General features: G+C 64.5%; 54 protein-coding genes and 1 tRNA gene (1 of these 55 cut by a window edge). 18 read left to right on the forward strand and 37 right to left on the reverse strand.

Annotated elements, in window-relative coordinates; translation table 11 throughout:
• Both glmS and AAEO60_RS03580 read left to right on the forward strand, forming a co-directional pair.
• A protein-coding gene (gene glmS / locus AAEO60_RS03575) for a glutamine--fructose-6-phosphate transaminase (isomerizing) (protein ID WP_341672272.1) crosses the window boundary here: on the forward strand, nt 1–1,705 show its 3' portion. It extends 134 nt beyond the left edge of the window; only the last 1,705 of its 1,839 coding nucleotides appear in the window; the start codon falls outside the window, past its left edge; it ends in the stop codon at nt 1,703–1,705.
• A 122-nt stretch (nt 1,706–1,827) separates the two neighbouring features.
• Entirely contained in the window at nt 1,828–4,128 is a 2,301-nt protein-coding gene (locus AAEO60_RS03580) for a putative bifunctional diguanylate cyclase/phosphodiesterase (protein WP_423970133.1), read from the forward strand.
• On the opposite strand, the gene purQ is transcribed toward AAEO60_RS03580, so the two are convergent.
• The 4 genes from purQ to purC form a co-directional block, all read right to left on the reverse strand.
• A complete protein-coding gene (gene purQ / locus AAEO60_RS03585; RefSeq protein WP_341672274.1) occupies nt 4,125–4,796 on the reverse strand; it encodes a phosphoribosylformylglycinamidine synthase subunit PurQ in 672 nt (223 codons plus the stop codon). The genes AAEO60_RS03580 and purQ overlap by 4 nt on opposite strands.
• Nucleotides 4,796–5,029: a phosphoribosylformylglycinamidine synthase subunit PurS gene (purS, locus tag AAEO60_RS03590; protein WP_341672275.1), complete on the reverse strand. Its 234-nt coding sequence runs from the start codon at nt 5,027–5,029 to the stop codon at nt 4,796–4,798. Before purS ends, purQ begins: the two co-directional genes overlap by 1 nt.
• A gap of 107 nt (nt 5,030–5,136) precedes the next feature.
• Nucleotides 5,137–8,061 (reverse strand): M16 family metallopeptidase, encoded by a 2,925-nt coding sequence (locus tag AAEO60_RS03595; RefSeq protein WP_341672276.1) that lies wholly within the window; start codon nt 8,059–8,061, stop codon nt 5,137–5,139.
• 52 nt (nt 8,062–8,113) lie between these two features.
• Complete coding sequence (gene purC, locus AAEO60_RS03600) at nt 8,114–8,923, reverse strand: phosphoribosylaminoimidazolesuccinocarboxamide synthase (RefSeq protein WP_341672277.1); 810 nt, start codon at nt 8,921–8,923, stop codon at nt 8,114–8,116.
• Nucleotides 8,924–9,124: 201 nt separating this feature from the next.
• Between purC and AAEO60_RS03605 the strand changes: the two genes are divergently transcribed.
• Both AAEO60_RS03605 and AAEO60_RS03610 read left to right on the forward strand, forming a co-directional pair.
• A complete protein-coding gene (locus AAEO60_RS03605; protein ID WP_341672278.1) occupies nt 9,125–9,541 on the forward strand; it encodes a hypothetical protein in 417 nt (138 codons plus the stop codon).
• A 156-nt stretch (nt 9,542–9,697) separates the two neighbouring features.
• Nucleotides 9,698–10,411, forward strand: a complete 714-nt coding sequence (locus AAEO60_RS03610) for a hypothetical protein (protein ID WP_341672279.1) — start codon at nt 9,698–9,700, stop codon at nt 10,409–10,411.
• A gap of 181 nt (nt 10,412–10,592) precedes the next feature.
• On the opposite strand, the gene AAEO60_RS03615 is transcribed toward AAEO60_RS03610, so the two are convergent.
• The 5 genes from AAEO60_RS03615 to infA all read right to left on the reverse strand — a co-directional run bounded on the left by AAEO60_RS03615 (nt 10,593) and on the right by infA (nt 12,718).
• A tRNA-Phe gene (locus AAEO60_RS03615) sits at nt 10,593–10,667 on the reverse strand.
• A 102-nt stretch (nt 10,668–10,769) separates the two neighbouring features.
• The gene (locus AAEO60_RS03620) at nt 10,770–10,934 is read right to left on the reverse strand and encodes a DNA gyrase inhibitor YacG (protein WP_341672280.1); all 165 of its coding nucleotides are present in this window, start codon (nt 10,932–10,934) and stop codon (nt 10,770–10,772) included.
• On the reverse strand, nt 10,931–11,884 hold the full coding sequence (locus tag AAEO60_RS03625) for a ribonuclease E/G family protein (RefSeq protein ID WP_341672281.1): 954 nt from the start codon (nt 11,882–11,884) through the stop codon (nt 10,931–10,933). Before AAEO60_RS03625 ends, AAEO60_RS03620 begins: the two co-directional genes overlap by 4 nt.
• Nucleotides 11,877–12,446 (reverse strand): Maf family protein, encoded by a 570-nt coding sequence (locus AAEO60_RS03630; protein WP_341672282.1) that lies wholly within the window; start codon nt 12,444–12,446, stop codon nt 11,877–11,879. The genes AAEO60_RS03625 and AAEO60_RS03630 overlap by 8 nt, the downstream gene beginning before the upstream one ends.
• Before the next feature lie 23 nt (nt 12,447–12,469).
• Entirely contained in the window at nt 12,470–12,718 is a 249-nt protein-coding gene (gene infA / locus AAEO60_RS03635; protein ID WP_136692532.1) for a translation initiation factor IF-1, read from the reverse strand.
• A gap of 281 nt (nt 12,719–12,999) precedes the next feature.
• Here infA and AAEO60_RS03640 point away from each other — a divergent pair, with 281 nt between their 5' ends.
• The gene (locus tag AAEO60_RS03640; RefSeq protein WP_341672283.1) at nt 13,000–15,873 is read left to right on the forward strand and encodes a porin family protein; all 2,874 of its coding nucleotides are present in this window, start codon (nt 13,000–13,002) and stop codon (nt 15,871–15,873) included.
• 113 nt (nt 15,874–15,986) lie between these two features.
• Here AAEO60_RS03640 and AAEO60_RS03645 read toward each other — a convergent pair whose 3' ends face one another.
• The 3 genes from AAEO60_RS03645 to AAEO60_RS03655 form a co-directional block, all read right to left on the reverse strand.
• A complete protein-coding gene (locus AAEO60_RS03645) occupies nt 15,987–17,168 on the reverse strand; it encodes a BaiN/RdsA family NAD(P)/FAD-dependent oxidoreductase (RefSeq protein WP_341672284.1) in 1,182 nt (393 codons plus the stop codon).
• Entirely contained in the window at nt 17,169–18,443 is a 1,275-nt protein-coding gene (locus AAEO60_RS03650; protein WP_341672285.1) for an APC family permease, read from the reverse strand.
• Between the two features lie 68 nt (nt 18,444–18,511).
• Nucleotides 18,512–19,483, reverse strand: a complete 972-nt coding sequence (locus AAEO60_RS03655) for a cupin-like domain-containing protein (RefSeq protein ID WP_341672286.1) — start codon at nt 19,481–19,483, stop codon at nt 18,512–18,514.
• 77 nt (nt 19,484–19,560) lie between these two features.
• Between AAEO60_RS03655 and uvrC the strand changes: the two genes are divergently transcribed.
• Both uvrC and AAEO60_RS03665 read left to right on the forward strand, forming a co-directional pair.
• The gene (uvrC, locus tag AAEO60_RS03660; protein WP_341672287.1) at nt 19,561–21,507 is read left to right on the forward strand and encodes an excinuclease ABC subunit UvrC; all 1,947 of its coding nucleotides are present in this window, start codon (nt 19,561–19,563) and stop codon (nt 21,505–21,507) included.
• 60 nt (nt 21,508–21,567) lie between these two features.
• A complete protein-coding gene (locus tag AAEO60_RS03665; RefSeq protein WP_341672288.1) occupies nt 21,568–22,383 on the forward strand; it encodes a universal stress protein in 816 nt (271 codons plus the stop codon).
• Between the two features lie 9 nt (nt 22,384–22,392).
• Here the strand turns inward: AAEO60_RS03665 and AAEO60_RS03670 are convergent, their stop codons facing one another.
• The 8 genes from AAEO60_RS03670 to hisG form a co-directional block, all read right to left on the reverse strand.
• On the reverse strand, nt 22,393–23,280 hold the full coding sequence (locus AAEO60_RS03670) for an acyl-CoA thioesterase (protein WP_341672289.1): 888 nt from the start codon (nt 23,278–23,280) through the stop codon (nt 22,393–22,395).
• 55 nt (nt 23,281–23,335) lie between these two features.
• On the reverse strand, nt 23,336–24,226 hold the full coding sequence (locus tag AAEO60_RS03675) for a cupin-like domain-containing protein (protein ID WP_341672290.1): 891 nt from the start codon (nt 24,224–24,226) through the stop codon (nt 23,336–23,338).
• Nucleotides 24,223–25,317: a GNAT family N-acetyltransferase gene (locus AAEO60_RS03680; RefSeq protein WP_341672291.1), complete on the reverse strand. Its 1,095-nt coding sequence runs from the start codon at nt 25,315–25,317 to the stop codon at nt 24,223–24,225. The genes AAEO60_RS03675 and AAEO60_RS03680 overlap by 4 nt, the downstream gene beginning before the upstream one ends.
• 254 nt (nt 25,318–25,571) lie before the next feature.
• Nucleotides 25,572–27,689, reverse strand: coding sequence for a sodium-translocating pyrophosphatase (locus AAEO60_RS03685; protein ID WP_341672292.1), 2,118 nt, complete (start codon nt 27,687–27,689; stop codon nt 25,572–25,574).
• 143 nt (nt 27,690–27,832) lie between these two features.
• The gene (gene thiL, locus AAEO60_RS03690; RefSeq protein ID WP_341673538.1) at nt 27,833–28,702 is read right to left on the reverse strand and encodes a thiamine-phosphate kinase; all 870 of its coding nucleotides are present in this window, start codon (nt 28,700–28,702) and stop codon (nt 27,833–27,835) included.
• Nucleotides 28,699–29,151, reverse strand: coding sequence for a transcription antitermination factor NusB (nusB, locus tag AAEO60_RS03695; protein WP_341672293.1), 453 nt, complete (start codon nt 29,149–29,151; stop codon nt 28,699–28,701). Before nusB ends, thiL begins: the two co-directional genes overlap by 4 nt.
• Nucleotides 29,148–30,443, reverse strand: a complete 1,296-nt coding sequence (gene hisD / locus AAEO60_RS03700; protein WP_341672294.1) for a histidinol dehydrogenase — start codon at nt 30,441–30,443, stop codon at nt 29,148–29,150. Before hisD ends, nusB begins: the two co-directional genes overlap by 4 nt.
• A complete protein-coding gene (gene hisG, locus AAEO60_RS03705) occupies nt 30,443–31,135 on the reverse strand; it encodes an ATP phosphoribosyltransferase (RefSeq protein ID WP_341672295.1) in 693 nt (230 codons plus the stop codon). The genes hisD and hisG overlap by 1 nt, the downstream gene beginning before the upstream one ends.
• A 42-nt stretch (nt 31,136–31,177) precedes the next feature.
• Here hisG and AAEO60_RS03710 point away from each other — a divergent pair, with 42 nt between their 5' ends.
• Complete coding sequence (locus AAEO60_RS03710) at nt 31,178–32,266, forward strand: DUF2332 domain-containing protein (protein WP_341672296.1); 1,089 nt, start codon at nt 31,178–31,180, stop codon at nt 32,264–32,266.
• Here the strand turns inward: AAEO60_RS03710 and AAEO60_RS03715 are convergent.
• From AAEO60_RS03715 to AAEO60_RS03735, 5 genes are all read right to left on the reverse strand, one after another.
• Complete coding sequence (locus tag AAEO60_RS03715; RefSeq protein ID WP_341672297.1) at nt 32,263–33,153, reverse strand: alpha/beta fold hydrolase; 891 nt, start codon at nt 33,151–33,153, stop codon at nt 32,263–32,265. The two genes, AAEO60_RS03710 and AAEO60_RS03715, sit on opposite strands and share 4 nt — an antisense overlap.
• Before the next feature lies 1 nt (nt 33,154).
• Nucleotides 33,155–33,649, reverse strand: a complete 495-nt coding sequence (locus AAEO60_RS03720; RefSeq protein ID WP_341672298.1) for an FKBP-type peptidyl-prolyl cis-trans isomerase — start codon at nt 33,647–33,649, stop codon at nt 33,155–33,157.
• Between the two features lie 106 nt (nt 33,650–33,755).
• Complete coding sequence (locus AAEO60_RS03725; RefSeq protein ID WP_341672299.1) at nt 33,756–34,643, reverse strand: pirin family protein; 888 nt, start codon at nt 34,641–34,643, stop codon at nt 33,756–33,758.
• 12 nt (nt 34,644–34,655) lie between these two features.
• The gene (locus AAEO60_RS03730; protein WP_341672300.1) at nt 34,656–35,363 is read right to left on the reverse strand and encodes a glutathione S-transferase; all 708 of its coding nucleotides are present in this window, start codon (nt 35,361–35,363) and stop codon (nt 34,656–34,658) included.
• Nucleotides 35,360–35,638, reverse strand: a complete 279-nt coding sequence (locus AAEO60_RS03735; RefSeq protein WP_341672301.1) for a BolA family protein — start codon at nt 35,636–35,638, stop codon at nt 35,360–35,362. The genes AAEO60_RS03730 and AAEO60_RS03735 overlap by 4 nt, the downstream gene beginning before the upstream one ends.
• A 55-nt stretch (nt 35,639–35,693) precedes the next feature.
• Here AAEO60_RS03735 and AAEO60_RS03740 point away from each other — a divergent pair, with 55 nt between their 5' ends.
• Entirely contained in the window at nt 35,694–36,284 is a 591-nt protein-coding gene (locus AAEO60_RS03740; protein ID WP_341672302.1) for a J domain-containing protein, read from the forward strand.
• On the opposite strand, the gene AAEO60_RS03745 is transcribed toward AAEO60_RS03740, so the two are convergent.
• Genes AAEO60_RS03745 through AAEO60_RS03765 form a run of 5 tightly spaced genes read right to left on the reverse strand, consistent with a single transcriptional unit; the run spans nt 36,281 to nt 39,365 of the window.
• Nucleotides 36,281–37,129: an oxygenase MpaB family protein gene (locus tag AAEO60_RS03745; RefSeq protein WP_341672303.1), complete on the reverse strand. Its 849-nt coding sequence runs from the start codon at nt 37,127–37,129 to the stop codon at nt 36,281–36,283. The two genes, AAEO60_RS03740 and AAEO60_RS03745, sit on opposite strands and share 4 nt — an antisense overlap.
• A 38-nt stretch (nt 37,130–37,167) precedes the next feature.
• The gene (locus AAEO60_RS03750) at nt 37,168–37,770 is read right to left on the reverse strand and encodes a glutathione S-transferase family protein (protein WP_341672304.1); all 603 of its coding nucleotides are present in this window, start codon (nt 37,768–37,770) and stop codon (nt 37,168–37,170) included.
• 58 nt (nt 37,771–37,828) lie between these two features.
• Nucleotides 37,829–38,311, reverse strand: coding sequence for a VOC family protein (locus tag AAEO60_RS03755; protein ID WP_341672305.1), 483 nt, complete (start codon nt 38,309–38,311; stop codon nt 37,829–37,831).
• A gap of 6 nt (nt 38,312–38,317) precedes the next feature.
• The gene (locus tag AAEO60_RS03760; RefSeq protein WP_341672306.1) at nt 38,318–38,677 is read right to left on the reverse strand and encodes a DUF1428 domain-containing protein; all 360 of its coding nucleotides are present in this window, start codon (nt 38,675–38,677) and stop codon (nt 38,318–38,320) included.
• Between the two features lie 22 nt (nt 38,678–38,699).
• A complete protein-coding gene (locus tag AAEO60_RS03765) occupies nt 38,700–39,365 on the reverse strand; it encodes a glutathione S-transferase family protein (protein WP_341672307.1) in 666 nt (221 codons plus the stop codon).
• A gap of 88 nt (nt 39,366–39,453) precedes the next feature.
• Between AAEO60_RS03765 and AAEO60_RS03770 the strand changes: the two genes are divergently transcribed.
• The gene (locus tag AAEO60_RS03770) at nt 39,454–40,128 is read left to right on the forward strand and encodes a winged helix-turn-helix transcriptional regulator (protein ID WP_341672308.1); all 675 of its coding nucleotides are present in this window, start codon (nt 39,454–39,456) and stop codon (nt 40,126–40,128) included.
• Here the strand turns inward: AAEO60_RS03770 and AAEO60_RS03775 are convergent.
• Nucleotides 40,125–40,778, reverse strand: a complete 654-nt coding sequence (locus AAEO60_RS03775) for a glutathione S-transferase family protein (protein ID WP_341672309.1) — start codon at nt 40,776–40,778, stop codon at nt 40,125–40,127. The two genes, AAEO60_RS03770 and AAEO60_RS03775, sit on opposite strands and share 4 nt — an antisense overlap.
• Nucleotides 40,779–40,848: 70 nt before the next feature.
• On the opposite strand from AAEO60_RS03775, the gene cobS reads away from it, so the two are divergent.
• Both cobS and AAEO60_RS03785 read left to right on the forward strand, forming a co-directional pair.
• Entirely contained in the window at nt 40,849–41,832 is a 984-nt protein-coding gene (cobS, locus tag AAEO60_RS03780; RefSeq protein ID WP_341672310.1) for a cobaltochelatase subunit CobS, read from the forward strand.
• 94 nt (nt 41,833–41,926) lie between these two features.
• Nucleotides 41,927–43,540 (forward strand): M28 family peptidase, encoded by a 1,614-nt coding sequence (locus tag AAEO60_RS03785; protein WP_341672311.1) that lies wholly within the window; start codon nt 41,927–41,929, stop codon nt 43,538–43,540.
• A gap of 15 nt (nt 43,541–43,555) precedes the next feature.
• On the opposite strand, the gene AAEO60_RS03790 is transcribed toward AAEO60_RS03785, so the two are convergent.
• Both AAEO60_RS03790 and AAEO60_RS03795 read right to left on the reverse strand, forming a co-directional pair.
• The gene (locus AAEO60_RS03790) at nt 43,556–45,253 is read right to left on the reverse strand and encodes an SMP-30/gluconolactonase/LRE family protein (RefSeq protein WP_341672312.1); all 1,698 of its coding nucleotides are present in this window, start codon (nt 45,251–45,253) and stop codon (nt 43,556–43,558) included.
• Nucleotides 45,250–45,627 carry a DUF6152 family protein gene (locus tag AAEO60_RS03795; RefSeq protein WP_341672313.1) on the reverse strand — a complete coding sequence of 126 codons (378 nt, stop codon included), beginning with the start codon at nt 45,625–45,627 and terminating at the stop codon, nt 45,250–45,252. The genes AAEO60_RS03790 and AAEO60_RS03795 overlap by 4 nt, the downstream gene beginning before the upstream one ends.
• 331 nt (nt 45,628–45,958) lie before the next feature.
• Here AAEO60_RS03795 and AAEO60_RS03800 point away from each other — a divergent pair, with 331 nt between their 5' ends.
• A complete protein-coding gene (locus tag AAEO60_RS03800; protein WP_423970134.1) occupies nt 45,959–47,977 on the forward strand; it encodes a transglycosylase domain-containing protein in 2,019 nt (672 codons plus the stop codon).
• A 7-nt stretch (nt 47,978–47,984) separates the two neighbouring features.
• Here the strand turns inward: AAEO60_RS03800 and AAEO60_RS03805 are convergent, their stop codons facing one another.
• The 3 genes from AAEO60_RS03805 to fmt are packed head-to-tail and all read right to left on the reverse strand — an operon-like array spanning nt 47,985 to nt 50,752.
• Nucleotides 47,985–49,088 carry a zinc-binding dehydrogenase gene (locus AAEO60_RS03805; RefSeq protein ID WP_341672315.1) on the reverse strand — a complete coding sequence of 368 codons (1,104 nt, stop codon included), beginning with the start codon at nt 49,086–49,088 and terminating at the stop codon, nt 47,985–47,987.
• Nucleotides 49,089–49,100: 12 nt separating this feature from the next.
• On the reverse strand, nt 49,101–49,850 hold the full coding sequence (gene truA / locus AAEO60_RS03810; protein ID WP_341672316.1) for a tRNA pseudouridine(38-40) synthase TruA: 750 nt from the start codon (nt 49,848–49,850) through the stop codon (nt 49,101–49,103).
• On the reverse strand, nt 49,847–50,752 hold the full coding sequence (gene fmt, locus AAEO60_RS03815) for a methionyl-tRNA formyltransferase (protein WP_341672317.1): 906 nt from the start codon (nt 50,750–50,752) through the stop codon (nt 49,847–49,849). Before fmt ends, truA begins: the two co-directional genes overlap by 4 nt.
• Before the next feature lie 44 nt (nt 50,753–50,796).
• Here fmt and recR point away from each other — a divergent pair, with 44 nt between their 5' ends.
• Genes recR through AAEO60_RS03840 form a run of 5 tightly spaced genes read left to right on the forward strand, consistent with a single transcriptional unit; the run spans nt 50,797 to nt 53,330 of the window.
• Nucleotides 50,797–51,393, forward strand: coding sequence for a recombination mediator RecR (gene recR, locus AAEO60_RS03820; protein ID WP_341672318.1), 597 nt, complete (start codon nt 50,797–50,799; stop codon nt 51,391–51,393).
• Nucleotides 51,390–51,620, forward strand: a complete 231-nt coding sequence (locus tag AAEO60_RS03825) for a hypothetical protein (RefSeq protein ID WP_341672319.1) — start codon at nt 51,390–51,392, stop codon at nt 51,618–51,620. The genes recR and AAEO60_RS03825 overlap by 4 nt, the downstream gene beginning before the upstream one ends.
• Nucleotides 51,621–51,663: 43 nt before the next feature.
• Entirely contained in the window at nt 51,664–52,230 is a 567-nt protein-coding gene (locus tag AAEO60_RS03830; RefSeq protein ID WP_341672320.1) for a peptide deformylase, read from the forward strand.
• Between the two features lie 43 nt (nt 52,231–52,273).
• Nucleotides 52,274–52,747: a nuclear transport factor 2 family protein gene (locus tag AAEO60_RS03835; RefSeq protein ID WP_341672321.1), complete on the forward strand. Its 474-nt coding sequence runs from the start codon at nt 52,274–52,276 to the stop codon at nt 52,745–52,747.
• A gap of 37 nt (nt 52,748–52,784) precedes the next feature.
• Nucleotides 52,785–53,330, forward strand: coding sequence for a nuclear transport factor 2 family protein (locus AAEO60_RS03840; RefSeq protein WP_341672322.1), 546 nt, complete (start codon nt 52,785–52,787; stop codon nt 53,328–53,330).
• Between the two features lie 92 nt (nt 53,331–53,422).
• Here the strand turns inward: AAEO60_RS03840 and AAEO60_RS03845 are convergent, their stop codons facing one another.
• On the reverse strand, nt 53,423–55,087 hold the full coding sequence (locus AAEO60_RS03845; RefSeq protein ID WP_341672323.1) for a formate--tetrahydrofolate ligase: 1,665 nt from the start codon (nt 55,085–55,087) through the stop codon (nt 53,423–53,425).
• Between the last annotated feature and the right edge of the window lie 362 nt (nt 55,088–55,449).

Raw genomic sequence — 55,449 nt, forward strand, 5'->3', positions numbered from 1 at the left:
CCGTGCGCAGGGCAAGCTGGTCAACCTGGTTGAGGAACTGTCGGGCAATCCCGCGCCGGGCCTGACAGGTATCGCCCATACGCGCTGGGCCACCCACGGCGCGCCGACCGAGCACAACGCCCATCCGCATGCGACCGGACGTGTCGCACTGGTGCACAACGGCATTATCGAGAACTTCAAGGAGCTGCGGGACGAACTTCGTGCCGACGGCCACACGTTCGAGAGCGAGACTGACACCGAGGTGGTGGTGCACCTCGTCAGCCGCGAGGTCGAAGCGGGCAAGTCCCCCGAAGACGCCGTCGCCGCTGTCCTGCCGCGCCTGCGCGGTGCCTTTGCGCTGGCGATCACCTTCCGCGACCATCCCGAACTGTTGATCGGCGCGCGTCTCGGCTCGCCGCTCGTGGTTGGCTATGGCCCGCAGGACGACAAGGGCGGGGAGATGTACCTGGGCTCCGACGCGCTGGCACTGGCCCCCCTGACGCAGCACATCGCCTATCTCGAGGAAGGCGACTGGGTCACCATAACGCAGGATGGCGCAACCATTCGCGATGCCAGCGGCAAGGTGGTACAGCGCGACATTCAGTCTTCCGGCGCCTCTGCCGTGGCGATCGAGAAGGGCAATTACCGCCACTTCATGCAGAAGGAGATCTTCGAGCAGCCGACTGTCGTTGCGCAGACCCTGCGCAGCTACCTGCGCCCGGGCGAACAGCGCGTGGCCTTGCCGCAGATCGACTTCGACATTTCCGCCATCGACCGCATCACCATCGTTGCCTGCGGAACTTCCTATTACGCTGGAATGGTGGCGAAATACTGGTTCGAACAGTTCGCCCGCGTGCCGGTGGATATCGATTTTGCCAGTGAGTTCCGCTACCGGGACCCGATCCTGACGCCGGGTGGCCTGGCGCTGTTCATCAGCCAGAGCGGTGAGACTGCCGACACGCTGGCAGCGCTGAAACACTGCAAGGCCAACGGGCAGGTCATCGCCTCGGTGGTTAACGTGCCCACGAGTTCGATGGCACGCGAGAGCGACTTGCTGTTGCCAACCCACGCGGGGCCGGAGATCGGCGTCGCATCGACCAAGGCCTTCACCTGCCAGCTCGCCGTCCTCGCCGCCTTGGCCGCGCACTTCGCCGTCAAGAAGGGCCTCATGGATCGCGAGGAAGAGGCAGAAGTCGTCAAGCACCTGCTCGAAGCCCCTGCCAGCCTTAATGCCGCGCTCGACCATGATGACGAGATTGCCGACATGGCCCACCTGATCGCGCCGGCGCGCGACGTGCTGTACCTGGGCCGCGGCGCGGACTTCCCGCTGGCTTTGGAAGGTGCCCTGAAGCTCAAGGAAATCAGCTATATCCATGCTGAAGGCTATGCTTCGGGCGAGATGAAGCATGGCCCGATCGCACTGATTGACGACGCCGTGCCGGTAATCGTACTCGCGCCCAGCGGCCCGCTGTTCGAAAAGACCGTGTCCAACATGCAGGAAGTGCAGGCGCGCGGTGGCAAGGTGGTGCTGATCTCGGACGCTGACGGTATTGCCCAGGCGGGCGAGGGCTGCATGGCCGTGATCGAGATGCCCAAGGTGCACCCGCTGATCGCCCCGCTGGTCTATGCCGTGCCGGTGCAATTGCTGGCTTACCATGTAGCCGTGGCCAAGGGTACGGACGTGGACCAGCCGCGTAATCTGGCGAAGTCGGTCACTGTCGAATAAGTCGCAAATTTGCGCAATTGCAGGGCTGCGACTTTACCTGGCACTAACCATTACGCGCGTAGACAAGCCGCGTGAGCGACAAGCATTCCGGCCTGCCGTCCCTGCCGCTAAGACTTTCCGCGATGCAGGTTATCGGCCTTCGCGACCCTGATGAGGGCGACTGGTCGCGGCTGCGTACGCTCCAGTATGCCGAAGTGCACAAGGTTTCGCCCACGCGTATGGTTGCTCACGGCATCGCTGCTTCGCTGGTAGTGGTGCTGTTCCACAGCGTTGTTGCTCCTTGGGTTCTCGGAGCCTGGTTGCTGAGTGTAATTGCCGCCCTCTGGAACGTCAGCCGCATTGACCACAAGATGGCCGAGATCAACCGGCGCGGCGTGCAGCGCTCCGATTTCAATCGCCACGCTCTGGCTGTTGCCGGATGCAGCTTGCCGTGGTGCGCTGCCTTGTTGTTCTTTGTTCCTCTCGGGACGGTCGCTGAACACTATGCCATGTGGGCGCTGGCGATCATGCTGATTTCCGGCAGTGCAGCCACCATGTCCAGTGCCCCGGTGGCGACAGTTATCTTCGATCTGATCGTAAGCGCGGCTGCCGTTGCATCGTTCGTCGCGACGGGCGACTATGCTTTCGCTGCCGCGACGGTGATCTACTCAACCGGCATAGTCGGCGCATCGCTGCGTTCTGCGCGCATCTACCTGTCCTCCTGCATTGCCGAGGCCGGCGTGGCGGAGAAGGATGAAGTCGTCTCGCTGTTGCTGCGCGAATTCGAGGAAAAAGAATCCGACTGGTTGTGGCAGGTCGACACCAATCGCCGCATCCGCGCTGCCTCACCCCGTTTTGCCTTCGCCCTGGGTGCGGAACCCTCTGCTGTGGAGGGTGAAAGCTTCATCAAGCTCATTGCCGGTTCAACGTGGGAGAAAGGCGAGTTCCCGCGCAGCCTGCACCAGCTGGCAGAGAAGCTAAAGCGCCGCGAACACTTCTCCAACCTGCTGGTGCAGGTGGAACTCGAAGGCGGTCGGCGCTGGTGGGAATTGTCGGGCACGCCAATGCACGACGACAGCGGCACATATGTCGGATTCCGCGGTGTGGGCTCGGATGTCACCGAGCAGCGTGACCGTGATGAGAAGATCGCCTATCTTGCCCGCTATGACACGCTGACCGGCTTGCCCAACCGCCTCATGCTCACCGAGGCATTGGGCGACGCCATGCGTCATGCGGACCAGTGGAGGAGCCGTTGCGCCTTCCTGATGATCGACCTCGACCGCTTCAAGGCGGTGAACGATTCACTCGGTCACCAGATCGGTGACCGGCTGCTGGCCAAGGTCTCCAAACGGCTGGCATCGGTTATTACCGAAGATGAACAAGTCGGCCGCCTGGGCGGTGACGAGTTCGCCGTCGTGCTGCGTGATGCAAGCGACAAGGGCCGGGTGGAGCGCCTCGCCGATGCCATTATAGATGCGCTGTCGCAGCCGTACCAGGTCGACAACCACACGCTGTTTATCGGGGCCAGTGTCGGTTCGGCCATTGGTCCGCGCGACGGCTCTTCGGTCGAAATGCTCATGCGCAACGCTGACCTCGCGCTCTACCGGGCGAAGGACGAGGGCGGCAACGAGCACTTCAGCTACGAACCGTCGATGCACGCCGACGCCGAGGAGCGCCGCAAGCTGGAATCCGCCCTGCGCGATGCTATCGGCAACCAGGAGCTGGAGCTAAACTTCCAGCCGGTAGTGAACGCCAAGACCGAGACCGTGGTGAGCTTCGAAGCGCTGCTGCGGTGGAACAGCGCGGAGCACGGCTGTATCAGCCCGGGCAAGTTCATCCCGCTGGCCGAGGACACCCGCCTGATCGTGCCGATTGGCGAATGGGTGCTGCACGAGGCGTGCCGCGAGGCTGCGCGCTGGCCCAGTGATATCAAGGTTGCCGTGAACGTCTCTGGCGAACAGCTGCTGGAACCCAATTTCAGCGCTGCCGTGGTGCGCGCGCTGGCCGACACCGGGCTTCCTGCAAACCGACTCGAAATCGAGGTTACCGAAAGCGTGTTCCTGCGCGATGGCCGCATCGCGCGCCAGACGCTGGAGGAGATCATGGCGCTGGGCTGCTCGATAGCGCTCGACGATTTTGGCACCGGCTATTCATCGCTCGGCTATCTGCGCACGCTGCGTTTCTCCACCATCAAGGTGGACCGCAGCTTCGTGCAGGGCGCATCGCAGGACAACCAGGAAAGCCTCGCGATTATCCGCGCGGTTGTTGCCATGGCGCGCAGCCTCGACATGTCGACCACTGCCGAAGGCGTGGAAGACGCCGAGCAAGCCGCGCTGATCCGGGAACTGGGCTGCACGAAGATCCAGGGGTACTATTTCGGCCGCCCGATGGGCGCGGTCGAAGCCCGCTCGCTGGTAGTCAAGGGCCGCAGCCGCGCGGCTTAGGCCGAAACCAGGCTGCCGATCACACTCTCGAACAAGCGCCGACCATCGCTGCCGCCTTGCGCGTCCTCAATGGCGCGTTCGGGGTGGGGCATCATGCCCAGCACGTTGCCCTGTGCGTTCAGCACACCGGCAATATCGCGCTGCGAGCCGTTCACGGCGTCGAGGTAGCGGAAGGCCACGCGGCCTTCGCCTTCGAGGCGGTCGAGCGTCTCGGCATCGGCGAAGTAATTGCCGTCGTGGTGGGCCACGGGGATGTGGATGGTCTCGCCCGCTTCATAGGCACTGGTGAACAGGCTCTGGCTGTTCTCCACCTTCAGCGGCACGGTGCGGCAGACGAAGGTCTGGCCGGCATTGCGCATCAGCGCGCCGGGGAGCAGGCCGCTCTCAGTCAGCACCTGGAAGCCGTTGCAGACGCCGAGCACCGGCACGCCGCGTTCGGCTGCCGACTTCACCGAGCGCATGATCGGGCTGTTCGCCGCCATGGCGCCCGAGCGCAGGTAATCGCCGTAGGAGAAACCGCCGGGCAAGGCGATGAAATCGAGCCCGTCAGGCAGGTCGGCATCGCCGTGCCAGACTTTCACCGGCTCCTTGCCCGAAACGTCGCGCAGCGCGACCCACATGTCGCGGTCGCAGTTCGATCCGGGGAAGGTAACGACTGCGGTCTTCATCAGCCGACCTTCTCGATGCGGTAGTTTTCGATCACCATGTTGGCGAGCAGCTTCTGGCACATTTCGTCCAGCGCGGCGTCGGTGGTGCTGTCGGCCACGTCGAGTTCGACCAGGCGGCCGATGCGGACGTCCTCGACCCCTTCGAAGCCCAGTCCTTCCAGCGCGTGGTGGACGGCACGACCCTGCGGATCGAGCACTCCGGGCTTCAGGCTGACATGGATGCGGACTTTCATGGGGCGCCTTTCGTCAAGTTGGGCCTCTCCGGCAGGAGAATCTGCCGCAGCCTATGGCGATTGTGCAGTGCACTCGCAAGAGGGGGAAGGCGGTTCTGCCCTGCCGGTCACTCCGGTGCAGCTTCGTCGCCGTTCTCGCTTCCGCCTTGCCGGGGCAGGACCACGAATTCCAGTCGCTCGGCCGGATCGAGGTACTGCATGGCCAGCGCCTGGACGTCTTCCACCGTCACTGCCTCTACCTGGTCGCGCGCGGCCAGGAAGCGGTCGATGCGGTCGGGCTCGGTCTGGGCACGGTCGACGAGGCTCATCCAGCCGCCATTGCTGTCCAGCTGGTTGTCGATGGCTTCCAGCAGCGGCTGGCGCGCGCGGAGCAGCACGTCTTCATCGACCGGCGCGGAGCGGAGGTCGGCAAGGGCCGTCAGCATGGCGTCGCGCGTGGGATCGACCTGCGCCGTGTCGACCTGGGCCGATACGTCGAAGGTGCCGAAGCCGGGGTAGGTGCGCGAAAGATCGACACTGACCGACGGCGAATAGGTCTGGCCCAGTTCCTCGCGGATCACCTCCAGCATGATCAGGCGGGTGACGCGCTCCAGCATGTTGAGCTGGATCGTGGCGACCGGATCGCTGTCGTCGCGGGTGGGCCAGACCATCATCAGCATGGCCTGGTTGGGCTGGCCATCGTGATAGACCGTGCGCGCTTCGCGGTTGTCCGTGAAGCTGCGCTGGCGGGCGTCTTCGTAGGCGCCGAACGTGCTTTCGCGCGCGGGCAGGGTTCCCAGCGTCCGGGCAACCAGCGCCACGGTGGCGTCCTCGTCGATATCGCCGACCAGGGCCAGTTCCATGGCGCCGTTCTGCCAGCGGTCACTGATGTCATCGCGCAACTTGGCGAAGTTCAGCGCGAGATAGTCTTCTTCGGATTGCAGGGTGAAGCGCGGATCACCGTCCGAAATCACGCCGCCGATTTCGTTGCTCAGCGCTGAGCTGGGCGTGGCGAAGCGGCGGTCGAAGAAGCTCTGCACGTTGCGGCGGTACTGTGCTTCGGCGGTTGCGCGGTAGCCGGGATCGACCAGCGCGGCCGTCATCAACTGCAATTGCAGTTCAAGGTCGCTTGGCGTGGTGACCGCGGACATGCGGAAGGTCTCGTCTGCCGAGCCGACATTGAACGACACCTGCCGTCCGGCCAGCACGGTCTGCAATTCGTCCAGCGTATGGGCGCCCAGGCCGCCCGTCGGCAGCGAGCCGACCAGCGCGGTGGCCAGCGGATTGTCCGCCGTGCTCAGCAGGTCGCCCCCGTCGAAGTTGAGCTGTACCAGCACGCGCTGCTCGTCGAGGTCGGTCTGCTTCAGGTTGAGCATCAGGCCATTGGAGAAGCGCACGGTGCGGATGTCCAGCCGCTCGTCCACGGTGTCCGAAACGACAGTGCCCGGTGTGCCGAAATCGGTGTAGGCGAACTCCGCCGCGGCACTTTCGACCGGGGCTTCCAGTGCCAGCGCCATGCCGTCTGTCCAGCTGGAGCGCAGCGCCAGTTCACCGCCTTCGGGGGGCTCGCTGCCAGTGAAGCGGATCAAGGGATTGTCGAGCGGGACAAGGTCAGCCTGCAAGGCGGCAAGTACCGCTTCGGGCGTAATCTCCGGCTCGTGCTGGGAGAAGCGCTCAAGCGCGCTGGCAGGTGTGGTCGGCACCTGGCCATCGCTCAGCAGAGTCAGGCCGCCGGTGAGGAAGTCGCGATTTCCGCGCGTGGCGGCGCTGGCAGCATTGCTTTCGATGGCTTGCCGCAAGTTGGCGACCTGTTCGGCCACTTCGGCCTCGGTAAAGCCGAACTGTACCGCGCGGCGGTATTCTTCCTGCGCAGCGGCAAGGCCGCGCTGCCATTCACCTTCGTTGGTGAGCACGTCGAGCGAGGTGGTGCGGCCCACCTCGAACACCTCGTCGGTGCCAAGCCGCGCGCTGCGGAACGGCGGATCGTCCTGCCGCGCCAGCCTTTGCAGGAGGCGGTTGACGATCGAATAGCCGATCTGCCGCAGAACGCGTGCGCGGCGGCTGGCGGCGGTGTCAGGCTCGCCCAGCCACTCGCCGTGGCGCGAGATCGAGATACTGTCCGACAGGGCGGGGTCGAGGAATACATCGGTCTGTCCGGACAGCTCCGGATCGATCGGGCCGAAGTCGGGCGTTTCCAGTCGCGGCTCGCCCTGCCAGCTGGCAAAGCGCGCGCGGATCATCGCCTCAACCTCGTTCGGATCATAGTCGCCCACTACGATCAGCGCGGTGTTCTCCGGGCGGTAAACCCGCTCGTAGAGGGCGCGCAGGGCGGCGCCGGTGGCCACTTCGATGGACTCGGCGGATTCGGGTGCACCAATCGGCATGCGTTCCGAAAAGCGGCTGCCGGGGTAGAGGAATTCGAGGTTATCGATGGTGTTGCGCAGCTGGTAGGTATCACGCACGCGCCGTTCGGATAGGATAATGCCCTTTTCACGGTCAACGGCCTCGTCATCGAACAACAGCTCGCTGGCGGTCTCCCGCATCAGCATCAGCGCGGTGTCGAGCAGGTCGGTATCGTTGCGCGGCAGGTCCAGCCGGTAGAGCGTGGTGTCCATGCTGGTGGAGGCATTGGTGTCGGCACCAAAGGCCAGCCCTTCGCGCTCCAGCAGGTGGACCATCTCGCCTTCGGGCACGTTGGTGGAGCCGTTAAAGGCCATGTGCTCGATGAAGTGGGCATAGCCTTCCTCGCCATCGGCTTCGGAGACCGAACCGGCGTCGACCCAGAAGTAGACCAGCCCCTGTTCGGGCGGCGTGGCGTTCGACCGGATGATGTAGCGCATGCCGTTGTCGAGCTGCCCGACGCGGTAGTCGGTATCGAACGGCAGGTCGCTTTCGGCGATCTCGGGGAAAACCGCGGCGACCTCGGCAGATACACCCGACGAGGCGTCCGAAACCTGCTGGGAATATTCGGGCTCCTGTGCAGCGAGCGGCTGGACAAGGGCAAGCGGCATGGCGAGCGCGGTGGTAAGGACCGCGAGCTTACGTAAATTCATGGGCACCCTAATGGCACCGGCTTGCTGAACGGGCAATGGCCGCGGTTTTGGCCTACTTCTTCGGCTTGGGCGGCGGGTTGCTGCGCAGGCGCGAGCGGTGGGCGCTCATGTCGAGCACTTCGCCCGGGCTGTTGTCCTCGCCCGAGAGCACGCCGAGGCGTCGGGCCACTTCCTGGTAGGCCTCTTCCTCGCCGCCAAGGTCACGCCGGAAGCGGTCCTTGTCCATCTTCTCGTTGGTGTTGAAGTCCCACAGGCGACAGTTGTCCGGGCTGAACTCGTCGGCCAGGATCACGCGGCTGTAGTCACCATCGTAAATACGGCCGAACTCCAGCTTGAAGTCGATCAGGCGGATGTCAACGGCGGCAAACATTCCGGACAGGAAATCGTTGATGCGGATCGCCATGGCGGCGATGTCCTGCATTTCCTCGTGACCGGCCCAGTTGAAGGCGGCAATGTGCTCTTCCGACACCAGCGGATCGCCCAGCGCATCGTCTTTCAGGTAGTATTCGATCAGCGTGTGCGGCAGCATCTCGCCTTCCTCGATGCCGAAACGCTTGGCGATCGAGCCGGCGGCCACATTGCGCACCACCACTTCCAGCGGAATGATCTCCACCTGCCGCACCAGCTGCTCACGCATGTTCAGGCGGCGGATGAAGTGGGTGGGGATGCCGATGTGCGCGAGCCGCGTGAAGATATATTCGCTGATGCGGTTGTTGATCACGCCCTTGCCGTTGATCGTACCCTTTTTCTGGGCGTTGAAGGCGGTGGCATCGTCCTTGAAGTACTGGATCAGCGTGCCCGGTTCGGGGCCTTCGTAAAGGATCTTGGCCTTGCCTTCGTAGATCTGGCGACGGCGGGACATTGGCAAACCTTTCAACTGCAAAAAAGCGAGCGCCCCGGCGGTGCGAAACAGGTTCGCAGTAGCCGGGGCGCGCTGGAGGTCAGCCTATACACCCAAGGGGGCAGGGTGGCAATTGCAGGGTGGCACATCGCGGTTTCGCTTCGTGGGCGAAGGGCGTCGTGATAGGTGTCCCGGCGGGTCGCTGACCAAGGGGGAACTATTATGCGTAAATCTGTATTGCTTGCCTGTGTTACTGCCAGCTTTGTCCTGGCCGGCTGCGACAATGCTGCCGAAGAAGCCGCACCTGAAGATACCGCAACCGTGGAAGAGACCACGGAAGAGGTGGCGTCGGTTTCTGCTGACGGTGGACCGTCCGCTGGCACCTACGAGGTGACCCAGGCTGACGGCACGACATTTACTTACACCGCCAACCCGGACGGCACTTATGTTGTCGTGGATGCCGATGGTACCGAGGTGGAAACCGGGACCTGGCGCCAGGATGGTCCGAACCGCTGGTGCGATGCCGCCACCGGCGAGGAAGAAGAATGCTACACCGAGGTGGTCGACGAGAACGGCGTGTACACCTCGACCAGCGAGAGCGATCCCGAAGATACCTCCACTATCGTGCGGGTCAGCTGACTGCGCCAATGAAAAGGGGCGCGGCGGTGTGCCCGCCGCGCCCCCTGATCTTGCGACAGCCGGTGGCTTAGTCGTCGTCTTGCGAGTTACCAAAACTTGAATTAGAGCGATGTATGACAAGCACTTAGCGGTGCGAGTTCTAAAATAGGGGGATCTATGAAGAAGGTTGTGTTCGCCGCCGCTTTGGCATCCGTTCTCGTTGGCTGTGCATCGGTCGAACATAACTATACGCCGGTAACTAGGCAGATAAGTGTTCCGGCACTTAGTTCCACTCAAACACGGTCCCTTGGAGAGGAATTGGTTCGGCAAGGTACGGAAACCACCACTCGCGGAGTTTGGTTGCCGGAGGCAAATCAGATTGGTGCTTTTGAACTTTCGTCCGGTTTCTACAGGATGACCGGCTCGGAAGATGAATATATTTACACGTCATTCGAGATTAACAGCAGCAACCCCGAGGTGGGAACGTTGCGAATGGGTGGTGGGCTCTTTGACCAAGGAAGCGGAACGTATCCACAGGGCATTCGATTCAACACTGAAAGACAGCAAACTTGCGTGATTGCGCAGGGGGTTCTGACTTCCCAGCCTGTGTGCGACACAGAGCATCCATACATGGTTACTGAACGTGGCTTCCTGACCTCCAACGACTTTCAGCAGACACTGATCTACAGCGGGCGTGTCGGAGATAGAATCCGCGTCAGTTACCGCGAGTTTTCAGGATCGCTTGCTCGTCCGGCATTCTCGAACGATGCCGAATATGACCTTAGTGAATCGGACATCATCGCCTATCGGGGAGCTAGACTTCGAGTAATTGAAGCGAATAACGAAACAATCACATACGAAGTGCTGTCGAATTTCAATCTTGGTAATTGAGCCTCCAGCTTAGGTGGCGTTCGCCAGATCCAGATCTGCTCTAGAATGAAAGCCACATCGACCGGCGCTCCACCTTGGAGCGCAGGCGCATGGCGAGCGACTTCGCGCAAGAAGATTGCAAGAATGCTGAAGCCGACCGAGGCCTCACACCGATCGACGGCCTAATCGCAGAGAGAAGGAGTGGTGCCCGGGGGCGGAGTCGAACCACCGACACGACGATTTTCAATCGTCTGCTCTACCACTGAGCTACCCAGGCATCGCATCGGCGTCAGGCATCTTCGGAGTGCCCGGCGAGCGAATGAGAGCGCGCCTATGGCGAAGGCTGGCGAGCTTGGCAAGCCCCCAAAATGCGCGAAGGTTAATCTTCCCGCGCGATATCCTCTGGCGCGGCGGGCGGGCCGGGCACGGCATAGCCATCGCCAAACCACTGGGCGAGGTCACGGTCGCGGCAACGGCTGGAGCAGAAGGGGTGGAATTCGGCCACGCGCGGCTTCTTGCAGATGGGGCAGGGTTTGGTGCTCATAGGGGCACGATCTGTGCGCTGGGAGCCTCCAGTGCAAGGCCGGGGTCCGTTTCAATCCTCACCTGTCTGCCCGTGCGGCGGGAAAGTTCGGCGAGCCATTCGTCCTGGATCTTGGCTCTCAGAGCAGGATGGACGGTCAGCAGGACTGCGCCGCCATGGCCGTCCAGCCGCTCAGCGATGCGAAGGGCATAGCGGGCACACATGCCGACGCGCGAAGTATCGAACTTGTGCAGCAGGGACGGCCCCTCCAGCCGCGCTACGAGCTGGACAAAGCCGAACCCGTTCATGGCGGTGCGTTCGTGCGGCCAGTCTGCCAGCGCATCTTCGAGTGCCTGGTTCACCGCGCCGCGATCCGCCTTGGCTTCCAGCGTGGGGAAGTCGATGCCGACCGAACCACCGATGTCGAACCAGTGCAAGGCTTGCGCGATGGCCGGGACTGCGGCGAGGGCAAGCTCGCGCGGTTGTAGGTCGCCATCGATGTCGATCACGGTCATCGCCGGGGTTACGCAGCAGAGGATCTGTCCGCCGGCAAAGTCGATGACGCCTGACGAAGCCGCGTGCCAGACTTCCTCCCAAGCACCCGGCGCGAAGGACGAAACCTCTCGAAGGGCCCAATTGGAGGAATCTTCCGGAGCGTCGGCGGCAACCGGGCGGCCTTGCGCCAACTTCAGCCTGCTGCGCTCGGCGATGGGCGCACGCGTCAATCGGACCAGCAATTCGCTGCCTTCGGTACAGTCGCGCGGCAGCTTGTCGACGAGGATCTCCAGACCGCCTTCGGTCCGCGCAGTGCCGCGCGCCGAGCCGCCCGAGCGCGACACGAGGCGGGCAGGATAGATGGTGCCCGCCCATGGTGCGCCGCTCAGGAAATGTCGTGCCGCCAGGATGCGGTCATTCTCGACCAGCAGGGCGCGGTCTTCACCGATTCCGTGTTCGACCAGCCACTCAACCAAGGTCGAACCCCGCCGCTTTCAGCAGTGCCCGCGTCTCGTAAAGCGGCAGCCCGACCACGGCGGAATGGCTGCCCTGGATCCACGGGATCAGCGCCTCGGCCATGCCCTGGATGGCATAGCCACCGGCCTTGCCGTGCCATTCACCGCTGGCCACGTAGGCGTCGATCTCATCTTGTGAGAGGCGTTTGAACTTGATTTGGGTTTCGCTCAGCCGTTCTCGGATCGAACCGTCCGGAGCCTTCAACGCGATGGCCGAGAGCACGCGGTGGCGGCGGCCGGACAGCAGTTCCAGGCACTTGCGCGCGGTCGCTTCGTCTTCGGCCTTGGGCAGGATGCGGCGTCCGGCGGCAACCACTGTGTCGCCCGCGAGAACGTAGTGCTCACCGCCGTCGACAGCAGCCGCTTTCTCGCGCGACATGCGCAGGGCATAGTCGCGCGGGAGCTCGGCCTTCCTTGGAGTCTCGTCGATATCGGCAGGGGCAACGCCAGCGGGCTCCACGCCCAGGCGCGCAAGCAATTCCCGCCGACGAGGGCTGGCCGAAGCTAGGAGAAGAGTGGGCACGGGCGCGCTGTTCGCCCGGCTGATCAGCTCTGCGGGCCGGGGCCGCCGCGACCCGGCATGAAGCGATAGGTAATGCGGGCCTTGGTCAGGTCGTAAGGCGTCAGTTCGCACAGCACTTCATCGCCTACCAGCACGCGGATACGGTTCTTGCGCATGCGGCCGGCAGTGTGACCCAGGACCTCGTGGCCATTCTCGAGCTCGACGCGGAACATTGCGTTCGGCAACAGTTCCACCACCTTGCCGCGCATTTCGAGAAGTTCTTCTTTAGCCATTCAGTATCTTGGTCCTTGTAAGTCATTGGCCCGCGCAAATTGCGGGATATTGGCGGCGCGCTTTAGCGGCACACCGCGCAAAAGGGAAGCCACACAATAAATCCGCGCCACGCACCTGTCCTGAAACGGTGCGACAGCTGCGATACATCTGCGACAAAATAAGACACAGGTCCGTATTGCGGAATGGTGCAGCGCAATACATATGCCCGCTCGACCCAGCTAATTGATTTTGTCCGGAGCTCTCTCACTTGAAATTCTCCCGTTCTTGCAGCCCCTTGGCCGTGGCGACCATGCTGGCGGCCGTGCCGCCTTCAGCTGCGCAGGCACAGGATGGCCAGGCCCCCGCTGGCGAGGCTTTCGCACAGGACGAAGGTGGGCCGGAAACCGGGCCGGAACCCGATCCGATCGAGGACGATATCAACACCATCATCGTGCTGGGCGCGCGGCTGGCGGGACAGGTCGATGCTCCCGAACCGCCCATTCTCGAGCTGAGTTCCGAAGACATTGCCGCCTATGGCGCAGGCTCGATCCAGGAACTGCTCGAAGCGCTGGCCCCGCAGGTGAACTCCAGCCGCGGTCGGGGCGGTGGAGGGGGGCCGGTGATCCTGGTCAACGGCGTGCGCATCTCCTCCTTCCGCGAGCTGCGCAGCTATCCGCCCGAAGCCATCGAACGGACCGAGGTGTTCAGCGAGGAAGTTGCCCAGCGTTACGGCTATTCGCCGGACCAGCGGGTGGTGAACTTCATTCTCAAGGACAATTATACCAGCCGCGAGATAGAGGTCGAATACGGCCAGCCCTTCGCGGGCGGGTTCTCCACGCAGCAGGTGGAAGGCACTTACCTGCGGATCGACGGACCGAGCCGGCTGAACGTCAACCTGGAATGGGACAATTCCAGCCTGCTGACCGAGGCGGAACGCAATATCGTGCAAGCCGAAGGCAGCGTGCCGACCGTGGCAGGCGATCCCGACCCGGCGGAATATCGCAGCCTGGTGGCCGATTCCTCCGGTGTCGAAGCCACGCTCAACTGGTCTACGCGGCTGGGGGACAGCGGCAATTCACTGAGTCTCAACGGAACTTACGAGCGCGACGACAGCCTCCGCTTGCAGGGCCTCGACAGCGTCCTGCTGGTCGACGACCTTGGCGCTTCTGCCTTGCGCACCTTCAACGCCGAAGACCCGCTGACGGTAGATCGCCGCAGCGAGAACTACTCTTTCGGCAGTACGCTGGATCTTGCCCTGGGCGACTGGCAGGTGACCGGCACCATCGACGGTACCTATGTCGATTCCATCAGCCGCACGGGCAAGCGCATCGACACTTCCGGCCTGGTGGCCGACGCCGCAACGGGCCTGCTGCCCATCGATGCCGACCTTGGCACCTTTGCCGAGGCCGGTTTCGATGAAGCCCTGACCGACACCTATACCGTCAACGCACTGACCACCGCACGGGGCAACCCGCTTTACCTGCCGGGCGGCGATGTCTCGGTGGCGATCAACACCGGCTACCGCTGGAACCGCATCGAAAGCACCGACACGCGCACCCTGGGGAACGACATCCAGCTGACCCGTGGTCGCGTCTTTGCCGGGGCCAACGTCTCCGTGCCGCTCACCAGCCGCGACGAGGACTTCCTCGGTGCGGTGGGTGACTTCACGCTCAACTTCAACGGCGGGTTCGAACACCTGTCGGACTTCGGTACCCTGTTCGACTGGACGCTGGGCCTGACCTGGGGCGTGACCGAAACGCTGACTTTGTCGGTCAGCCATATCAACAACGAGGAAGCCCCTTCGCTGACCCAACTGGGCAGCGCGGTCATCGCCACGCCCAACGTGCCGGTGTTCGACATTGCCAACAACGAGACCGTGCTCGCCACGGTGATCAGTGGCGGCAACCCGAACCTGCCCGCGCAGCAGCAGAGCGACTGGTCGTTCGGCCTGATCTGGGAACTGCCCTTTATCGACAACGGCACTTTCACGGCCAACTACTTCGATAACCATTCGGACGATGTAACGGCGAGCCTGCCGACGCTGACGCCCGAAATCGAGGCAGCCTTCCCGGGGCGCGTAGTGCGCGACGCGACGGGCACGCTGGTGCAGATCGACGACAGCTTCGTCACTTTCTCCGAACGCGACGAACGTCGCCTGCAGTTCGGCCTGAACTTCTCCGGCCGCATCGGCGGGGAGCAGGTCAGCGGTAACCGCGGTGGCGGTGGTGGCAATCGTGGCGGGCCCGTCGGTGGACCGGTGGGCGGTGCCGGTGGCCCGCAAGGCGGCGGTTTCGGTGCGGGCGGTCCGCCCAATGCCGAGCGTTTCGCCCAGATGCGCGCCACTTTCTGCGAAACCGAAGCGGCGGACCTGCTCGACCTGTTCAACCGCGCCATTGCTGCCCAGGCCGCGGGCGAGGAACCGCCGCTTGGCCCCGATGGCCAGCCCATCGCCGTGCCGCCGCAGATGCTGGAACGGCTCACTGGCGAGGACGGCCGCATCGACCCTGAACGTTTCAATGCCATCCGCGAGCGGATTTGTAGCGCCGACGGACCGCCGCAGTTTGCCGGTCGTGGAGGCCCCCCCGGTGCGGGTGGACCGCCTCCGGGCGCACAGCGCGGCGGCAGCGGTCGTGGCCCGGGTGGTGGCGGCTTCCGTGGTTTCGGGGGTCCCGGCGGCGGTGACGGACCGCCCAGCGGGCGCTGGTTCTTCGGCCTGAATTACACGCTTGAACTCGAAAACACCGTGCTGATCGCGGACGGGCTGCCGCGTCTCGACCTGCTCGACGGCGATGCCCTGAGCGGCGGCGGCCAGCCGCGCCACTCCGCCAGCGCACCGGCGGGCGTGTTCTACGACGGTTTCGGCCTGATCACTTTTGCCAACTACACCGGCTCCTCTACCCTCCAGGGCAGCGGGCTGCCGGGCAGCACGGACCTGGAGTTCGGCGACTACGTCCGTTTCAACCTGCGTGCCTTTGCCGACCTCGGCCAGCGCGAGCGACTTGTCGAGGCGATCCCGTTCCTCGACAACAGCCGCATCGGCATCGGCGTGGACAATATCTTCAATGCCCGCCAGCGCGTGACGGATAGCGACGGCCTCGTGCCGCAGCGCTACCAGCCGCTGCTGGTCGATCCCGTCGGCCGCCGGTTCGAGATCGAATTCCGGAAGTTGTTCTAGTTCGATTGCGAAGCCGCCTCCGCGGCTTCGTCCTCGCTAGATGCGCAGGCAAGCTGCGCCCGCTGCGGGCGGGCGGTCACCCTTGCGGTCCCTGCAGGACCGTTTGTGTGCGCTCATATGGCTTGCGCCGCGGCGTGGGCCGAGGCCCAGGCCCACTGGAAGTTGTAGCCGCCCAGCCAGCCGGTGACGTCCACGGCCTCGCCAATGGCATAGAGGCCGGGGACGTTGCGCGCTTCCATGGTCTGCGACGACAGTTCGGCAGTGGAAATGCCGCCCACGGTCACTTCGGCCTTGGCGAAACCCTCGGTGCCGTTTGGGCGGAATGGCCAGCGGGCCAGCCGCTCCTGCGCCGCGCGCAGGGCCTTGTCGGGCGCATTGCCGAGGTCGCCTTCAACACCGAGTTTCTCCGCTAGTGTATCGGCGAGCCGTTGCGGCAGGCGTTCGCGCAGCAGGGCGCGCAGGGTTGTGGACGGCGTGTTGCGCTTGGCCTCCAGCAGCCAGTCTCGCGCTTCGTCAGGGACGAAGTCGATCGTCACGGCCTCACCCGGTTGCCAGTAACTGGAGACCTGCAGGATAGCCGGACCGGACAGACCGCGGTGCGTGAACAGGGCAGCCTCGCGAAAGGTGGTCTTGCCTGCGGTCGCCTCTACTTCGGCGGCGACGCCTGACAGTTCGCGAAACAGTGCATCATCACCGCCCAGAGTCAGCGCGACGAGGGCGGGGCGGGGTTCGACCACTTTCAGCCCGAATTGGCGTGCCAGCCGGTAGGCAAAGTCGCTCGCGCCCATCTTGGGGATCGAGGGCCCGCCGGTGGCGATGACGAGGGCAGGGGCAATGAACGTGCCATATTGCGTGCTGACCGTGTAGGCGGTGCCGTCGTGAACGACGCTGGCCACCTCCTCGTTGCAGCGGATGGTGACCTTGCCGGGACCGGCCGCGCATTCCTCCAGCAGCATGTCGACGATCTGCCGCGCGGAGCCATCGCAGAATAGCTGGCCCAGCGTCTTCTCGTGCCAGGCGATGCCGTGCTTTTCGACCAGCGCGACGAAATCGGCGGGTGTGTAGCGGCTGAGTGCCGACTTGGCGAAATGCTTGTTGGCGCTGATGTAATTGCCGGGGCCCGCGCCAATGTTGGTGAAATTGCACCGCCCGCCGCCCGAAATCAGGATTTTCTTGCCGACCTTCTCCGCGCGCTCGAGCACGAGCACATCGCGACCGCGCTGGCATGCCTGCGCGGCGCAGAACACTCCTGCGGCCCCTCCGCCAAGGACAATAGCGTCGAACCTGTCAGACAATCAGGCCTCGGTAGCTGGCCGCTGTCGTGCGGCGAAGAAGAACAGCCCGGTGCCGACAACGAAGATCAGGCCGAGCATCTGGAACTCGTCGGCGTCCGCGTGGCTGGCGACCCACAGCGTAGCCACCACTGCCAGCGCAGCGGCGGGCAAATGCCACCATGGCGCGCGCTCGCCATCCCGGTGTTCAAGCACCGGCAGCGCCAGCGACGAGAGCAGGTAGGTGACCAGCCGTGCCAGCGTGCTGGCAACTGCCAGTTCGGCGAACCCGCCCCAGAGACTGAACAGGATCGCCACGCCGCCATAGAACAGTACCGAGACATCAGGTGTGCGGAAGCGCGGCGAGACGTGGGCGAAAAAGGCCGGCAGCGTGCCTTGCTCGGCCATGCCATAGGTCATGCGCGGGACGACGATGCCGCCATTGAGGGTGTTGGCGGCGATGGAAAAGGCCGCCGCGACCGAGATGGCAATCACACCGGTCTGTCCGGCGATCTCTTGAGCGGCGGCTGCCAGCGCGCTTTCGCCGCCGCCGGCGTCGGGCGCGATGGCGAGGTAGGCCCAGATGACCAGCATGTAGAGCAGTGCCACTGCCGCCAGCGTGGTCATCAGCGCCAGCGGGATCGTGCGGCGCGGGTTCTTCAGCTCGCCGGCAGGGAAGTTGCCGTTCTCGAAGGCCATGTAGGCGTAGAAGGTGAGCAGGACGACGCTTTCGAATCCGCTGAACTCGGGCAGGCTGAAGCCCACTGCCGGATCGCGTGTCGTCAGCCCCCAGATTACCAGGATCACCAGCGGCGCGAGCTTGATCAGGGTCATCACCCCCAGCGTGCCGACCGATGCGCGCATGCCGATAAGGTTCACCAGGGTCACAAAGGCGATGAAGGCGATGACGGCGATGGAGCCGATCATCGGGTCTTGCAGTGCCGGAAACAGCACGGCGAGATAGGCGATGGCGACATGGGTGTTCGCCGCCACGGCCACCACGGCGGAGGCATAGCGCATCCAGCCGGACTGGAACCCGGCGAACTTGCCGAAGGCGGCATTGGCGTAGAGCACCGGCCCGCCGTGGCCGTCGAACCGCATGGCGAGGGCCGCAAAGACCCAGGCCAGCGGCAGGATCAGCAGCGCGCCGAGCAACATCATCCACGGGGCGAAATTGCCGACGGCGGCGACGAGGATCGCGGGCATGGCGAAGATGCCGGAGCCGATCATGCCGTTCACCGGGAACAGCGCCGTGCCCCAGAACCCGACCGTGCGCGGTAGTTTCTCTGTCTCTGTCATGATCTTCCCCTGCGCTCCGATGGCTGACGCTGCCCTGCCGGACATCGCAGCGCAAGTGCGGTCGCGGTTCAGAACCGGGTATCGGGGGGATAATCTTCGAAAAAGCCGTTGTCGGCGGCAAAGTTGGTGAAGCTCATCGAGATCGAGTGATCGAGCGCCTCGACATGGTGCCACCAGCCGATGGGCAGGAACAGCGCATCGCCCGGGCCGATGGTACATTCGAGCATGGGCGGCAGGTTCGCATCGTTGGTATCCCAGTCAGCGGGCGAGCGATCGCTGAAGCAGTGCTTCGAATTCTTCATCCGGCCCACTTCCCATGACGGGACCAGGTGGCTCTTCTTGCGGCCCATGACCTGTACCAGCAGGTTGTTGGTCAGGTCATGGTGGAACGGGGTAAGCGTGCCCTTGGGTCCCATCCAGAAGAACCCGTCGCGGCCGCCGCTCTTCCGCAGGATCGAGACAGGTCCGAGGTCGTCCCACAGCTTGGCCAAAGCGACCTTGTTGTTCGTGTCGTTATAGGCGGTGATGTAGAACTGGTTGGAGCTTTCCACCCTGCGCATGGCGCTGGTGACGGTGCGGAACTGCGCGCCGCGCTTGTGGCGGTCCTTGGCCTGCTCGTAGTCGGCGGCCGAGCCGCGTTCGGCCTGCAGTTCGACCAGCGCGTCGCCCACCACGGAATCGAGGTAGTCGAGCGTCCACTTCGCCAGCGCGGGCCAGTGGTCGACCAGTCCGGTCAGCACGACGGGGCGGTTGGCGGCGTAGAACTCGTCGATGAAGCGTTGCGGTTCGATATTGGCGACCGTGGGAATGGTCAGGCCGTCAGCGCGCGTTCCAGCAAGGCGCCCCTGCAATTGCAGCGTCCAGTCGCGCTTGGCGAGCTGGCGGCGCAGGCGCTGGGCAGCGATGACCACCGGATCGGCCTCGGCCCGCTTGATCTCGTAATCGACCGCCGCAGGCGTCATGCCGCTGGCGAGCAGCCGTTCGCGGATATCCGCGCCGTCCATCACCGCCTGTGCCACGATCTGCCGCTTGTCGCTCATGCCGGGGAACCTAGCTTGCCGTGCATTACGGTGCCAAGACATTTGGCACCGCCCGCACGAAGTCCTATCTCACCGCCATGTCTCGCAGCGAAGCCGGATCCCCCAACGACCCGCGTGGTGCCGAGCGCTTCAACGAGGAGCGCGCGTCCTACACGCTGAAGGGCGCGTCGCAGCCGGACCTGCAGGCCGGCGTCAAAGCGATCCGCGAGGTGGTGAAGACGCTGAAGCCCAAGCCCGGCGTCTACCGCATGCTCGATGCGCGCGGGGACGTGCTCTACGTCGGCAAGGCGCGCAGCCTGAAGGCACGGGTGACCAACTACACCCAGCCAAAGGGGCTGACGAACCGGCTGGTGCGGATGATCAGCCAGACGCGCGCGATGGAGATCGTCACCACCAACAGCGAGGCCGACGCGCTGCTGCTGGAAGCGCAGTTCATCAAGCGATTTCGCCCGCCATACAACGTGTTATTGCGCGATGATAAGAGCTTTCCTTTCATCCTGCTGCGCGAAGGCCACGACTTCCCGCGCATCATGAAGCATCGCGGCGCGCGCAAGCACAAGGGCCAGTACTATGGCCCCTTCGCCAGCGCCGGATCGGTCAACACGACGATTAACGCGCTGCAGAAACTGTTCCTCCTAAGATCTTGCACGGACAGCTTTTTTGAGCGGCGTGATCGGCCCTGCCTGCTCTACCAGATCAAGCGTTGTTCGGCGCCTTGCGTCGGTCGCATCGACGAGGCTGGCTACGGTGAACTGCTGAAGCAGGCGAAGGACTTCCTTGGCGGCAAGTCGGGCGCAGTGCAGCAGCAGATCGAGGTGCAGATGCAGGAGGCGGCCGAAGCGCTCGACTTCGAGACTGCGGCCCTGCTGCGCGACCGCTTGCGCGCGGCGACCTTCATCCAGGGAAGCCAGGCGGTGAATGCGGACGGCGTCGGCGATGCCGACGTCTTCGCGCTCGCCAGCAAGGGCGGGCAGATCGCGGTGCAGGGCTTCTTCGTGCGCGGGGGGCAGAACTGGGGCCACCGCGCCTTCTTCCCGCGCAACACCGGCGACGTGGACGAGGCCAAGGTGCTGGCCGACGTGCTGCTGCAATTCTACGAGGAAGTGCCGCCACCTCGGCATATCCTTGTCGACCGCGAACTGCCCGAACGCGCGCTGCTGGAAGAGGCCTTCTCCGGCCTCGCCGAGCGCAAGGTGGCCATCAGCGTTCCCCAGCGCGGCGAGCGGCGCAAGCTGATGCAGCAGGCCAGCCGCAATGCCGAGGAGGCGCTTGACCGGCGGCTGGCCGAAACCGGCACCCAGGCCAAGATCATGCGCGAGCTGGCCGAATTCCTCGAGCTGCCCGACGTTCCGCAGCGCATCGAAATTTACGACAACAGCCATATCCAGGGGGCGAAGGCGGTGGGTGCCATGGTCGTGGCCGGGCCTGAAGGTTACCTCAAGAACCAGTATCGCAAGTTCAACATCAATTCGGCGCAGTCGAACGACGACTACGGCATGATGCGCGAGGTGATGGAACGGCGCTTTGCGCGCGCGATGAAGGACGATCCCGACCGCGAGCAGGCGGGTGTCTGGCCGGACCTCGTGCTGATCGACGGTGGCAAAGGGCAGATGTCTGCCGTGCGCGATACGCTGGAGGAACTGGGCATTGAGGACGTGCCGCTGATCGCCATTGCCAAGGGGCCGCACCACGGGCGCGAGGGGCGCGAGGTGTTCCACTTCCCCGACGGGCGCGAGAAGATGCTGCCCACGAATTCGCCGCTGCTGTTCTACCTCCAGCGCCTGCGTGACGAGTCGCACCGATATGTCATCGGTGCCCACCGCGCCAAGCGCAGCCGCGCCATCAGCGCCTCGCCGCTTGACGAGATCCCCGGCATTGGCCCTGCACGCAAACGTGCGCTGCTGCTGCACTTCGGCACGGCCAGCAAGGTGCGGGCTGCGGCGCTGGACGACCTCAAGCGCGTGCCGGGGGTGAGCGAAAGCGTCGCCCAGACGATCTACGATTTCTACCACGCCGGCGGTTGATTGGCGTCAATGCGCTGAAGGCGTTTTGTGTTATCTCTTTTCCAGGAAGAGGAGGAAGCCATGCGATCCTTACTAGTACACGCCGCAGAAGACGGCACTTTCGAAGCCCGCCTGCAAGTGGGCCTGGACCTCGCGCGCCGGTTCGATGCGCACCTGACCCTGCTGCAGACCATCGCCTTCGACATGGTGATTCCCACCGATCCCTTCATCGCGGTGGGCGGGGAGCTGTCGACGATTACGAAGCAGCGCGCCGAGGAGTTCCGCAAGGAAATCACCGACCGGCTCGCGAACGAGGACGTGCGCTGGGATTGGCAGGAGGAATCGGGCTACGATGGCAGTTCCATGCTCAAACATGCCTCGCTGAACGACCTCTCGCTGGTCGGCGCGCGGATCGGCGAAGGCAAGGGCAGTACAGCTTCGCCGCTGGCTGGCGTGCTCGCCATCCATTGCCGCGCGCCCGTTCTGGTGGTTCCCGGCGATTGGCACGGTATCGATGTCGATGCCCCGGCCATGGTGTGCTGGAACGGCTCGATCCAGGCCGCGCGGGCCCTGCGTGCCGCGGTTCCGTTGCTGCGCTGCGCCGAGAAGGTCCACCTCGTTTCCGTGGGTGACAAGGTTACCATCGATGCGCACGAGTTGCCCGCCAGCGCGGCGGCTGCCTACCTCGATCGCCACGGCGTCGATTGCCAGCCGGTCGAGCTGCCGCGCGGTTCGGATTCGGTCGAGGACGTGCTGCGGTCGGCCGCCAGGTCGCGCGAAGCCGGGATGATGGTGATGGGCGCCTACGGCCAGCCGCGCTTCTACGAGACGCTGTTTGGCGGAACGACGCGGACGATCCTGTCCCAACCGTCCATGCCGGTGCTGATGGCGCACTGATCCGCCCGGCTAGACGTGCCGGATCATGCCTTCCTGCGCCACGCTGGCGACCAGCGTGCCGTCGCGGGTGAAGATCTGACCGCGGCCATAGCCGCGCGCATGGCCCGCCCAGGGGCTGTCAGTGGCGTAGAGCAGCCAGTCGTCGAGCGCGAAATCTTCGTGGAACCACATGGCGTGGTCGAGGCTGGCGACGCGGATGTTGCCGGTCGGCACGCCCACCGGCTGCATGGCCGTGCCAAGCAGCTGGAAATCCGAGATATAGGCGAGGAAGGTACGCTGCATTTCCACGTCGGCGGGTAGCGGGGCGACCGTCTTGAACCACACGTGCGCCTTGGGCGGACGGGTTTCCATGTGCAGCCAGTCGCGCGGTTCGACCGAGCGGAAGTCGATCGGCTGCGGCCGTGTGATCAGCGTCTTCAGCGTGCCCTCGGGCAGCTTGTCGGCAATCTTGCGGGCCGAGACGAGATCGGGTTCCAGCTCTTCCGGTTGCGGCACATCGGGCATGTCCGGGTGCTGGTGGCCGGGGCCATCGACGGGCATCTGGAACGAAGTGACAAGGTTGAGGATCGGCTTGCCGTCCTGGCTCGCCACCACCCGTCGATTGGAGAAGCTGCGCCCGTCAAGGTCGCGCATGACGCGGTATTCGATCGGCAGGGCGTCGCTTCCGGGGCGCAGGAAATAGGCATGCAGCGAGTGGACCGCGCGGTCGGCGTCCACCGTACGGCTGGCAGCCCCCAGCGCCTGGGCAATGGCCTGACCACCAAAGACGCGGCCCGTACCATCAGACCGGCGGCGGCCCACGAAGGTGTCGTTACCGGTGGGTTCAAGATTCAGCAGCAGCACCAGGTTGGCAACGAGCTGCTCGGGCGTGGGTTCGGGCGGAGGATTGCTGGCCATTTCCTGCGGCCATGCGCGCCACGGCCTTTGCCTGTCAAGCTGGGTGCCGTGCGGACTAGCCCTTGTCGATGCCGGGAAGGCGTCGCAGGACCCGCCATGCCAGGGCCTTTGACCGGTTCTGGCGTGGCCAGCGATGCGGCGGTCTTGGCGACGTACCCAGGCGGCGCAGGAAGGCATTGAAGGCTCGCGCGTCGGCCTCGGCATAGGACCAGTCGGACCGCCAGGTGATCGACAGCGAGACTGACGGGACTGGTCCATTGCGGACATAGTGCGGCGCCATCACCGGCACGTACAACGCATCGCCCGGTCGAAGGGGGAAGTTGATTCCCTGCGCAGCGAATTCGTCCTTCCAGTCGAGTTCGCGCCCGCCGCCGGTGTGATAGGCTTCGTGATTCTCGTCGCGGGCAAAGTCGCTATTGCCGGCGGGAAAGACGGTCATCGTCTTGGTGCCCTTCAGCTGCAACAGGATGTTGTGCTCCGGATCGAAGTGGTACGGAGTCACCGCGTCGGGGCTGGAGACGAAGATGAAGCCCTGCGGTGTCAGCATGCGACCGGTGGCCCTCTCGATCACCTCGCGCAGTTCACCCAGCAATTCGTGCAGCAAGGCGGCATAGGGCGCTGAGTTCTCGATGTTCTTGAGCACGGCCCAGCTGTTGGCGCTACCGATGTTGCGGATCGTCTCGCCGATTGTCATGCCGTTGCTGCCGGGCTTGCGGTCGACGCCAATTGGCAGGTCGCCGCGGTTGTATTCGACACTGCTGGCGGGCAGCGACTCGCCAAGCGCGGCGAGGGCTTCCAGCTCGAGCAGCGGATGCTCGATCAGGTCGTGCACCAAAGTGTGCGCGCCTTCCGGATAGGTGCTGGCGAAATAGGCGCGACTGCGCGCGGGGAAAATCTGCTTTGCCCCTACCGACCTGCCGTGCAGCGTTCCGACGTGGTGACTCATGAGATGCCTCCCGCGCCATGACCCGTCTCGAAACGGGCGAGGGCAGCAAAGGCAGCGCGGCGCATGCGCCCGCCGATGCCGATGGAGTGACGCGCGATGGTGCGGCGTTCACGCCAGAGATGGTTGATCATCGGATGATCGGGTGCAGCACAGCTGTCGACCCAGTCGATCTGTTCGTGGCCCAGCATTGCCAGGTTCTCGCCTTGCAGCAGGACGCCGGGCGAGAAGCGGGCGTAGTCCTCGTCGAAGGCCGTCTTGAACGAGAAGGCACCCGGCGGACTGAGAAAATTTGCGAGCATGGCAATGGGCTTGCCGTCGAGACGCAGGGCAATGCGCTCCAGCCGTCCGCGCGCCGCGGCGCCAGCAATGGCATAGGTGAAAATCTCGTTGGTCCGCTGGTCGCTCGACAAGGCGGAACCGGCATTCCCTTTCCAGCCGCGCGCTTCCAGCTCCGTGAATTCGCGGGTCCAGCTGGCAATGTCGGTGTAGTCGTTCAGCCGTTCCACCTGCAGGTCGCCAAGTTCGGCAAGCCGGCGATGCTGGCGCCGCAGTTCCTTGCGCTTCTTCGTGGAGAGCGAGGCGGACAGATAGTCTTCGGGTGCTGCGCTGGAGGCGAGCATGGCGCGTTCCTCGCGCAAGACGGTGGCGGCGGGGCGCGAGTCTTCAGCCAGTGCATTCCGGAGGGCATCATGCAGCGCGCCAGTTTCGGGCATGTGGCTCAGGTGGAGAAACAAGGAACGGCCCTTGCGGCGGTCACAATGGGACAGCAGGGCATCCCAGAACAGCCGCTCGAATCCGCGCTGTACCAGCGGGGCGCCGAGGAAACAGTTGTGGTGCACCCAGTTGCGCAGGTGCGGCAGCGGATAGCCGTAGTAGTCGGATTCGCGGACCATCGGCAGCAGGCCGACGAGCTTTCCGTCCGCTTCCAGCGTCAGCACGTGAATCTTGTGATCGCCCGCCAGCGCGCGCAGCGATGGCAAGAGGTACCAGCTTTCGTAGAATGGGTTGGGTTCGCTGGCGCGGCGGGCAAGCGTATCCCAGGCCGTGATTGCCGTACGACGGTCGAACTCGCGCCAAGGCCGCGCCGTCATCTGAGCCGGCGGCACTGCCGGGACGTGACTGCAGGCAGACGATCCGGCGTCGATTGCGGTCAGCCGCGAAAGGGGAATCTCATACGCCAACGAAAAGGGTTAACCTCCATTCGCGGGAGTCGTCCCGCGATAGGGCCCTTTCCTAGGGGAGATGCCGACAAGGAAGCTTTAAGCGCAAAGGTTAAGAAAACCCTCCCCGGCGCGGGCCGGGGAGGGTCTTTGTTAACCCAAATCGGGTGAACGGGTGCCTGGCCTCAGGCGTGTCCGGCCAGCGCGGCGAGCAGCAGCAGCGCCACGATGTTGGTGATCTTGATCATCGGGTTCACCGCCGGACCGGCAGTGTCCTTGTAGGGATCGCCCACCGTGTCGCCGGTCACCGCGGCCTTGTGGGCTTCGGAGCCCTTGCCGCCGTGGTTGCCGTCTTCGATGTACTTCTTGGCGTTGTCCCAGGCACCGCCACCGGCAGTCATCGACAGGGCGACGAACAGGCCGCTCACGATAACGCCCAGCAGCAGGGCGCCCAGCGCCGCAAAGCCGTTGGCTTCACCGGCCACCCAGGTGATCACGAAGTAGACCACGATGGGCGCGAGCACCGGCAGCAGCGAAGGAATGATCATTTCCTTGATCGCGGCCTTGGTGACGAGGTCCACCGTACGGGCATAGTCCGGCTTCTCGGAGTAATCCATGATGCCGGGCTTTTCCTTGAACTGTGCCCGCACGTCCTTGACGACGTCACCGGCAGCGCGGCCGACGGCGGTCATGCCCATGGCTCCGAAGAGGTAGGGCAGCAGGGCGCCGAGCAGCAGGCCGACGATCACGTACGGATTCTCGAGGCTGAAGTTCACCGTCAGATCGGGGAAGAAGATCCCCAGATCGGTGGTGTAGGCAGCGAAGAGAACCAGTGCGGCGAGACCGGCTGATCCGATGGCATAGCCCTTGGTCACGGCCTTGGTCGTGTTGCCCACGGCATCGAGGAGGTCGGTCTTCTCACGCACGGAGTCGTCCAGACCAGCCATTTCGGCAATGCCGCCGGCATTGTCCGTCACCGGACCGTAGGCGTCGAGCGCGACGACCATGCCGGCCAGAGCCAACATCGCGGTCGCACCGTAAGCGAGGCCGATCAGGCCAGCCAACTGGTAGGCACCGACAATCGCAGTGATGATCGCAATGGTCGGCAGGGCGGTCGATTCCAGGCTGATGGCCAGGCCCTGGATCACGTTGGTGCCGTGGCCCGTTTCCGAAGCCTTGGCGATCGAGCGTACCGGACGGAAGTTCGTGCCGGTGTAATACTCGGTGATCCAGATGATGACGCCGGTCAGCACGAGACCGATGATCGAGCAGTAGAACAGGTCCATACCGGTGAAGGGCACCATGTCGGTGTCCGGGTTGAGCACGGTGTTCATGTCGAGCTCGACAGTGCCGAGGGCGCGCATGGTGACATACCAGATCAGCGGTACGGCCAGGACGGCGGTGACAAGGAAGCCCTTGTACATCGCGCCCATCACGTTCGTGCCGCCACCGAGGCGGACGAAGTAGGTGCCGATGATGCTGGTCAGGATGCAGGCACCGCCAATCAGCAGCGGCAGCGCCATCAGCGGCAGCAGCAGGTCGCCCACGGCGGTCAGCAGCAGGGCGGTAAGCACCATGGTGGCACCCACGGTGACGACATAGGTTTCGAACAGGTCGGCAGCCATGCCGGCACAGTCGCCCACGTTGTCGCCCACGTTGTCGGCAATCACGGCGGGGTTGCGCGGGTCATCCTCGGGGATACCGGCTTCCACCTTGCCGACGAGGTCAGCACCGACGTCAGCGGCCTTGGTGAAGATACCGCCGCCCAGACGGGCGAAGATCGAGATCAGCGAGGCACCGAAGGCCAGGGCCACCAGCGCGTCCACCACGGTGCGGCTGTTGGGTTCGTACCCCATCGGGCCGATCAGCACGTAGAAGAACACGGCAATTGCCAGCAGGGCGAGGCCTGCCACCAGCATGCCGGTGATGGCGCCCGCGCGGAAGGCCAGCGTCAGGCCCTGTTGCAGGCCCTTCATGGCTGCCGCAGCGGTGCGGACGTTGGACTTCACCGAGATGTTCATCCCGATATAGCCCGCCACGCCCGACAGGACGGCACCGATCACGAAGCCCACGGCCGAGATCGGACCGAGGAAGTATCCAACCAGCACGGCGACGACAACGCCGACCATGCCGATGGTGGTGTACTGGCGGTTTAGGTAGGCCTTGGCGCCTTCCTGGATGGCGCCGGCGATTTCCTGCATTTTCTCGTTACCGGCATCGGCACCGAGAACCTGGCGACTTGTGACAATGCCGTAGACGACGGCAAGCAGTCCCAGTCCAATAGCAATCAAGATGAGGTCCATGACCCTTTTGTCCCCTCCAAAAATGAAAACGGCCCGGTTATGCCGGGTCCGAAGGTGGCACTTGGCTAAGCAGTTTGGCTCGTCTTCACAAGGGCGAAAACGGGCGGAGCGACGGCTTTTCCCCGCGCGGCAGGCAATTCGGCCTATTCGTGGACGTATCCGAGGCCCTGCGGATTGGCGATCGGCTCGCCGTCGAGGAACAGTGGCGCAAATCCTTGCGGCTCCACCTTGCCGATGCAGGTGGCCGGGATCGGCGGATTGGCATCAGCGGGCAGGGAAAACAGCAGTTCGTAGTCATCGCCCCATTTGAGGCAGTCGAGCAGGCGGTCCGGCGCGGCAACCGGAACGGACTTGCTGTCGATGGCGAGCGAGACTTCACTGGCCCCTGCCATGCGGAAGGCGTCGAGCAGCAGGCCGTCGGATATGTCCATCATGGCAGAGACCTGCGGTGCAAGTGCTTGGCCCTCCGACAGGCGGGCGAGCGGGCGGGTGTAGGCAGTGGTACCAGCACCGGTGCCGTCCCGCAGCGCCTCGAACCCGAGCATGGCTGCTCCCAGCTTGCCGGTAATGTAGAGCGCGTCGCCGATCTGTGCGCCCGAGCGGCTGGGTACGGGAACGTGTGTGGCGCGTCCAATCGCGGTGAGGCCGAGTGCGCGCGGGCCGTCACTACTCACGGTGTCGCCGCCGAGCAGGCCGGTACCGTAGTCTGCCAGCGCATCGTGCAGGCCGGCAAGAAATCTCTCGTCACCTTCGCCGAGCACATGCCCGATCAACACGCCGAGCGGTTCTGCGCCCTTGGCGGCAAGGTCCGACAGGTTGGTGGCGACCAGCTTCCAAGCCACATCGGCCATGTCCTGACCAGGCAGCCAGTGGCGCCCCTCGACCATGGCATCATGCGTTATGACCAGCGTCTCGCCGCCGATCTCCAGCACCGCCGTATCATCCGCCAGCCCGCGCGCGCCGGGATGGAGCGGCAATTTGCGCAAGGCAGCGATGAAGTCGGTCTCGTTCAGGACCGGACGTCCTTGGCCACGGCATCGAGCACGCCGTTGACGAACTTCGCTTCGCGCTCGTCGAAGAAAGCGTGGGCGACGTCGACATATTCGGTGATCGCGGTGGCGACGGGCACGTCGGCGCGGGCCATCAGCTCGTAAATGCCGCAACGCAGGATCTGGAGCATGGTCTTGTCGAGACGTGCCAGGGTCCAGCCTTCGGCCAGCTTCGCGACCAGGGCAGCGTCAATCTCTTCCCCGCGCGCAATCACGCCGGAGACGACGTCGTCGAAGAAATCGACTTCGGCATCCTCGTAGAGGTCGTCCTCGATTTCCTTGCCCAGCCGGTGCTGGTGGAATTCGTCGAGCAGCTTGGCGGTGGCCGTGTTTTCCATGTGGCGCTGGTAAAGCGCCTGGACGGCAGCAAGGCGGGCCGCGCTGCGGGCGCGCGAACGGGGGGGCTGGTTCATGGCAATCTGACTCTTACGCTGCGCGCGTGGGCGGGCAGGCCTTCGATATCGGCGAGCGCGGCAGCGGCCGGGCCGATGGCGGCCAGCGCTTGCTCGTCAAGGGAGATGAAGCTGGTGCGCTTCATGAAATCGAGCACCGACAGCCCGCTGGAAAAGCGTGCGCGGCGACCGGTCGGCAGCACGTGGTTGGGCCCCGCGACATAGTCGCCGATGGCCTCGGGCGTGTGGCGGCCGAGGAACACGCTGCCCGCGTGGCGGATGCCGGCGAAAACGGCTTCGGGGTCGTCGAGCGCGATCTGCACGTGTTCGGCGGCGAGGCGGTTGGCGAGCGCGGGGGCCTCGGCGACGAGGTCCTCGACCACGATCACCACGCCGTGATCGTCCCAGCTGCTGGTGGCGGTGCGCTGGGTGTCGAGCTGGCTCAGCAGCACGTCGACCGCGTCCTCTACGGCGGCGGCATAGGCAGTGTCGTCAGTGATCAGGATCGACTGGCTCGACGGGTCATGTTCGGCCTGGCTCAGCAGGTCGGCAGCGATCCAGTCGGGATCGTTCTGATTGTCGGCGATGACGAGGATCTCGCTGGGGCCCGCCACCATGTCGATGCCGACCACGCCGAACAACTGCCGCTTGGCTTCGGCGACCCAGGCATTGCCCGGCCCGGTGATGACGTCGACCGGCTTGATCCGCGCCGTGCCATAGGCGAGCGCAGCGATTGCTTGCGCTCCGCCAACGCGCCAGAGCTCGTCGACACCGGCAACGTGGGCGGCGGCCAGCACCAGTTCGTTGATCTCGCCCTTGGGCGTGGGGGTGGTGACCACCAGCCGCTCGACGCCGGCAACCTTGGCGGGGATGGCGTTCATCAGCAGGCTGGACGGATAGGCCGCGCGGCCACCGGGCACGTACATGCCGGCCGCTTCCACAGCGCTCCAGCGCGCGCCAAGGCGCACGTTTTGCGCGTCGCGGTAGTCGCGGTCTTCGGGCAGCTGGCCTTCATGATAGGCGCGGATGCGCGTGGCGGCCAGTTCCAGTGCGTCCTTGGCGTCCTTGTCGAGGAAATCGTAGGCCGCCTGGCACTGGTCCTTGCCGATCCGCCAGCTCGACAGCTCTGCGGTCAGCGCATGCTTGTCAAAGCGGCTGGTGAGTTCGGCCAGCGCGTCGTCGCCCTTCTGGCGAACCTGGCCGATGATCGCGCGTACGTCGCTGGCGACATTGGCGTCGCTTTCGCGCCGGTCGTTGACGATCCGGGCGAACTTGGTTTCGAAATCGGGGTCAGAGGCGAGCAAGCGGCGCATCAGGCGGCGGTCTTCTCGCTACCGGCGCGGAAGCGCTCTACCAGGGCCGCTACGCGCGGATCGGTTTTCCAGGCGGCACGATTGACGATCAGGCGGGCGCTGACCTGCATGATCACTTCGGTCTCGACGAGGCCATTGGACTTGAGCGTGCCGCCGGTCGACACGAGGTCGACGATGCGTCCGGCAAGGCCGCATGACGGGGCAAGCTCCATCGCGCCGTTCAGCTTGATGCACTCGGCCTGGATACCCTGCGCCTCGAAGTGGCGGCTGGTGAGGCCGGGATACTTGGTGGCAACGCGCAGGTGGCTGGCATTGCCGTACTTGTATTCGACCGGCTGCTGCGGCTCTGCCACCGACAGGCGGCACTTGCCGATGCCGAGGTCGACCGGCGCGTAGAGCTCCGAATAGTCGAACTCCTCGATCACGTCCGATCCGACGATACCCGCCTGCGCCGCACCGAAGGCGACGAAGGTGGCAACGTCGAAGGCCCGCACGCGCAGGATGCGCGCTGCGCCGTCTTCGGTTGCGAAGCTGAGTGAACGGTCCATCTTGTCGTGGAAGGCGCTTTCCGGCACGAGGCCGGCATCCGCCATCACCGGCAGGGCCTCATCGAGGATGCGGCCCTTGGGTACGGCGAAGATCAGCGGCCCGAAACGGCTTTCGGCCGGGGAATTGGTGGCTGACTGGGTCATCGGCGCGCGCTGTAAGACGGACTGCACGAAAGGGCAATGCACATGGCATCGGACAAAGGGGCAGGTAGCAGCAAGACGGCGGCGATGGAGATCGAAAGCGTCCCCGAGGCGCTGGAATGGCACGCCCGCCACTGCGAACGCTCCGACGCGCCGATCACCGCCCGCGTTATCCGCAGCCTGCTGGCGGTGATGGAGACCGATACGGCCAGCGGTCGGCGCCTCGCCAATTGGCAAGGCAAGGGGATCGAGGATGCGCTTGCCCTGCGCGCGGTGGCGGGCCTGCACAGCATGCACCTGTCAGGCGAGGAACCGCGGCTGGAGCCGGTCTTTACCGGCCTGATCACCGACCAGGCGCAGGTGGATGCCATCGTGGTCGAGGCGGCCAAGACATTCGACCACCGGCTGCTGCCATGGTTCGACGGGCCACCGCAGACCAACGAGGCAGGCCGCTCGGCCAGCGTCATGGCCGCGCTGATGTGGCTGTCTGGCAAGCTGGGGCCACGCTTCGAACTGAACGAGATCGGTGCCTCTGCGGGCATCAACTCGATGATGGCGCGCTTCCACTTCGACCTGGGCGGGATATCCGCTGGCCCTTCGCTCTCCTCGATACAGATCAAGCCCGAATGGCGCGGCGATCCGCCTCCTGCCAATCCAGTGGAAATCGTGGCCGCTCGCGCTTGCGATATCTCTCCCATCGACCTGACTGACGAGAGGCAGGCGAACCGGTTGAAGGCCTACATCTGGGTCGACGCGCGCGACCGCATGACGCGGATGGATGCAGCCATCGCCATGGCCAAGCGAATGCCGCCCGATCTCGTGCGACAGGATGCGGGGGAGTTCGTGAAGGAAGTGCTCGCCGCCGAGCAGGAGGAAGGTGTCACCCGTGTGCTGTTCCACACCATCATGTGGCAGTACCTGCCAGCGGCAACCCGCACGGCGATTAAGGACATGATGGAGGAAGCCGGCGCTGCTGCCACGGTGGACAAACCTTTGGCGTGGATCAGTCTCGAAACCAACCGCGAGACCTTCAAGCACGAATGCCGTGTGCGCTACTGGCCCGATGGCGGCGAAATCATACAGCTCACCGAAGCCCATCCGCATGGCGCATGGGTGGAATGGACCGGCAACTAGCCGAGGAAGGCATCCATCGCGGCATTGACCGCATCGGGCGCTTCCCACGGCACGAAGTGGCCCGCTTCGGGTACTTCAACGAGCGTGAGATCGGTCACGACCGCGTCCAGCCCTTCGATATTGCCGGGCAGCAGGGCCTGGTCCTTCATGCCCCAGACCACCAATGTCGGGATCGCCAATGGCGGCAGCGGCATGGGCGCAAAATCGTCCGGCAGGCCGAGCGGGTCGTCAGGTGCAGGCACGACAATCGCGCTGGCGCGGTACCAGTTGAGCATGGCGAAGGCGTTGTCCGGGTTCACCCAGTGCGGGATCAGCAAGCCAATTTCTGCCGGGTCGTATTCGGGCCGGTCGTCCCAATCGAGCGCCTCGCGCAGCAGGCCGGGCAGGCCGTGCTCGCGCACCAGCGGATCGTTGGCCGGGTCTCGGAAGGCGCGCATGTACTGGCTCGCCGCGCGTTGGTCGGGGTCGGTGAACAGCAGCTTCTGGAACACGCCCGGATGCGGGGCATTGGCGATCACCGCGCAGGTGACGCGGCCATCGGCTTGCCCGAACATGGCAATCAGCCAGGCGATGGCGCCTCCCCAGTCGTGGCCGACGATGGTGAAGGGGCCGGTCTCCAGCGCTTCGGACAGCGCGAAAATGTCAGCGACCAGCTTGCCGGTCTCGTATTCGCTGACGTCCTGCGGGTGCGACGAATTGCCGTAGCCGCGCTGGTCCGGCGCAATGCAGCGGAAGCGATCCGAGAGGTGTTCGACCTGGTGCCGCCAGGTGCGGTGGTTTTCGGGAAAGCCGTGCAGGAAGATGATCGCCGGCGCGTCGCGCGGGCCGGTGTCCCAGACGTCGAGTTCGACGCCGGTGGACAGCTTGATGCGCTTTAGGTCGCTCATGTCACACCCCCTGGCTGGGGATGGCGAGCAGTTCGATGGTGAACATCAGCGTCGCGCCGCCGGGGATCGGGCCGCGACCCCGCAGGCCATAGGCCATTTCCGCTGGGATCGCGATTTCGACCGTGTCGCCCACGCCCATGTAGGGGATGGCCACCTGCCAGCCCTGGACCAGGCCGGACAGCGGGAATGTCGCTGGTTCTCCGCGTTGCACCGAGCTGTCGAACACGTTCCCGTCGGTGAAACTGCCGGTGTAGTGGATGGTGATCTGGTCGCGCACGGTCGGCGCGGGGCCGGTGCCGTCGCCTGCGATACGGCGGAACTTGATGCCGCCTTCCAGTGTGTACCAGCCGTTAGCAGCGGTGCGGGTGTGCAGGGCTGCCTGCTGGTCGTTCATCCAGGCAAGGCGCGCGGCTTCGAGTTCGGGAGAGACTTCTTCCTGCGCCATGGCGGGCATGGCGAGGCCAAGGGCGATTGCGGTGGTGAGCTGTTTGATCATGCGGGTGCGATAGCGCGACCACGCACATACGTCATCCCGGACTTGATCCGGGATCGTTCACGATCTGGCTTGAGGCCCCGGATCAGGTCCGGGGCGACGATGAGCGCTACGGATAGCTGACCGTTTTCGGCGTGCCTTCAGGGAGCGGAATGAATTCCTCCGCGTCGCCCGGCAACTTCGGGAAGCGGCCTTCGCGCCAATCTTCCTTGGCATGGTTGATCCGCTCGCGGTCCGAGCTGACGAAGTTCCACCAGACGTGCCGCTTGGTGGCAAAGGCTTCGCCGCCCAGCAGCATGACACGCCCGCCTTTGTCACTGGAAAGCTTCATCGCCGCGCCGGGCGCCAGCACGACAAGGTCGTAAAGGCCCAGCGGCTGGCCATCGATGCTCGCCTCACCGCCCACCAGCATGACGGCGCGTTCGTCCGCCTCGGCGTCGATGGGGATCGCACCGCCGGGGGCGAGCACGATCTCGGCGTAGATCGTTTCGGCATGGGTGGTGGTGGCAGCGCGCTGGCCCCACAGTTCGCCCATGATGACGCGCGTGGTGACGCAATTGTCTTCGATCAGCGGCAGGTCGCTGACGGCCTCGAAAGCCGGGTCGATCTCTTCCTGGCCGTCGGGCAGGGCGAGCCAGGTCTGCATGCCGTAAAGCTTTGGCCCCTCGGCGCGCTCGCTTTCGGGGCTGCGCTCCGAGTGTACGATGCCGCGTCCGGCGGTCATCAGGTTCACTGTGCCGGGCCGGATGGTGGAGAAGGTGCCCAGACTGTCGCGATGGTCGATCGCGCCTTCGAATAGCCAGGTCACCGTGGCAAGGTTGATGTGCGGATGCGGGCGCACGTCCATGCCGCTGCCGAGGTCGAGCTGCGCTGGTCCGAACTGGTCGACGAAGACGAAGGGTCCCACCATGCGGCATTCCCTGCTCGGCACCGCGCGACGCACGGTGAAACCGCCAAGATCGTGGCTGGTGGGAGTGACGGTCTTGATGATGTCCATGGGAACCAACTCCTATTGCTCGTCCAGCTCCTCGTAGTGCCGGAAGATGCCGTCTTCGTTGAATTCGATCCGCCGTTCGCTGGCGAGGTATTCGGCTAGGCTGTCGATCTCCGGCACGGCGCCCTGCAGCCCTTCGAGGTGCGGCCAGTGGCCCTGCATCGTCTTCATGTAGTTGGGGAACATGTAGTCTAGCCCTTCCATCACCTGGAACAGGCTGGTGTCGACATGGCTGGGCTGCTGGCCAAGGCTGAACGGCCCGCCGTTGGCGGCGATCGCGTTGTCGAAATGGATCAGGTACTTGGGGATGCGATTGGCGCGGAAATTCTGCGCGCGGTCGAAGGCGGCTTCCATCTGGTCCGCGTAGAAAAGCTCGCTGGCGATGGGATGGTGGACCGAGTGCACCTCTTCCACGAAATCCGCGATATCCATCTGCAATTGCAGCAATTGCAGGTCGATTTCCATCTCGCCCGAGCCTTGGCCCTCCTTTTCGGAGAGGTATTGCAGGATCAGCGCGGTCTGGCCGATCACCACCTCGCCATCGACGATGTAGGGCGGGGCGAAGGGGCGCATGCCTTCAAGACCGTGGATGTGCTCGACCAGCGCATCGGCATCCTGCTCGCGCGCCATGTCGGTGTAGTCGACCTCGAAGGCCTCGCAGAACAGGCGGATGAATTCTCCGCGGCCCGGAATATCCGGCCAGTACCAGAGTTCGACGCTCACGCGGCTTCACCCGGTGCAAAGCACTTCATGGCGAAGGCATGGACGCGGTTGCCGGGAATGTCGCCCAGGGCGGCGAGCACCAGGCGCTGGCGCGCGAGGCGGTTCTTGCCTTCGAACTGCGCGCTTTCGACGATCACCGTGAAATGCGATTCCCCGCTGCCGTCATCACCGGCGTGGCCGTGATGCTGCGCGCTATCGTTGATGACTTCCAGCCGGGTGGGGGACAGGGCCTCGGTAAGGAGGCATTCGATCTCTTGTGCAACTGGTCCGCTCATGCGGGCACACTTGGGGGTTCACTTCCACGGGCGCAATCCCCATTCATGTGCGTTCATGCGTAACCAGCGATTCCATGGCCGCCACGAGAGCGAAGGGAGGGTGTGTGAACACCCCACCTGCACCGAGGCCGGCGAATATCGTGCGCCAGGCACGCGCGGCAGCAGCTTTGACGGGCCGGGCGAATGGCGCTGGTTCTGCCTCGAGCACGTGCGCGAATTCAACGCGGGCTATGACTGGTTCGAAGGGATGAGCGCGGACGAAATCTATGCCGCGCAAGCTCCCGGCGCGGGCTGGGCGACCGAAAGCCCGGCTTTCCGGGCGACGGCTGGGGTCGATGGCATGCCGCGCTGGGCGGACTTCGCCGACCCGCTCGATGCTATCGGGTCGCGGGCGGCAGACATCAAGATGGCGGCAGCCGGGCGGGCCTACACCGAACACAGCCGGTTTACTCCGCACGAGCGCGAGGCACTGAGCGTGATGGGATTGGGACCGAAAACCGACCGACCGCAACTGCGCCGCCGCTATTCCGAGCTGGTGCGGCGCTATCACCCGGACCGCAACGGCGGCGACCGCACCCACGAAGCGCGGCTTCAGCGGGTGGTGGAAGCCTACCAGTTGCTGCGCCGCGCGGCGGCCTTTGCCTAAGGCTTCTGCTTGAAGGCCCACCGCAGGGTCTTGCCCATGCCGTTGGTCACCAGCCGCGAAGGAAGTGCGGACCAGCGCGGGCGTTCGAGTTCCAGCATGGTGCGGGCAAACGACGGGATCAGCTCGACGGCGGCAGTGGCGAGGAAAGGCTGCACCGCGCCCGCCGCACCATGCGTGCGGCCTTTCAGGATCAGTTGCGCCACTTCACGGGCCTCACGCGTGCTCTTCAGGTCGCCGCGCAGCTCGCGGAACACCGCCTGCGCTTCGGCCTTGGTTTCCGGCACAGGATCGGCACCCAGCCGCCGGGCGATGAGCGCGAACTGGCGGAAGTATTCGTCCTGCTCCGCCATGGGCATGGCGGGACGCACGTGGACCAGCCAAGCCTCCAGGAACATCAGCGCTTCTGTGACATGCACCCATGCCAGCACCCGCGGATCGGTGGCGGAGTAGGGCGAACCATCGGGCAGGGTGCCTTTTACCTGCGCATGGATGCGGTTGACCCTGTCAATGGCAGCGTCAGCGTCGTCACGGTGCCCATAGGTGGTCACGGCGATGAAGCGCGCGGTGCGGCGCAGGCGGCCGTGCATGTCGTGGCGAAAGTCGGAGAAATCGAGCACGCCGCGCAGGGCGTGCGGGTGGAGCATCTGCAGGAGCAGCGCCGAGACGCCGCCCACCATCATGCTCACCACGTCGGCATGGACCATGCGGATCGGCGAATCCTTGGCGAACCAGGCCTCGTCCGATGGCGGGATCGGCGCTTCTCCGCTTGCCGTGTCGTTGAAGACGGCGCGCACGCCATCGACCAGCTTGCTGCGAGCAATCTCGATGGGATCGGGGCGGGCCATGCAGCCAATGTGGTGCAGGTTCAGCCGGAAAGCGAGACCTATCCCGGCAGGCTGCCCAGGGACGCCTTGTAGGCGTCGCGCGCCTGCAATCGGGACTGGTAGGCCTGCAGGCTGTCGCGCGCGGGCATAGTGCCGAAGTTGATGCCCCAGTCGACCTGGGCGCCGACATAGACATCGGCCATGGTGAAGCGGTCGCCGCAGACGAAGTCGTGGCCGGCGAACCAGTCTTCGAGGGTGGAAACGACCCGCTCGAAGGAGCCAAAGCCCGATGTCATTTCCTGCTTCGCGTCCTCCGGTTCCCAGCCCATGGCCTTGTTGGTGACGGCAGCCTCCACCGGACCTGCCGCAAAGAACAGCCAGCGGAAATAGTCGGCCTTCTCCTCCGGCGTGGGGAGCAGTTCGGGCGCCTCCATCTCGGAAAGGTAATGGCAGATCGCCGAAGCTTCGCTCACCACCCGGTCACCGAAGTCGGCATGGTGGATGATGGTCGGCAATTTGCCCATGGGGTTCGCCGCAAGCAGGGCGTCGGGCTTGTGGTCCCACTCCACCATGGCGAGTTCAGGCTCCACACCCGCTTCGGCAAAGGCCCAGGAGGCGATCAGCGCGCGGCTCATCGGATTGAAGAAAAGTGTGTAGCTCATGGTGCGTTTCCTGCCGCTGACTTGAGGTAGAACATTATGTGAACATTGGGCAGGGGCGTCAATGCCCTGCAATTGCCGCTTCGATGGCCGAGTGATCGATCTTGACCATCTGCTGCATCGCTTCAAAGACGCGCGCGCGCACTGCCACGTCGTCGTGGCCCAGCCCCTGCATCAGTACGCGCGGGATAACCTGCCAGCGGACACCGAACCGGTCCTTGCACCAGGAACAGGCCATCTCCGCGCCGCCGCTGGCAGTTGGCGCGTCCCAGTAGTGATCGGTTTCCTCCTGGTCCTCAGTGAAGACCTGGAACGAAACCGCGTCGGTGAATTCGGTGTTCGCGCCGCCGTTCAGGCCCATCACGTCCTGTCCCAGCAGGGTGAAGGTGACGGTGAGCACGTCACCGGCCTTCCCGCCGGGATAGTCGCCGGGGGAGTGCTCGATACTGCCGATCTCGCTGTCGGGAAACAGGCTGCAATAGAACCCGGCAGCTTCCTCCGCCGTGCCGTCGAGCCACAGGCATATCGCAAGCTTGTCGGACATTGTGCGCTAGCTCCTCCCCATCGTGAACAGCGGGGAGAACCCGCCCCACATCATGCGCATGCCGTCGAACGGCATTTCGCTGAATTCCTCTGTCCAGAACGGATCTTCGTGCATCTTCGCGGCGGCTGCGTCGCAGGTGGTCTTGTCGGGCCAGATCATCCAGCTGAAGACGATCTTTTCGTCCGGCTTGGCCTTGGTCGCCATGCGAAAATCGGTAACCTTGCCGTCGCTGACATCCTCTTCCCAGCCTTCGACGATTTCGGTCACGCCGTATTCGGCGAACTTCTCTGCCGACTTTGCCGCAATCGCCCGGTAGGCGTCCCGCTTGTCCTCCGGAACGGCAATTAGAAATCCCTGAATGTACATTTTTCCTCTCCTTTCCTGGTGCTTAAAGTTCTACCTTTTCGCTGAAATCGTCCAGTTGTGCCTGCAACGCCCGGGCGTAGGCAGGACGCGCCTTGCCGCGTTCGACGTAGTCAACCAAGTTGGCGAATTTCGTTACAGTCTCGCCCCCCACAGTCTTGAGCAGGAAAACGAGCATTATGTCGGCGATCGAAAATTCGCCCACGATCCAATCCTGCTCGCCCAGCGCGTCCGAAAGGCGCTGCAGCCGCTTCTCGGCGAGCGGGGTAAGGGAATCGACTGCCCCCGCACACCAATCCGCCTCGCCATAGAACAGCGGCATCATGCTGACGTTCCGCACGGGCGGTTCGACGGAATTGATCGACGCAAACAGCCAACTGGTAACCTTCGCCCGCCGCGCAGGATCTGCCGGCATTAGACGCTCGTCCTGTTCGCCGAGATGGAGCAGGATCGCCGCAGCCTCGAACACTTCTATTTCGCCATCGCGCAAGGCAGGTACTTGGTCGAAGGGTTGCCAGGCGACGTAATCGGGACCGCGCGGTGCTTTGGCGTCCAGCAAGTGAACCTCGTAGGAGCGACCGATTTCCTCCAAGGCCCAGCGTACGGGCAGGTCGCGAACGTTGCCCCGGGCGAAATCGGGAACCCAGTTGAACGCGGAAATGACGGTTTGTGTCGTGTGATTTTCAGTCATTGCTATCCTCCGGCAAGCGAGTCGACTTGCGCAGTCATCACGTAATGGGTTACAAAAAGCAACTATGAAGTTACAAAAAGAAACTAAAATGGCGTCACAACACGGGAAGTGGTACGGCGATGCCTGCGGTACCGCTTTCGGGCTCGAGATTTTGGGTGAACGCTGGGCCATGCTGATCGTCCGCGAACTTCTGCTCGGACCGCGGCGATTTTCCGATTTGCGCGAGGCGCTCCCCGGGATCAGTGCCAAGGTGCTGACCGAGCGGCTCGAGAACCTTGCCGGGTGGGGCGTGCTGACTCGCCACAAGCTGGCCCCGCCTGCCTCGGGGAAGGTCTACGAGTTGACCGAATGGGGCTATGCCGCCGAACCGGCCATCATGGAGCTTGGCCGCTGGGCTGCATTGTCAGCGAAGCACGATCCGCAGTTGCCGCTGTCGGCAGTGTCGCTGATGACATCGATGAAGACCATGCAGCTGCCGGTGCTGGCCGATGCTCCCGACATGCGGATCGGGATGCAGGTAGGGGCCGAAGAATTTGTGGTTTCGATCAGCGCAGGCCAGTTTGCGGCAGAGCGCGGCGCGGTGGAAGACTGTCAGGCCGTGCTGCGCGCACCTGCCGCTCCGCCGATCGCGGGCGCGCTCTATGCCGACATTCCGCTCGAAGCACTTGAAGCCGACGCCGGGTTGAAGGTGGAAGGGGACCGAGCACTGGTGGTGCGGTTTCTCGGACTGTTCGGACTGCCGCCCAAGCTCGACGCCGCCTAAACTGCCCTGTGCTCTCCGCTTGCTGCAGCGGCATCGAACATCTGCGCCTCGCGTTTGGCGATTTCACGCCATCCCTGCCGCGCATGGACCCGTTCGAGCCACGCCGCCGTGCGCGGTCGCGTGGCAACGTCCATGCCATAGGCCATGGTGCGCAATGCGCAGGCGACGGCAATGTCGGCCAGCGAAAAGTCGCCAGCCAGCCAGTCGTTGCCGGCTTGCTCTTCCAGCCAGTCGAGCAAGGGGCCAGCCTTTGCCACGGCAGCATCGGCGGCTGCGGCATTGCCTTCAACGCCCAGCAATACCGGACCGATGTGCCGGTTGAAGCCGATTGCCCGGGCATTGTCCGCCAGCAGGGTATCGGCAAATTCGTCGAACATCATCGCCCGGCCGCGCGCTCGCGGATCGGCAGGTAGCAGCGGCGGTGCCGGATGCTTGGCATCGAGGTACATGGCAATGGCAGTGGAATCGGCGAGGGCGAACCCGTCATCCTCCATTGCCGGCATCATCCGGAACGGGCTGACCGCGAGGAATTCGGGAGTCGGCCTGTGCGGCGTCGCGGGCACCAGCTCGTAGGCGAGCCCCTTTTCTTCGGCCACGACGAGCACCTTGCGAACAAAGGGGCTCGTGGGGAATCCATAGATCGTCAGCACCCTGTTCTCCCTTTTCCTTCGCACATGCTTGTTGCAGCACTGCGAGTGCCCGTCTAGGCAGCGGCGCGAGATGAACGAAATGACCGATACGCACGAATCCAGCGGCACCGTACTGGCCGCACCCGACAAGACCGTGGATGTCCGCGAGACCTTCGGGATCGACATCGACATGCAGGTGCCTGCCTTTAGCGAGGCGGACGAGCGCGTGCCCGACATCGATGATACTTACGTGTTCGATCCGGACACCACGCTGGCGATCCTGGCGGGCTTTGCCCACAACCGCCGCGTGATGATCCAGGGCTATCACGGAACCGGCAAGTCGACTCACATCGAGCAGGTCGCTGCGCGCCTCAACTGGCCAACGATCCGTATCAACCTCGACGCGCACATCAGCCGTATCGACCTTGTCGGCCGCGACGCCATCGTGCTGCGCGACGGCCTGCAGGTGACCGAATTCCGCGAAGGCCTGTTGCCCTGGGCATTGCAGCACCCGGTGGCGCTGGTGTTCGACGAATACGATGCTGGCCGCCCGGACGTCATGTTCGTGATCCAGCGCGTGCTGGAGCAAGCGGGCAAGCTCACTCTGCTGGACCAGAACCGCGTGATCCGTCCCGATCCGCACTTCCGCCTGTTCGCCACCGCCAACACGGTGGGTCTGGGCGATACCAGTGGCCTCTATCACGGCACGCAGGCGATCAACCAGGGCCAGATGGACCGCTGGAACATCGTGGTCGGCCTGAACTACCTGCCCGCCGAAACCGAGCGGGCGATTGTTGGTGCCAAGACCACGCTAGACGACAAGGTCGTGGCTGACATGATCCGCGTGGCGGACCTGACGCGCCAGGGTTTCATGAACGGCGACATCTCCACCGTCATGAGCCCGCGTACGGTCATCACCTGGGCGCAGAATACCGAGATTTTCGGCAATGCCGGCTTCGCCTTCCGCCTGTCGTTCCTCAACAAGTGCGACGAGGCCGAACGCATGCTGGTGGCCGAGTACTACCAGCGCGTGTTCGGCGAGGACCTGCCTGAAAGTGTGGTCGCAAAGGCCTAGGCCTCTGCGGAATCAACGGTTTGTCGAAGCTGCACTTGCACCCGGCGCAAAGCGGGCTAGCGGTATAGGCCTGACCAAATCGGGATTCGATTACGTGACTTACCGCATGTTCGTGGCCGCTGTCGGCCTCTTGCTGTCGCTCGGCCTGTCCGTCACCGCCGCCGCGCAGGTGGCAGTCGACGAGGCCAAGCTGGAACGCGACCTGACCATCCTTGCTGCCGACGACATGGAAGGCCGCGAGGCGGGCACGCCCGGCTATGATCGTGCTGCGGGCTATGTCGCCGGGCGCATGGCGGCGCTGGGGCTGGAACCGGGAGGGACGGACGGAACCTATTTCCAGCAGGTGCCCCTGCGCGAATACGCGCACACGGCGGAAGGCAATACGCTCGCGATCAACGGGCTGGGCGAGCTGGAATACGGCGAAGACTTCGTCCTGTCCGGTGGGCCGCGCGTCCAGAGTGGCACCTTTTCCGCGCCGCTCGTATTCATCGGCTACGGATTGCAGATGGACGGGCGCGACGACCTTGCCGGGGTAGACCTCGAAGGAGCGATTGTCGTGCGCCTGACCGGAGCGCCGGAAAACCTCGACCAGGCCGAGGTCAATCGCCAGCGTTCGACGCTTGAGCAGCGGCTCTCCGATCGCGGGGCACTGGGCGTCTTGCTGCTGCACACGCCGAAGCTGGACGAGGATTTCCCGTGGTCGCGCCTGTCGCGGATCGGGGCCAGCAGCAGGTCGATGACCTGGCTCAGCCCCGATGGCGAGGCCGAGTCCGACGAAGCAGACCTGCTGGTGACTGGCTATATCTCGCCGCATTTGAGCCGCACCCTGCTGGACGGGTTGGACTTCGACTATACCGATGTGGCCATCGCCGAAGCCACCGACGAAGCGCTGCTGCCCAGCTTCGCGATCAAGCGCCGGGCGCGCGTCAGCTTCTCGAGCGAGTTCGCAGACATCGTCTCGCCCAATGTCATCGGCCTGATCCCCGGCACCGATCCGGACCTGGCAGACCAGTACGTGGTGCTGACAGCGCACCTCGACCATGTCGGCGTGCGACCAACCGAAACGCCAGGCGATGATGAGATCTACAACGGCGCGCTCGACAATGCCGTGGGCGTTGCCTCGATGCTGGAAGTTGCGCGCCTGCTGGCGGACAACCCGCCGGCGCGGCCGGTGCTGGTGGTGGCGCTGACGGCGGAAGAGAAGGGGCTGCTCGGCTCCGCCTTCCATGCTGCCCATCCCACGGTCCCGGCCAGCCACCTGGCGGCGAACGTGAACCTCGACATGCCGGTGATCACTTACGACTTCAGCGACGTGGTGGCCTTTGGTGCGGAGCATTCCAACCTCTACCCGCAAGTGCTTGCCGCGACGGAAGAATACGGGCTGGAGGTCAGCCCCGATCCGCAGCCGGAGCAGAACTTCTTCACCCGCTCGGACCAGTATTCCTACGTCCGTGCGGGCATCCCGGCGGTCTATCTCGACCTAGGCTTCGGCAATGGCGGGGAAGAAGCGCAAGGCATCGTCTTTGCCGAGCACTATCACGAGCCTTCGGACGAGGTGGACCTGATCGACTGGCAGGCGCTCTATCGCTTCACCGGCGTGAACTACCTGATCGCGCGCAACGTGGCGAACATGGCGGAGCGACCGGCGTGGAACGCGGGAGATTTCTACGGCCTGACTTACGGCGGACCGATGCAGGACGCCGAATAGGCTCCCGAGCGGATTCTAGCGCGGCCCGGCAGCGAGCATGGGCAGCTTGTAGACCGTCATCGCCACATTGCGTTCGCCGCCCGGCGGCACCCAGTCCTCGCCTTCGGGCGTGGGCGCACCCATGGCGCCGACATAGAGCGTGCGGCGGTCCGCCCCGGCAAAGGCCAGCGTGATCGCGCGGCGTGGCACGGGGATGACGCCCAGCTTCGCCCCGTCGGGCGCGAAGACGTAGATTCCTGCATCGCCGGTGACGTAGAGCCGTCCCTCGGCATCGACGGCCATGCCGTCACCGCCGAAGCCTTCGGTATCTTCGTCGAGCGTGGCGAAAAGCGAAGTCTCGCCGCGCACCCCGTTGTCGAGTGTGATGCCCATGACATTGCGCATGTCCGTGACGTAAAGCGTGGAGCCATCCGGACTGGTGATGACGCCGTTGGTGAAGGCTTCGGGCTGGTAGACCATGGTGGTCTCGCCATCGTGGCTGATGTGCCAGAGCGCGCCCTGCGTTACCCATGCGCCGCCGTGGCCATCGGCATGGACATCGTTGAGCCGTCCCAGCGAGCTGCCGTCACCGAACTCGTCGGCAATGGTGCGGCGCTGCTCCCCCAACTGCATCAGGGCACTCGGCTGGCTGCATGTCAGCGAATTGAGGCCCGGATCGGTGCAGCCGCGTTCGATGGCCAACACGGTTCCATCTGCGGCGACCGAAACCGCACCGGCCCCCAGGACGTAAGGATATTCAACAAAGGCTTGGTCATCGGGCGTCAGCCGCCAGATCGCGTTCGACTGCTCCTGCGCGAACAGCAGGTGGCCTTCGGGCGTGACGCTCATGCCGTCAGCCGTCATCGGGCCGGACCATGCCACTTCCCATGCCGAGCCTGCTTCCAGCACGTTGTCGATGGCAGGCAGCAGCATGGCCGTGCCGTTCTCGCCGCCCATCTCGATGGTGTTGTACTCGCCGTCAAAGCCGGTGCGGTCGTTGTCCCAGTCGAACTGGATCATCCGGTCGAAACCCTCGTCGCGGACGAAGGCGACCTCCACTTCCCAGGGTTCGGTGAGCAGGACCGGGTCCTCGATCACCATCTGGCTCACCAGCCGGTCACCCTCCAGTGTGATGCGTTCGTGGTAGACGGCTTCTTCGGAGAAGGGCGGGGCGCCGTGGAAGAAATCGCTTGGCGTGGTCACCATGCGGGTTTCCACCACCAGCGTATCGCCTTCCCAGTGGCCCACGGAAGTGCCGTAGGTTGTCGGCCACATATCCAGCTCGTCCGGCATGGGGCGACCGTCGGTGTAGATGTAGCGCGCCTCGTTATAGGCGTTGATGATGATCACCTGCTCGGGCGTGATGGTGATCTGCAGCGGCGTGGCCGCGTTCATCATCATCGGGAAGCCCCAGCCGGTGGCCTTGCGCCCGCGCGAGATGGCGCGCACGTCGGCGAAACGTTGCAGCCCTTCCTCGGTCCATGGAGCATCGGCCCCTCTCAGCGCCATGAAATCGGGAATGGGTTCGCCATTCTCGATGGCCTCGGCCACCTGGGTGTTCTGCCCGCCGATGGCGGTGCCCGCCTGGAATTCGCTGACCCAGTAGCCGGGCCAGTAGGGCAATTCGGCAAAGACCTCGGCGCGGGCATCGCTCTCTTCGTGGTGGTCAGCCATGGCCGGAGTGGCGGCGGCGAGGGCGGCCAGCGAGACTGCACAGGCAAGTTTGCGAATCATCGGCGGTTGGATCCCACGGCATTGCCGTCCATGTCTGTCACGTCGAGCACGGCACCGCCGGGGCTGCCGTTGCGCAGCGGATTGATCCGCACGCGCACTTCGGACCCCGGACGCAGTGTCCGCGGACGCCAGCCGCGGGCGTAGAGATAGACCGGCGAGCCCAGCTCCAGGCTCCATTCCACCGGGTTGCCTGCCTCGTTTTCCACCACCAGCTGGATATAGGCGTGCGGGTTGCTCCACTGGAACTGTCGTACCGTGCCTTCGACCACCACTTCGCTGGTCTGATCGAACATGGCCATCGAATGGTGCGCATCGACACTCGGCGGCGCGCTGGCCACCAGGGTGGCAGCTGCCAGCCCCATCAGGATTCGCATGATGTGCTCCTGTACAAACATCCACTCCGTCCTGCGCTTGTTCATGCAGGATCTTTATCTGTCGGCTATCCTGCCATCCTCATCTGAAAAGTCATCAATCAAATTGATTGTGTCCAACACGGTGATCTTGCGGAGGGGTTGGGGGTTGCCAATATTCTTCCTCGCAATATGTGTATTGCATGGGTAAGACAGTGAAGTGAGCTTGTTCGGACGAAATCCTTTCCGGCGTGCACCGGCCACGGAACAGTGGACCGAGCGTGACCTCGCGCTCGAGAGCGCACCGTGGACTCCGCTGCACGGTCTCGACGACATCGATGCAGGCAATGCTGCAATCCCGCCAAGCCGCTATGACAGCGGCTGGCGCCGGTGGATGCCGCACCGCTTCCGCAACCGTTCGCGATGGTGGTGGTTCGGACGGTTCGTCCTGTCCTTCCTCGGCCTGTTCGTGGCCCTCGTGGCCTATCTCGCCATCACCGCGCCGCTGGACCGTTCGCTGCAGCCGATTGCCCCGCCGCAGATTACCCTGCTGGCGGCAGACGGCACGCCGATCGCCCGCAATGGCGCAGTGGTGGACGAACCGGTGCAAGTCGCTGACCTGCCGGAGCACGTGATCCAGCCCTTCCTCGCCATCGAGGACCGGCGGTTCTACGATCACTGGGGCGTCGACCCGCGCGGCGTGACGCGGGCGGCGTTCACGGGCGTGGGTGGCGGTTCCACCATCACCCAGCAGCTGGCAAAGTTCACCTTCCTGACGCCCGAGCGCACGCTGACCCGCAAGGCGCGGGAGATGCTGATCGCCTTCTGGCTGGAGGCCTGGCTGACCAAGGACGAGATCCTCGAACGTTACCTGTCCAACGCCTATTTCGGTGACAATATGTACGGCCTGCGCGCGGCCAGCCTGCACTACTTTTATCGCCAGCCGGAGAACCTGCGCGCCGAACAGGCAGCCATGCTGGCGGGCCTGTTGCAGGCACCCAGCCGCCTTGCGCCCACCCGCAATCCGGACCTGGCTGCGCGACGCTTCCAGCTGGTGAAGAACGCCATGGTTGCCGCCGGGTACCTGACGCAGGAAGAGGCGGACGCCATGCAGGTGCCCACACTCGACGTGCGCACCCGCAACGACTTGCCCACCGGCACCTATTTCGCGGACTGGGCGCTCCCTACTGCCCGCGCGCAGAGCGAGGTCAGCTATTCGCGCCAGACGATCACCACCACGCTCGATTCGAACCTGCAGGCCGCCGCCCGCCGCGCGGTAGAACGTGCCCCGCTGGGCGGGGCGCAAGTGGCGCTGGTGGCCATGCGACCGAATGGCGAGGTCGTGGCGATGATCGGCGGCACCGATTACGCCGAAACACCGTTCAACCGCGCGACACAGGCGCGCCGCCAGCCCGGTTCCACTTTCAAGCTGTTCGTCTACCTCGCTGCCCTGCGCAACGGCTGGAGCCCGGACGATGTGATCGCCAATACCGAGTTCACCGAGGGCTCCTACCGCCCGAGCAATTCCAATGGCCGATACTCCGAGACGATCACGCTGCGCGAAGCCTTCGCCCGGTCGTCCAACGTCGCCGCGGTGCGGCTGTTCAACGAGGTTGGCAGCGAGGCGGTGATCGAGACCGCGCGCGATCTTGGCGTGATTTCCCCGCTGACAGCTGGCGATCCCTCGATGGCGCTGGGCACCAGCACCATGACCCTGCTGGAACTGACCGCGGCCTATGCCGGGGTGGCCGGCAACACCTATCCGGTAACGCCGCATGCCTTCGTGGAAGAGGAGCAAGGCTGGCTCGAATGGCTGTTCAGCAGCGAGAGCAGCCTCAATTCCAGCGACCACCGCGAGATCGAGGAAATGTTGCGCGCCGCCGTGAACGAGGGCACCGGGCGCGCCGCCATGCTGTCGATCGCCAACTACGGCAAGACCGGCACCACGCAGGACAACCGCGACGCGCTGTTCGTCGGCTATGCGGGCGAGGGCGAGGACATGCTGGTGGTGGGTGTCTGGGTCGGCAATGACGACAATTCACCGCTGGACGGTGTTTCCGGCGGTGGCTTGCCCGCGCGCATCTGGCGCGACTTCATGCGCTCGGCGCTGGGCCAGTCGGTCGCTCCGCCGCGGCCCATCCCGAGCCCCGATCCCAGCGGTCCGGTGCAGCCGCAGGACGTGCCGGACCTGCAGGACATCCCCCTTGGCGATGGGCGCCGCCTGATCATCCGTGATGGCGAGGCCGTGTTCGTGACCGACGTGGACGGTGTTCCGGTCGAGGTCGGCGTGCGTGAAGGTGACATCTCGCTCAGCGTCGACGAAGAGGCAATCCGGCAAAAGCTGGAGGAAGAGCTGAACGGCGCGGGGCCGTGATCCGCGGCTAAGGCGTCACGAGATACTTCTCGCCGGTCGCCATCTGCGCATAGTCCATCATGGCGTCCTTCGTCAGCATTTCTTCGAGACTTACCCGCGACTTGTAGCTGCTGGCGAAAGTGGTCTTGAGGCCGCTGACAACGCGCTGGCGCATGCCGATCAGGGTGGGCATGTCGCAGCTATTCAGGAACGGCATCAGTAGCCAGCCGGACACGGTCCAGCCGAAGCCGTAGCTGGGCGTCAGGATCGTGGGCGACATGTCGAGGCGGCCGTAGATGTACATCTTCTTCGGCTGGTCGGAGCCGTAGCGGCTGTATTCGGTCAGCTTGGCCGCGGCGACGCGTTCCATCGAGCGCAGGCAGGTGTCGGTCATGCGTCCGCCGCCGATGGGATCGAAACCGAGGAAGGCGCCGGTATCGGCAATCGCCTTGACCAGCTGCGCTTCGAAATCCTCGTCAGAGGAATTGACCACGTGGGCCGCGCCCTGGCCCTTCAGCAGGTCTGCCTGCTCTTTCTTGCGCACCACGTTCACCAGCCCCATGTCGTCTTCCTGGCAGATGCGATTGAGCATCTGGCCAAGGTTCGATGCAGCGGCAGCGTGGATGATCGCCTCGTTGCCCTCGCGCTTGGCGGTCTCCACAAAACCCAGTGAAGTCATGGGGTTGACGAAGGAGCTTGCGCCTTCTTCGCAGGTGTGGTCGCCCAGCGGGATGCACATCATGGCGTCGGCCAAGGCATATTCGCTGTAGGCATTGCCGGGGACGCATGCGACGCGCTGGCCCATCAGCGCCTGCGCCATCTCGCCGTCGCCCGCCGCCACGACCACGCCCGCACCTTCGTTGCCGACGGTCTGCGGCTTGCCGTGGCGACCGGCCTGCGCTGCCACCAGCGGCGGAGCGACCTTGGCGACGACCTTGCCGGGCGAGTAATCGGCATTGGCGAGGTCCACGCCGGTGGTCATCAGGATCAGGTCAGACGGATTGATGGGCGCGGCTTCCATCTTCACCAGCACCTGGTTGCCAGTGGGATCGGGAAAGTCCTTTTCCTCCAGCTCCAGCGTCAATTGCCCGTCGGCGGTAAGGGTCGAGATTAGCTGGCGTCCGGTGGTCATGGTCTTCCTCTCCTATTCTTCGTCAGGATAACGCGCCGCGACGAAATACAAACCCTCTGGCGGGGCATTGAGGCCGAGCGCGGAGCGATCCTGTGCTTCCAACGCCTCAGCCACCTGTTCTATCCGCCAGGTTCCCTGGCCGACCAGCGCGAGGCAGCCGACCATCGAGCGGACCTGGTGGTGCAGGAAGGAGCGCGCGGCGGCGCGGATCAGCACGGCATCGCCCTCGCGGCTGACATCTAGCCGGTCGAGCGTCTTTACCGCGCTGGCCGACTGGCAGTGTGCGCTGCGGAAGGTGGTGAAATCGTGCTGTCCGACCAGCGCCTGCGCGGCTTCGTGCATGGCTTCGGCGTCGAGCGGCTTGGCGACATGCCAGGCGCGGCCCTTCTCCAGCGTCAGCGGCGCGCGGCGGTTGCGGATGCGGTATTCATAGCTGCGCCCGAGGCAGGAGAAACGCGCGTGCCAGTCATCGGGCTTCACCTCGCAGGCGATCACCGCAACGGGATCGGGCCGCAAGTGCGCGTTGAGCGCCTCCATCAGGCGGAAGGGTTCGATCTGCTTCGCGATATCGACATGGCTGCGCATGGCGAGGGCGTGGACGCCGGAGTCGGTGCGCCCGGCGCTGTGCAGGGTGACCTGTTCACCCGTCACCGCATGGGCGGCTTCCTCGATGCTCTGCTGGACGCTGGGGCCGTTCTCCTGCCGTTGCAGGCCGAAGAAGGGGCCGCCGTCGAATTCGATGGTGAGGGCGAAACGGGTCATGCGATCACGCTGCCCTTGGCGACCGGATTGCCGCGCAGGAAGTCTGCCAGCGCCATGGCCGGCCTGCCTGCGCGTTGCAGGATGACGGGGCGGATCGCGCCCTCTCCGCACGTAATCGTCAGTCGGTCGTTGATCACCGTGCCGGGAGCGCCCTGGCCCTCCACCAGTTCCGCGCGCAACAGCTTGATGCGGGAACCATCCAGCTCGAACCACGCGCCGGGGAAGGGCGAAAAGGCGCGTACTTCGCGTTCCAGGATGGCGGCGGGTTTGGTGAAGTCGAGCCGCGCCTCGGCCTTGTCGATCTTCGGCGCGTAAGTCGCCAGCGCATCGTCCTGCGGCCGGGCTTGCAGGGTGGGAAGGGCGGCCAGCGCCTCCACCATCAGGCTCGCACCAAGTTCGGCCAGTTCGTCATGCAGTTCGCCGGTGGTCTTGCCATTGATGGGCGTGGCGGCCTTCATCAGCATTGGGCCTGTATCGAGTCCGAGCTCCATCTGCATGATGGTGACGCCCGTCTGCGCATCGCCTGCCTGGATCGCCCGGTGGATCGGTGCCGCCCCGCGCCAGCGCGGCAGCAAGGAGCCGTGGACGTTGAGGCAGCCGAATTTCGGCGCGTCCAGCACGGCTTGCGGCAGCAGCAGCCCATAGGCAGCGACCACGGCGACATCGGCCTCCAGCGCGGCGAAAGCGGCTTGCTCGTCCTCGCCCTTCAGGCTGACGGGATGGCGCACTTCGATCCCGAGTTCCAGCGCGCGGGCGTGGACGGGCGAAGGGCGTTCCTGCTTGCCCCGGCCCGATCGGCTGGGCGGCTGGCTGTAGACCGCCGCCACGTCGTGCCCCGCTTCGACCAGCGCATCCAGCGTCGGTACGGCGAAATCGGGCGTTCCCATGAAGATGAGGCGCATTGCCAGCCTTCCTATTCTCTGCGCGCGGCCCTATCTGGCGAGGGATGGCATCGCAAGAGATCGAAAACCTCGCCGCCGCCCTGGCGCGCCTGCCGGGCCTCGGACCGCGCTCGGCGCGAAGGGCGGTGCTGTGGCTGGTCAAGCACCGCGAGACCGCGCTCAAGCAAGTGCTTGATGCGCTGGGTGCGGTACGGGACAAGCTGGTGGAATGCGAGACCTGCGGCAACGTCGACACGCAGAACCCGTGCACGGTCTGCGCCGACCCGCGCCGCGATACCAAGGCGATCTGCGTGGTCGAGGACGTGGCGGACCTGTGGGCGCTGGACCGCGCGCGGCTGTTTACCGGAAAGTATCACGTGCTGGGCGGACGGCTGTCCGCGCTCGATGGCGTGCGGCCCGAAGACCTTGCCATCGACAGCCTGTTGGGCCGTGTCGAGGCGGGCGGGGTTGACGAGGTCGTGCTGGCGATGAATGCCACGCTCGAAGGCCAGACCACCGCGCACTACATCGCCGAGCGGCTCGAAGGGCACCCCGTGCGCATCACCCAGCTGGCGCACGGCCTGCCGGTGGGCGGTGAACTGGATTACCTCGACGAAGGAACGCTGGCCCAGGCGCTGCGGGCGCGGAGGCCACTGGGATGAGTTTCGGCAAATCGCTTGTCGTCGCCTTGATCCTGGCGGCCCCGCTCGGCTGGTTCATGCACGGTGCGATGATGAGCACGGGGAACAACGGCGAATTCGTCGATCCGGCAACGGGGAACTTTACCGGCTATTACTATCAGGTGCTGGGCGTCTGGATGGCGTTGATCGTCCTCCCGGTGACCGCAGTACTGGCGCTGATCGGTGTGGTCCGCCGTCGCCGAGATTGATGACGAGATTGATTCCGGCGCACCTCGCTCCTAAATGTCCCTCATGGCTATTCGCGAAATCCTGGAAGCGCCGGATCCCCGGCTCAAAGTTGTGTCCGCTCCCGTCGAGACGTTCGACGACGAGCTCAAGACGCTCGTCGAAGACATGTTCGAGACCATGTACGCCGCGCACGGCATCGGCCTTGCCGCCATCCAGGTGGGTGAACCACTGCGCCTGCTGGTCATCGACCTGCAGGAGGAAGACCCCGATGCAGAGCCGGAAGAATGTGACCACGACGGCACGCATCACACGCACCAGCCGGTGATCAACGATCCGCGCGTCTTCGTGAACCCGGAGATCCTCGATCCCTCGGACGACCTCAAGACCTACCAGGAAGGTTGCCTGTCGGTGCCGGACATCTTCGCCGACGTCGAACGCCCGGCCCAGTGCCGCGTGCGCTGGCAGGATCTCGAAGGCAACCAGCACGAGGAAGAGATGACCGGCATGCTGGCCGTCTGCATCCAGCACGAGATGGACCACCTCAACGGCATCCTCTTCATCGACCACCTCAGCCGCCTGAAGCGGTCGATGGCGCTGAAGAAGCTGGAAAAGGCGCGCAAGGCAGCGTGATCGGCTAGTCTCCTGCCCGGATAATGATTCGGGGAGGGAATTCATGAAGTTTCGCCACGTTATTGCTGTCGGCGCGCTGGCGCTGGCGGGCTGCGAACAGGCCGGCGGTGAGCAGGACGAAGCTGGCATCGCGGATGAGCAGGCGCAGCTGGAAGCGAACAAGCAACTGGTGCTCGACATGTGGCACGAGGTTCTCAACGGCCAGAATTTCGATGCTGCCCGGGAGTACATTTCGCCCGACTATATCCAGCACAGCCCGGGCATCGAAGGCGGCCTCGACGGCCTGATCGACTATCTCAAGACGTCGCGCCCGGATGCCGAGCCGCTCGAACCGGGCACCTACCCGCTAACCGAATTCGAATTCGTACTGGCCGAGGGCGACCTCGTGCAGTTGATGCACCAGCGTCAATTGCCCAGCCGCGACGATCCCGACACGCTGGTTCCAGTCTGGTGGTACGATACTTACCGTATCGAGGACGGGATGATCGTCGAACACTGGGATTCGATCCACCGATAGAGGGCGACCTCAAACGTTCGACCTTGGAGGGGGACCTATGGGTATTCGTATCGCGATTGCTGCCGGCGCATTGGCGCTGGCGGGCTGCAATGACACGGAGGCGCTGGAAAGCCGGGTGCTGGAACTGGAAGACCAACTCGCCATCCAGCGGGTGATCACCGACTATTCCGCCCATCTCGATGCGCGCGATTACGATGGCTACGTCGGCCTGTTCACCGAGGACGGGGTCTGGGCCAACGGCAACACCCGGCGCGAGGGGCAGGACGAGATCCGCGAAATGCTGACGGGCTTGTTCGGCGAAGTGCCGGACGATTTCGTCAACACCAGCAGCTTCCACCAGATCAGCAATTTCGAGATCGATGTCGAGGGCGATACGGCGAGCGCGAAATCGCGCTTCATCTTCGTGATGCGCGGCGAAGGTGGGGCACCGACCAACGAATTGTCCGGCCAGTACCATGACCGGCTGGTGCGCACCGAAGATGGCTGGAAGATCGCCGAGCGCGTCGATCACACGGTAATGCCCACGAGCGAGGAATGGGTGGCCGAAGTCGCAAGCTGGGGCGCCAACACGCTGGAAGACTAGACCGGCAAAAGAAAAGGGCCGCCTCCCGGGGGAGACGACCCTTAGCGTTCAGGCGGGCGCGAGATGGAAGGGGCGTCCGCCCGGTTGTTCGCCTAGAACAGGCCTTCGATCTGGCCGTTCTCGTCGAGGTAGATGTTCTCGGCACTCGGTACCTTGGGCAGGCCCGGCATGGTCATGATGCCGCCGGCAATCGCGACGATGAACCCGGCACCGGCCGACAGACGCACTTCGTTGATCTCGACCACGTGATCTTCCGGCGCGCCGAGCGCGGTCGGGTCGGTGGAGAAGCTGTACTGCGTCTTCGCCATGCAGACGGGATAGTTGGCGTAGCCCATCTCTTCCCACTGCTTCAGCTGCTTGCGGATTGCAGGCGAAATGCTGACCTCGCCGGCGCGGTAGATCTCGGTGGCAACCGTGGTGATCTTGTCGGCGAGCGGCATGTCCGAGGGGTAGAGCTGGTCGAAGTCGCGAGCACCGGCATCGGCCTTGGCAGCCACGATGCGGGCCAGTTCCTCGGCACCGGCACCACCTTCGGCCCAGTGCTTGCAGACCACGGCGTCAGCGCCGTACTCGGCAGCCATTTCCTCGATCACGGCGATTTCGGCATCGGTATCGAGATAGAAGTGGTTGATGGCGATGGTCGGCGTGATGCCGAACTTCTTGAGGTTTTCGATGTGGCGCTTGAGGTTCACCGAACCGGCGCGCACGGCTTCGACGTTCTCACCCTTGGTCAGCTCGTTCTTGGGCACGCCGCCGTTCATCTTCAGCGAGCGCACGGTCGCGACCAGCACGATGGCGTTGGGCTTCAGGCCGGCGAGGCGGCACTTGATGTCCATGAACTTCTCGGCACCGAGGTCGGCACCGAAACCCGCTTCGGTCACGGTGTAGTCGGCCATCTTCAGCGCGGTCTTGGTGGCGATCACCGAGTTGCAGCCGTGGGCGATGTTGGCGAAGGGGCCGCCGTGCAGGAAGGCCGGGCGGTTTTCCAGCGTCTGCACCAGGTTGGGCAGGATGGCATCCTTCAGCAGCACGGTCATGGCGCTGTCGGCCTTGATGTCGCGGCAATAGACCGGCTCTTTCTTGCGGGTGTAGCCGATGATGATGTCACCAAGGCGCTTCTGCAGGTCGGCCAGGTCGCTGGCGAGGCACAGGATGGCCATGATTTCGGAAGCTACGGTGATGTCGAAGCCGCTTTCACGCGGGAAACCGTTGGCGATGCCGCCCAGCGGGCCGACGATCTGGCGCAGGGCGCGGTCGTTCATGTCGAGCACGCGCTTCCAGGTGACGCGGCGCACGTCGATGTCGTTCGGGTTGCCCCAGTAGATCGAGTTGTCGATCATGGCCGAGAGCAGGTTGTGCGCGCTCGTGATGGCGTGGAAGTCGCCGGTAAAGTGCAGGTTGATCTCGTCCATCGGCATGACCTGCGACTTGCCGCCGCCGGCACCGCCGCCCTTCATGCCGAAGCAAGGGCCGAGCGAGGGTTCGCGCAGGCACAGCATGGTCTTCTTGCCGATGCGGTGCAGCGCGTCCGACAGGCCGACCGAAGTCGTGGTCTTGCCTTCGCCTGCCGGGGTGGGATTGATCGCGGTGACGAGGATCAGCTTGCCGTTGGGATTGTCGGGCAGCTGGGCCGTGTCGACCTTGGCCTTGTACTTGCCGTAGGGGATCAGCGCATCGTCCGGGATGCCCGCGTTCTTGGCAACGTCGGTGATCGGGATGAGGGTGGCCTGGCGGGCAATCTCGATATCAGTGGGCATGCGTGATCCTCTCTCTGGTGCGCGAGCGACTCTATCGCGCCTATATTTCACAATCGCGAAAACTTCGCAAATCTGAATTGTATGTATCGCATACAATCGCGGAAAGCGAGTCTCAAGCGCAATTTGGTGGCTGGAAGAACCGTTGTCAGTGGACAATGGTCACGGGCGCTTGCGTTGCCTATTCGTTCTCGTATTATCGCGTGGTCTCATACATTGGGCGCCCGAGACAAAGTCGTAGCCCCGAGTCGATCAAGCGTTCCATTTCGCTGAAGCGTTGCCCTCACTTGAGAAAGCGCGTTCTACGCGATGTTCGATGTCTTCCCGGACCGATGACTAGCCCCTGACACAAGGAGGCTGCCGTG

The organism is Aurantiacibacter gilvus (genome assembly GCF_038289935.1).
Lineage (GTDB): Bacteria > Pseudomonadota > Alphaproteobacteria > Sphingomonadales > Sphingomonadaceae > Alteraurantiacibacter > Alteraurantiacibacter gilvus.

What these genes read in the sequence shown, in the direction of transcription:
- AAEO60_RS03580 (WP_423970133.1), top strand. Translation starts at nt 1,828, where the DNA reads ATGCAGGTTATCGGCCTTCGCGACCCTGATGAGGGCGACTGGTCGCGG.
- purQ (WP_341672274.1), bottom strand. Translation starts at nt 4,796, where the DNA reads ATGAAGACCGCAGTCGTTACCTTCCCCGGATCGAACTGCGACCGCGAC.
- purS (WP_341672275.1), bottom strand. Translation starts at nt 5,029, where the DNA reads ATGAAAGTCCGCATCCATGTCAGCCTGAAGCCCGGAGTGCTCGATCCG.
- AAEO60_RS03595 (WP_341672276.1), bottom strand. Translation starts at nt 8,061, where the DNA reads ATGAATTTACGTAAGCTCGCGGTCCTTACCACCGCGCTCGCCATGCCG.
- purC (WP_341672277.1), bottom strand. Translation starts at nt 8,923, where the DNA reads ATGTCCCGCCGTCGCCAGATCTACGAAGGCAAGGCCAAGATCCTTTAC.
- AAEO60_RS03605 (WP_341672278.1), top strand. Translation starts at nt 9,125, where the DNA reads ATGCGTAAATCTGTATTGCTTGCCTGTGTTACTGCCAGCTTTGTCCTG.
- AAEO60_RS03610 (WP_341672279.1), top strand. Translation starts at nt 9,698, where the DNA reads ATGAAGAAGGTTGTGTTCGCCGCCGCTTTGGCATCCGTTCTCGTTGGC.
- AAEO60_RS03620 (WP_341672280.1), bottom strand. Translation starts at nt 10,934, where the DNA reads ATGAGCACCAAACCCTGCCCCATCTGCAAGAAGCCGCGCGTGGCCGAA.
- infA (WP_136692532.1), bottom strand. Translation starts at nt 12,718, where the DNA reads ATGGCTAAAGAAGAACTTCTCGAAATGCGCGGCAAGGTGGTGGAACTG.
- AAEO60_RS03650 (WP_341672285.1), bottom strand. Translation starts at nt 18,443, where the DNA reads ATGACAGAGACAGAGAAACTACCGCGCACGGTCGGGTTCTGGGGCACG.
- AAEO60_RS03655 (WP_341672286.1), bottom strand. Translation starts at nt 19,483, where the DNA reads ATGAGCGACAAGCGGCAGATCGTGGCACAGGCGGTGATGGACGGCGCG.
- uvrC (WP_341672287.1), top strand. Translation starts at nt 19,561, where the DNA reads ATGTCTCGCAGCGAAGCCGGATCCCCCAACGACCCGCGTGGTGCCGAG.
- AAEO60_RS03665 (WP_341672288.1), top strand. Translation starts at nt 21,568, where the DNA reads ATGCGATCCTTACTAGTACACGCCGCAGAAGACGGCACTTTCGAAGCC.
- AAEO60_RS03670 (WP_341672289.1), bottom strand. Translation starts at nt 23,280, where the DNA reads ATGGCCAGCAATCCTCCGCCCGAACCCACGCCCGAGCAGCTCGTTGCC.
- AAEO60_RS03675 (WP_341672290.1), bottom strand. Translation starts at nt 24,226, where the DNA reads ATGAGTCACCACGTCGGAACGCTGCACGGCAGGTCGGTAGGGGCAAAG.
- AAEO60_RS03680 (WP_341672291.1), bottom strand. Translation starts at nt 25,317, where the DNA reads ATGACGGCGCGGCCTTGGCGCGAGTTCGACCGTCGTACGGCAATCACG.
- AAEO60_RS03685 (WP_341672292.1), bottom strand. Translation starts at nt 27,689, where the DNA reads ATGGACCTCATCTTGATTGCTATTGGACTGGGACTGCTTGCCGTCGTC.
- nusB (WP_341672293.1), bottom strand. Translation starts at nt 29,151, where the DNA reads ATGAACCAGCCCCCCCGTTCGCGCGCCCGCAGCGCGGCCCGCCTTGCT.
- hisD (WP_341672294.1), bottom strand. Translation starts at nt 30,443, where the DNA reads ATGCGCCGCTTGCTCGCCTCTGACCCCGATTTCGAAACCAAGTTCGCC.
- hisG (WP_341672295.1), bottom strand. Translation starts at nt 31,135, where the DNA reads ATGACCCAGTCAGCCACCAATTCCCCGGCCGAAAGCCGTTTCGGGCCG.
- AAEO60_RS03710 (WP_341672296.1), top strand. Translation starts at nt 31,178, where the DNA reads ATGGCATCGGACAAAGGGGCAGGTAGCAGCAAGACGGCGGCGATGGAG.
- AAEO60_RS03715 (WP_341672297.1), bottom strand. Translation starts at nt 33,153, where the DNA reads ATGAGCGACCTAAAGCGCATCAAGCTGTCCACCGGCGTCGAACTCGAC.
- AAEO60_RS03720 (WP_341672298.1), bottom strand. Translation starts at nt 33,649, where the DNA reads ATGATCAAACAGCTCACCACCGCAATCGCCCTTGGCCTCGCCATGCCC.
- AAEO60_RS03725 (WP_341672299.1), bottom strand. Translation starts at nt 34,643, where the DNA reads ATGGACATCATCAAGACCGTCACTCCCACCAGCCACGATCTTGGCGGT.
- AAEO60_RS03735 (WP_341672301.1), bottom strand. Translation starts at nt 35,638, where the DNA reads ATGAGCGGACCAGTTGCACAAGAGATCGAATGCCTCCTTACCGAGGCC.
- AAEO60_RS03740 (WP_341672302.1), top strand. Translation starts at nt 35,694, where the DNA reads ATGCGTAACCAGCGATTCCATGGCCGCCACGAGAGCGAAGGGAGGGTG.
- AAEO60_RS03745 (WP_341672303.1), bottom strand. Translation starts at nt 37,129, where the DNA reads ATGGCCCGCCCCGATCCCATCGAGATTGCTCGCAGCAAGCTGGTCGAT.
- AAEO60_RS03750 (WP_341672304.1), bottom strand. Translation starts at nt 37,770, where the DNA reads ATGAGCTACACACTTTTCTTCAATCCGATGAGCCGCGCGCTGATCGCC.
- AAEO60_RS03755 (WP_341672305.1), bottom strand. Translation starts at nt 38,311, where the DNA reads ATGTCCGACAAGCTTGCGATATGCCTGTGGCTCGACGGCACGGCGGAG.
- AAEO60_RS03760 (WP_341672306.1), bottom strand. Translation starts at nt 38,677, where the DNA reads ATGTACATTCAGGGATTTCTAATTGCCGTTCCGGAGGACAAGCGGGAC.
- AAEO60_RS03765 (WP_341672307.1), bottom strand. Translation starts at nt 39,365, where the DNA reads ATGACTGAAAATCACACGACACAAACCGTCATTTCCGCGTTCAACTGG.
- AAEO60_RS03770 (WP_341672308.1), top strand. Translation starts at nt 39,454, where the DNA reads ATGGCGTCACAACACGGGAAGTGGTACGGCGATGCCTGCGGTACCGCT.
- cobS (WP_341672310.1), top strand. Translation starts at nt 40,849, where the DNA reads ATGAACGAAATGACCGATACGCACGAATCCAGCGGCACCGTACTGGCC.
- AAEO60_RS03790 (WP_341672312.1), bottom strand. Translation starts at nt 45,253, where the DNA reads ATGATTCGCAAACTTGCCTGTGCAGTCTCGCTGGCCGCCCTCGCCGCC.
- AAEO60_RS03795 (WP_341672313.1), bottom strand. Translation starts at nt 45,627, where the DNA reads ATGCGAATCCTGATGGGGCTGGCAGCTGCCACCCTGGTGGCCAGCGCG.
- AAEO60_RS03805 (WP_341672315.1), bottom strand. Translation starts at nt 49,088, where the DNA reads ATGACCACCGGACGCCAGCTAATCTCGACCCTTACCGCCGACGGGCAA.
- truA (WP_341672316.1), bottom strand. Translation starts at nt 49,850, where the DNA reads ATGACCCGTTTCGCCCTCACCATCGAATTCGACGGCGGCCCCTTCTTC.
- fmt (WP_341672317.1), bottom strand. Translation starts at nt 50,752, where the DNA reads ATGCGCCTCATCTTCATGGGAACGCCCGATTTCGCCGTACCGACGCTG.
- recR (WP_341672318.1), top strand. Translation starts at nt 50,797, where the DNA reads ATGGCATCGCAAGAGATCGAAAACCTCGCCGCCGCCCTGGCGCGCCTG.
- AAEO60_RS03825 (WP_341672319.1), top strand. Translation starts at nt 51,390, where the DNA reads ATGAGTTTCGGCAAATCGCTTGTCGTCGCCTTGATCCTGGCGGCCCCG.
- AAEO60_RS03830 (WP_341672320.1), top strand. Translation starts at nt 51,664, where the DNA reads ATGGCTATTCGCGAAATCCTGGAAGCGCCGGATCCCCGGCTCAAAGTT.
- AAEO60_RS03835 (WP_341672321.1), top strand. Translation starts at nt 52,274, where the DNA reads ATGAAGTTTCGCCACGTTATTGCTGTCGGCGCGCTGGCGCTGGCGGGC.
- AAEO60_RS03840 (WP_341672322.1), top strand. Translation starts at nt 52,785, where the DNA reads ATGGGTATTCGTATCGCGATTGCTGCCGGCGCATTGGCGCTGGCGGGC.
- AAEO60_RS03845 (WP_341672323.1), bottom strand. Translation starts at nt 55,087, where the DNA reads ATGCCCACTGATATCGAGATTGCCCGCCAGGCCACCCTCATCCCGATC.